Source organism: Pseudomonas sp. MF6776 (assembly GCF_016613125.1).
In the GTDB taxonomy this organism is placed as follows: Bacteria; Pseudomonadota; Gammaproteobacteria; order Pseudomonadales; family Pseudomonadaceae; genus Aquipseudomonas; species Aquipseudomonas iridis.
This window is the reverse complement of the sequence record NZ_JAENSQ010000035.1, coordinates 1-49,998: the sequence shown is the minus strand read 5'-3', so window position 1 is coordinate 49,998 and position 49,998 is coordinate 1. Positions and strand designations below refer to the sequence as shown.

Genomic DNA, 49,998 nt, shown 5'->3' with positions numbered 1-49,998 from the left:
GGCTGAAACCTTGGGCATGACCGATTTGAATGGTGGCGCGCTCTTCAACGCTGAGTTCGGAATAAGACATAGGGACAGCACCGTACCGGAAAGGTCAGGTGTTGCACTCAGTTTTCGCCGCCGCCCTGGAACTACAAAGATCACACTCAATATGAACTCGACCTGAACTATGCGTCACGCCTCACCCAACTAATAAATAATCCCGACTTATTCGACACACACAACATCATAGACACACAACTATTAAACACGGGCATTCTAACCGTTTCAAAACCAGACAACCCGCACTGGGGTTGGGATGAACTGTCGAAGATTTATCATATCGGCACGCAAAACATTCCCTGCGAACACACCCCACAGAATGTTCAAGAGTGGTCCAGGCAATATCTGGCGCACTGCAACGAAGTGCTGGCCACCCCGCCGCCCGCAAAAAGCCGTCCGCAACACGAGGCTGCACAGCGCATCGCCTTGCCCGACCCGGGCGAATTGAGCGACGACAGCCTGGCTAACGCGCTGCTCCAGCGAAAAACCTGTCGCTCCTTTACGGGTGCAGCGATGACGCTCAATAACGTCAGCACTTTGCTTTACCTGACTCTCGGTTACCTGCGCGAGCGCGACACTGTTCGGGATGACAGCATCGCCGAAGGCCTGGGAGCACGCCGCAGCAGTCCCTCCGGCGGTGGCCTGAACGCATGCGAAGGTTTTCTGCTGGTTCAGAACGTCGACGACGTTGCCCCCGGCATTTATGCCTATCACCCCGACGAACACTCCATCAGTCGAGTCAATCCATTGCCGTCATCGGCACTGGGCCATTTGCTCGGCGGTCAGCATTTCATCAACAACCTGCCGCTGGGATTGTTCATCACGGCGCGATTCGATCGACTTTGGTGGAAATATGGGCACTCCCGCGCCTATCGCATGGCGTTCGTGGAGGCCGGTCACCTCTCACAAACCTTTCAACTGGTTGCCACAGCACTTGGCCTGAACACCTGGTTGACCGGCGCGTTTGCCGACGAGCAAGTCGAAACACACCTCGAACTCGGGGGAAGCGCCGAACAGCCATTGTTCTTTGTCGGCTGCGGGGAAAGCGACGGACAGGCGATGTGCCAGGAACTGCGCGAACTGTTGCGCGAGGCCCAGGCATGACTCTCCTCAGTGCCGATCCGAGCGAAGCGCCAATCTCCTGGGCGCTCAAATTCACCTTGGGGGACTGGGACAACCGAGCCTCCGTCCGCACCAGCACTCATGACTATCAGTTGCCAGACGATGTACAGCACCAACTGGAAAGCCGTTACTGGTTTCCACCGGACTTCCTGCCCTACCTGTCGCATCCCGCCATTCAAGCAGCAGGGCGTGATGCGCTGCATCGGCTGACGGCCAATCATCTGGTGCACTTTCTCGACTACACCACCCTGCTGGAACACCGCATCGTCAATCGCGCGGTAGAAGTCATCGTCCACCGGGAACTGCCGATTCATGTGTCTCAAGCCATGAAGCATGCAGCGCTGCAGCTCTATACCGACGAGGGCTATCACGCGCTGTTTTCGAATCGTCTCGCCGATCAGATCGCCGGGCTCTACGGGATCATCGGGCGTCCGGCGATGCCAAAGCGGATTGTGCGCATGAACGCCCTGATCGCCCGCACTTCGGAGAAAAACCGCCCCTTGGCATGGTTTCTTCTCGGCTTCGTCTCGGAAACCATCATTGCCCGGGAGCTGCTGGAGGTCTGTCGCAACAGTCTGGTGTCCAGCGTGAACGACATGCTGCGCGATCATCTGGCCGACGAAGCCCGCCACAGCCGCTACTTCGCCGACGTGTTCCATTACCTGTGGCTGGCCTTGAACAATCGCCAGCGAACCTTCGCCTCCAGATCGCTATTGGAGATCATCGGGATGTTCTTCGAAGCCGACGAGCGCTGGTTGCAACAGAGCCTGCGTGGAGCAGGCATCACCGACAGCGCCGTGACCGACATCATCGCCAGCGTAACGGCGCCGCAAGCCACTCGACGGCGCGCACGCTCAGGTGCCACCGCGACACTGAACGCACTGAAAAGCGCCGGTTTTTTTGCGTGGCCCACCAACCAGCAACGCTTCGCCAAGGCAGGATTGATCGATGGATAAGGGGCAGTCAGTGGTAAACGCCAGACAACGCCGTGGCGCGGTCAGCCTGTTGCTGGCGATGGTGCTGCTCGGCGTGTTCCCTCTGGATGTTCTGCTGCCTTCATTTCCGGCACTGGCTGAACACTTTCGCAACACGCCCACAGACATTGCGCTGTCGATCAGTCTGTTCGCCGTGGGAATCGCGTTTGCTCAGGTTTCGATCGGGCCACTGTCCGACGTGATCGGGCGCAAGGGCTTGCTGCTCGCAGGCATGATCGTATCGATACTCGGCGCGCTTGGTTGCGTGATGACCAGCGACTACTCGCTGTTTCTGATGTTTCGAGTAGTGCAGGCCGTGGGCTGCGGGTGTTTTGTGCTGTCACAGGCGCTGGTGCAGGATTTGTTCGAGGGTAAAGAACGTGATCGTCTGCGCATCCTGATGGTCACGGCGAGCGGGGTCTTTATTTCGGTGTCGCCGCTGGCCGGCACCTTTCTGCAAGCCACTCTCGGCTGGCGCGGCAGTTTCTGGGTCTTCATTGCGCTGGCGGCCGCGGTATTCATCAAAGCCTGGCTGCTTCTGGACAACAGTCGTCCGGCCAGCAATGGCGAACGCCTGGGTTTCATTCAGTCCTACCGACGGGTGCTGGGAAGTTTCGAGTTCGTCGGCTATTGGCTGATATCTGCGTTCGCCTTTGCCTGCCACTTCTCGTTCATCGTGATCTCGCCGCTGATTTTCATGGATCAGTTGCAACTGGCGCCGTACGACTTTGCGCTGATCCTGCTGATTTACGGTGCCGCCTACATTGCCGGGGGCATCATCGCTTCGGTGTTGAATCGACGCATCACGCCCGGCCGACAAATCATTATCGGGCTGAGTCTGATCCTGCTGTCGGGGCTGCTGACGCTGTATCTGGCGGCCCATCATGCGCTGACCCCGATTGCGGTGCTGATCCCGATGCTGATGTGTACCGCTGGCACGACCATCTCCCGGCCAGCCGCCACTTCTCGGGCCATGGGTCTGTTTCCCGATAACGCCGGCACTTCGGCCTCGGCCGGCAGCACCATCATCTTCATTTGCGCAGGATTGATCAGCGCGCTGATAAGCCTCAGTCCTGCCAATCTGCAATCCACGCTGGGCTACAGCTTCGTGCTGCTCAGTTGCGTGGCGCTGGCATTGAACGGTGGTATCAGCCGTCGAGCAAGAAACACTCAGACCGACGCGATCGTGCAGCCGGGGAGCGATTAATCCTGCCGGTCGTCATGCAACAGGCACCGTCGGCACGGCAACAACACTTTGCGCCATTCCCTCCAGACGCCAGCGGTGTAGAATCGCTTCATTCATCGCCATTCATCCCCCGGCGGGTTTATGAGCTCAGGCTGAGGCAAGCGGCGATCCCGCAAAGTCATCGGCAACTTCCGGACACACGGCCATTTCTGAGTGTTCCAGACGTCAATAGAAGCTCTCTCCCCTTTTGATACCTGATTAGCCGCCCGGAGTGCTCCATGCCTGATTACCGTTCGAAAACATCCACCCACGGCCGCAACATGGCCGGCGCCCGCGCACTGTGGCGCGCCACCGGGATGAAAGATGACGACTTCAAAAAGCCGATCATCGCCATTGCCAACTCGTTCACCCAGTTTGTACCGGGCCATGTGCACCTGAAGGATCTGGGCCAGTTGGTCGCCCGTGAAATCGAACGCGCCGGTGGCGTGGCCAAGGAATTCAACACCATCGCCGTGGACGACGGCATCGCCATGGGCCACGACGGCATGCTCTATTCGCTGCCGAGCCGCGAAATCATTGCCGACTCCGTCGAGTACATGGTCAACGCCCACTGCGCCGACGCCATTGTCTGCATCTCCAACTGCGACAAGATCACCCCGGGCATGTTGATGGCTGCGTTGCGCCTGAACATTCCGGTGATTTTCGTTTCCGGCGGGCCGATGGAAGCCGGCAAGACCAAACTCGCGTCCCACGGCCTCGACCTCGTCGATGCCATGGTCATCGCCGCCGACGCCAGCGCTTCTGACGAGAAAGTCGCTGAATACGAGCGCAGCGCCTGCCCTACCTGCGGCTCGTGCTCCGGCATGTTCACCGCCAACTCGATGAACTGCCTGACCGAAGCCCTCGGTCTTGCACTGCCGGGCAACGGTTCGACCCTCGCTACCCACAGCGACCGCGAACAACTGTTCCTGCAGGCCGGCCGCACCATCGTCGAGCTGTGCAAGCGCTACTACACAGAGGACGACGAGTCGGTATTGCCGCGTAACATCGCCAATTTCAAGGCGTTCGAAAACGCGATGATGCTCGACATCGCCATGGGCGGTTCGACCAACACCATCCTGCATTTGCTGGCTGCTGCCCAGGAAGCCGAGATAGATTTCGATCTGCGCGACATCGACCGTCTTTCCCGGGTCGTGCCGCAGCTGTGCAAGGTCGCGCCGAACATCCAGAAGTACCACATGGAAGATGTGCACCGTGCCGGCGGCATCTTCAGCATCCTCGGTTCGCTGGCCCGTGGCGGCCTGCTGCACACCGACCTGCCGACCGTGCACAGCCGCAGCATGGAAGAAGCCATCGCCAAGTGGGACATCACCCAGACTGACGATGAAGCCGTGCATCACTTCTTCAAGGCGGGTCCGGCGGGCATCCCGACCCAGACTGCATTCAGCCAGTCGACGCGTTGGGAAAGCCTCGATGACGACCGTGAAAACGGCTGCATCCGGAGCTTCGAGCACGCCTATTCGAAAGAAGGTGGGCTGGCCGTGCTCTACGGCAACATCGCGCTCGATGGCTGCGTGGTGAAAACCGCTGGCGTCGACGAGTCGATCCACGTGTTCGAAGGCAACGCGAAGATCTTCGAAAGCCAGGACAGCGCCGTACGCGGCATCCTCGCCGACGAAGTGAAGGAAGGCGACATCGTCATCATTCGCTACGAAGGCCCGAAAGGTGGCCCGGGCATGCAGGAAATGCTCTACCCGACCTCGTACCTGAAATCCAAAGGCCTGGGCAAAGCTTGCGCCCTGCTTACCGACGGCCGTTTCTCCGGCGGTACCTCGGGGCTGTCCATCGGCCACGCTTCGCCAGAAGCAGCAGCCGGCGGTGCGATCGGTCTGGTGCAGGATGGCGACAAGGTGCTGATCGACATTCCAAATCGCTCGATCAACCTGTTGGTCAGCGACGAAGAACTGGCAGCACGCCGGGTCGAGCAGGACAAGAAAGGCTGGAAACCGGTGGAAATCCGTCCACGCAAAGTCACCACCGCCCTGAAGGCTTACGCCCTGCTGGCGACCAGTGCCGACAAGGGTGCTGTGCGTAACAAGGCGATGCTCGACGGGATCTAAAAAAGCTCAAAGCTGCGAGCTGCAAGCGGCAAGCAAGAGCAATGTGGCTCTTGCTTGCCGCTTGCCGCTTGCCGCTAACAGCTGCTTTTATTGAATCTCTTCAGGCTTGACGATCACCCAGTTCTTGTCCGCCGTCACCGGCAACCCTTCCTTGGCCTGCGCCGCCGCATGCTTGGCCATCATGCCGTTGATTTGCGTCATGTACTTGTCCTTGCGGTTGATCCACAAGTGAATACCGCCCTTGGCCACGTCGACATCGTGGAACAGCATGTAGCCGTCGCTGGTGGGCGTATCGCCGCCGACCAGCACCGGTTTTTTCCACTCATCGATGTAGGTCAGGATCGCTGCATGCTTGCCGGCCATCCAGGTCGCTGGCGTCCACAGGTACGGGGTCAGTTCCAGACCGAGGTTGGCCTTCTCGTCGTATTTGCCCGCCGTGATTTGCTTGCGTGCAGTGGTCAGCTCGTTGGTTTCGCGGTTCTTCAGCAGCAGGCTCACGCCGATGACATTTTGCGGTTTGACGTTGTAGCCGTACTTGGGATCCGCCGCGACCATGCGCACCAGTTCTTCAGAGGCGGCGGTCATCACGTAGACCTCGATGCCGTTCTCCATCAGCTTGTTGTACAGCTCTTGCTGGCCGGTAAAGATCTTCGGCGGATTGACGTCGAGCTTCTTGACCACATCGCCTTCGTAATACGTGGCCGGCACCGGTTTGCCCGAGGCCATCAGCTCATCGACGTAGCCTTTGAGTTCCTTGAGGGTGAAGCCGGAGAACACCTGCGCCACCCACGGGTAGCAGACCATGTCGTCGACTTCGCAGAGACGATAGTAGTAACTGAACAGGCTTTCCTTGTGGTCGGCGGTGTCCTTGAAAGGCATCAGTTTCAGGGAGGGGTCGAGTTTGTCGCGGGTGATCAGGCCCTTGTTTTCCATGAACGGCAGCAAGGACTCTTCGAGGTCGTAGCGGTAACTGGTGTTGTCCATGTCAAACACCGCGTAGTTACCCTTGTTGGCGTTGGCCGCAATCATCGCGTCCAGCGCCTTGGCCTGATCGGCTGGCCAGTGTTTCAAGTCGGTAGCGAAGGCCTGAGTGGCCAGGCCCATCCCTAAAGTCAGTGCGACAGCCAGAAATTTCGGTGCGAACTTCATCGACGCTTTCTCCCTGATCTAAAAGCATCGACGCTAACAAATACGTGTGACAGTCCTCGTCTGTCAGCGACCGCCCCCGCCCCTGTTTGCGCCAAATGCATTGCTGTGAGCGACACACGCTTATTCCAAAAACGACGGACACCATACGTTTTCGGTATTAAATCATTAGTTTTCAAGCTGTTAGGCTTGCCGGTTCGCAGCAGCCCCGGAAGGCTGTTGGCAAAGACTTTCCTGGAGTTCTCATGAATCTACCGTTGATTCTCAACCTGCTGGTGTTCCTCGCCCTGCTCTTCGGTCTGGCGCAGACCCGCCACACTTCGTGGAGCCTGGCGAAAAAAGTCCTGCTCGCGCTGGCTCTCGGCGTGGCATTCGGCGTGGCGCTGCACAGCATTTACGGTGCCGGCAACCCGGTGCTGAAAGCTTCGATCGGCTGGTTCGATCTGGTCGGCAACGGCTACGTGCAGTTGCTGCAAATGATCGTCATCCCGCTGGTGTTCGCCTCGATCCTCAGCGCCGTGGCCCGGCTGCACAACGCGTCGTCGTTGGGCAAGATCAGCTTCCTGACCATCGGCACGCTGCTGTTCACCACCGCGATTGCGGCGCTGATCGGTATTGGCCTGACCAACCTGTTCGGCCTCACCGCCGAAGGTCTGGTCGCCGGCACGCAGGAAATGGCTCGCCTGCAAACCATTCAGACTGACTACGCCGGCAAGGTTGCCGACCTGAATGTGCCGCAACTGTTGCTGTCGTTCATCCCGCAAAACCCGTTCGCCGACCTGGCCCGGGCCAAGCCGACCTCGATCATCAGTGTGGTGATTTTCGCGGCGTTCCTGGGGGTTGCCGCACTGCAACTGCTCAAGGATGACGTCGAAAAAGGTCAAAAAGTGATCAACGCCATCGACACTCTGCAAGCCTGGGTGATGCGTCTGGTGCGTCTGGTGATGAAGCTGACCCCGTACGGCGTGCTCGCGCTGATGACCAAAGTGGTCGCCGGTTCCAACCTGCAAGACATCATCAAGCTCGGCAGTTTTGTGGTGGTGTCGTACCTCGGTCTGGGCCTGATGTTTGTCGTCCATGGCTTGCTGGTGTCGGCGGCCGGGATCAACCCGCTGCGTTTCTTCCGCAAGATCTGGCCGGTGCTGACGTTCGCTTTCACCAGCCGTTCCAGTGCAGCGAGCATTCCGCTGAGCATCGAGGCGCAGACCCGTCGTTTGGGTATTCCGCAGTCAATCGCCAGTTTCGCCGCTTCGTTCGGTGCGACTATCGGTCAAAACGGCTGCGCAGGTCTGTACCCCGCGATGTTGGCGGTGATGGTTGCGCCGACCGTGGGCATCAACCCGCTGGATCCGCTGTGGATCGCCACGCTGGTAGCGATTGTGACCCTGAGTTCGGCCGGTGTGGCGGGCGTAGGTGGCGGTGCGACGTTCGCAGCGTTGATCGTGCTGCCGGCGATGGGCTTGCCGGTGTCTTTGGTGGCGCTGCTGATTTCGGTTGAGCCGCTGATTGATATGGGGCGTACGGCGTTGAACGTGAGTGGTTCGATCACCGCCGGTGCGATTACCAGCCAGGTGATGCAGCAGACAGATAAAGAACTGCTGGATGCCGATGAGCATGCGCAGCTAGCTAGCTAGCCAGCAAGCTGCAAGCTGCAAGCTGCAAGCCAAGAGCCAATCAGCTTTTACTTGCAGCTTGTAGCTTGTAGCTCAAAGCTGCTCTTTCTCCCAGACCTCGAAGTTGTACGCCGGCTTATCGCCCTCTGCCGGATTCGGCACATTCGACACCAGTGTCCACTGGCTCAAATCAAACTCCGGAAACCACGCATCGCCTTCCGGGCTCAGTGCCACACGGGTCAGGTACAGACGATCCGCCTGCGCCAGCCCTTGCGCATACAACTGCGCGCCGCCAATCAGCATCAACTCATCGACGCCCTGCGCTTTCGCCCACTCTTCGGCGCGAACCACTGCTGCCTCCAGCGACGGATAAACCTCCGCACCTTCGAGCACCAGACCGGCCTGACGGCTGACCACGATGTTCAACCGGCCCGGCAGCGGACGACCGAGGGAATCCCAGGTCTTGCGACCCATGATGATCGGCTTGCCAAGAGTCGTGGCCTTGAAGTATTTGAAGTCGCCCGGCAGGTGCCAGGGCATGCTGTTGTCGACGCCGATCACACGGTTTTCACCGAGGGCTGCGATCAGGCTGAGGGGGAGTGATTTAGTCATGTCGGCGAGGATACCAGAGCCTCGCTTACCCGGATAAGCGCCACAGCGGTTATGCTCTCGACTCAATTGAGCGACGGAATGGCGCGTGACTGAACTGACTCCACTGCAAAACCTCTGGCTGACCGAAACCGTGCGCCTGCGCGAAGAACATGCAGGCCCTCTGGATGATCTGGAAGCCAATCGCCTGGCCCGCGCGGCCGGCGGCGATCTGCCGAGCCGCATTCAACGCCGCGCCTTGTGGCTGGCTGAGCGTGACGGGCTGACGGCCGCACTCAAACACTGGCTGCAAGGCGCACGTCTGGCGTTGGTGTTGCTGATGATACTGGCGATGTTGAGTGGCGCCGGTCTGGCGTTCGCCGCGCTGGGCCAGACGCCGGTCAATGTGTTCTGGGCCTTGGGCAGCCTGCTCGGGCTGAACCTGATTCTGCTGCTGAGCTGGGCACTGGGGCTGATTTTTGCCGGCGAACACGGCGCCACCCTCGGGCGACTGTGGTTGTGGCTGAGCGAAAAACTCGCCCGCGACGCTAAAGCCGCCCAACTGGCGCCGGCCCTGCTGTTGATGCTGCAGCGCAAGAAACTCAATCGCTGGGCGCTCGGTGCGCTAGTCAACGGCCTGTGGTTGCTGGTAATGCTCAGCGCGTTGGCTCTGCTGCTGACGCTGATGGCGACGCGGCGCTACGGCTTCGTCTGGGAAACAACCATTCTCAGCGCCGATACCTTCATTCACATCACCCAGGCCCTCGGTCATCTGCCATCGTTGCTGGGGTTCAACGTGCCGACCGTGGACATGATCCGCGCCAGCGGCGACGGTGCTCTCGATATCGAAAGTGCCCGTCAGGCCTGGGCGACATGGCTGGTCGGCGTGCTGGTGGTCTATGGCGTGCTCCCGCGCCTGATGCTGGCGCTGTTGTGCTTCTGGCGCTGGAACAGCGGCAAAGCGGCACTGCGCCTGGACCTGAACCTGCCCGGCTACGCCCAACTGCGCGAACGCCTGATGCCGAGCAGTGAGCGCCTCGGTGTCAACGATCCGGAGCCCCCGCAGATGTATCGCGTCGAAAGCGGTGTCAGCGAACACGCCAGCGAAGGCGCGTTGCTGGTCGCGATCGAACTCGACGAACAACGCCCATGGCCGCCCGCGCTGCCGAAAAACGTCAGCAACGCCGGCATTCTCGACAGCCGCGAGTCGCGGCATAAGCTCCTCGAACAACTCAGCCGTTTTCCACCGGCGCGACTGGCCATCGCCTGCGACCCACAGCGCTCGCCGGATCGCGGCAGCCTTGCGCTGATCGCCGAACTGGCGCGCAGCGCTGGCGAAACGCGCGTGTGGCTACTACAACCGCCGCCCGGTGCAGCGCTGGATGCCGAACGTCTCGGCGACTGGCACATCGCGCTGCAACAGCTTGAGCTGGAGTTTGCCGACAGCGCGCCGCTGAACTGGCTGGAGACTGGACATGACTGACGCCCGCAAAGCCCCGCTGAAACTGGCAGTGGTCGGCCACACCAACGTCGGCAAGACGTCGCTGTTGCGCACGCTGACCCGCGATGTCGGCTTCGGCGAAGTCTCCCATCGACCAAGCACCACACGGCGTGTCGAGGGCGCGCGGCTATCGGTGGACGGCGAGCCGCTGCTCGATCTCTACGACACGCCGGGGCTGGAGGACGCCATCGCCCTGCTGGACTTTCTCGAACGTCTGGAGCGCCCCGGCGAACGCCTTGATGGTCCGGCGCGGCTGGCGCGGTTTCTCGACGGCAGCGAGGCACGCCAGCGCTTCGAGCAAGAGGCCAAGGTGCTGCGACAACTGCTCGCCTCGGATGCCGGTTTGTATGTGATCGACGCTCGTGAACCGGTGTTGGCCAAATATCGCGATGAGCTGGAAGTGCTGGCCAGTTGCGGCAAACCGCTGCTGCCGGTACTCAATTTCGTCAGCAGTGCCAACCATCGCGAGCCGGATTGGCGCGAGGCGCTGGCGCGACTGGGTCTGCATGCGCTGGTGCGTTTCGACAGCGTCGCGCCGCCGGAGGATGGCGAGCGGCGGCTGTATGAAAGCCTCGCGCTGCTGCTGGAAAGTGCGCGGCCACAACTGGAGCGGTTGATTGCTGATCAACAGGCACAGCGCCTCGCCCGTCAGCAAAGTGCAGCGCGACTGATCGCCGAATTGCTGATCGACTGCGCCGCGTGCCGACGCAGCGTGGTCAGTGAAGCCGAGCAGGAACAGCAAGCCATCAGCGAATTGCGCAAGGCTGTGCGTCAACGCGAACAGAAGTGCGTCGAGGCGTTGCTCAAGCTGTATGCGTTTCGCCCGCAGGATGCGGCGGCCAGTGATTTGCCGTTGCTGGACGGGCGCTGGGGCGATGACCTGTTCAATCCCGAGACGCTGAAGCAACTCGGTGTACGGGTTGGCGGCGGGATCGCAGCGGGCGCGGCGGCGGGGGCTGGCGTGGATTTGCTGGTCGGCGGGATTACCCTCGGTGCAGCAGCGCTGGCCGGTGCGATTGCGGGTGGCGCGCTGCAAACGGCGCGCAGTTATGGCAGTCGTTTGCTCGGCAAGATCAAAGGGCAACGGGAGTTGACCGTGGACGATGGGGTGTTGCGGTTGTTGGCGTTGCGACAGCGACAGTTGCTGCTGGCGCTTGATCAGCGCGGGCATGCAGCGATGGACGCGGTTCAGGTGGCCACACCGCAGGACAAGACCTGGCGTGAGGGCAAGTTGCCCGAGGCGCTGAGCAAGGCGCGGGCGCATCCGCAGTGGTCATCGCTCAATCCGCACGCGAAGTTGAATCAGGGGGAAAGGCAGGAGCAGATTGAGTCTCTGGCCACAGATTTGTAGCGCTTGATCTGGCGCCATCGCTGGCAAGCCAGCTCCCACAGGGTTCTTCAGTGAATACAGGTTCTGTGAACACCACAAATACCTGTGGGAGCTGGCTTGCCAGCGATGGCAGCCCCTCTGTTCAAAGCTTTAAGCAGCCAGTAAACGCGCCGCTTTCTCCTTCAGTACCCCAAGGTCCATCACCGGCACCGCCCTCTCCTTCGCCAACTCATCCCACTGCCGCATGCGCAGACTGACCGCACACAAAGGATCGCGCGCAAACTCATCCGCCTCGGCCTCGGTCATCACCCCGCCCTGATACTCCAGCGTCCTGCGACTCGCTTCACTCAACCGCTCGAAATACCCAGGCTCGCGCAACGTCAGGTAACGCTTGGCCTGCACGTGATACTCCACCAGCCGCGCCATGCGTTCGCTGAATCCGGCCTCACGTAAATAATCCGCCCCGAGCCGTTCATGGCTGACCACGCCATAACCGCCCATATTCTCCGCGCCCTCGGCACACAAATGGCCGATGTCATGAAAGAACGCCGCCAGCACCACTTCGTCGTCGAAGCCCTCGGCGATAGCCAGTTCGGCCGCCTGGGACATGTGCTCGATCTGCGACACCGGTTCGCCGATGTAATCACGGGTGCCGAAGCGCTCATACAACCCGAACACCCTCGCCACGATTTGCTCATGACCTGCCATCAAACTTCCTCCAGCAACTGCGCCACGTTGCGCTCGGCCATCGCCGGGCCAACGCTCATGCCGACGCCGGTGTGCATCAACGCCACACTCAAGCCCGGTGCCGGGCGCAGGAACGAAAACGGTCCCGGCCCCCGAGAACCATAGACGCCCTGCCAGCGTTCGACCACTTGCACCTTGCAGCCCAGGGTCTGTTCGGCCAGTTCAAGCATCCAGGTATCGACTTGTTCGGCGTTGAACGGTGAAGCATCGCTGCCGTAATGGTGCGAGTCGCCGATGATCAACTCGCCATACGGCGTCGGGCTGATCAGCAGGTGGATGCCGTTTTCGTGCAGGTGCGGTTGCTCACGCAGAATCTGCGCTTGTACCGCCGCCGCTTCCGGCAGATCGGCGAAGGCGCCGTAGTGCACGCAACTCAAACCCGTGAGCAATGCGTGTTGCAGATCAAGATCGATCTGCGGCCGGGCGCGAAGCATTTGCAGGCGACAGATTTGCGGGTCGAGCGCGGCAATCGGCTCGGCCAGTAACGTCTGATAATCGTGGCCCGAGCAGACGATGATCTGCTTGGCAGTGAACGTTCCGGCCGTGCTTTGCAGGCGTCCGGACTCGACATCGCGCACCAGCGTGGAGAAGTGAAATTCGACACCGAGGTCGCGGCGCAGATAATCGATCAGCGCCGGAATGGCTTCGCGCGAGTACAGCTGTTGGTCGTCCATCCCGTGTAACGCGGCGCGGTGGTGGCTGAACTGGCCGTTGTACAGATCGCGCAATGCAGCGCCGCGCAGCAAGTCGACGTTGTAACCGTGCTCCACTGCGCGGCTTGCGCAGAAGGCTTCGAGCAGATGCTCTTCGGCTTCGCTGCGGGTGAACAGGTACGAGCCGTTGCGCTTGATTTGCAGCCCGGCGAGTTGCGCCCAGTCCCCCCAGATGTCACGGCTTGCCTTGGCCAGTTCGAGCATTTGGCCGGGCGGTTGGCCGGTGACCAGTGCCTGGCCGAAGTTACGCACCGAAGCGCCGAGTGGCGTGGCGCTGCGTTCGAATACGGCGACCTTGAGACCGCGTTTGGCGGCGGCGTAAGCATGTGAGAGCCCGAGGATACCGGCGCCGACGACCAGCAGGTCTTTGTGTTGTGTCATATGGAAATGTCCTGCATGAGAGACCGCTTTCGCGAGCAGGCTCGCTCCCACAGGGAACTCCTGGTGCCCACAGAATATGTGTTCACTGAAATGCAATGTGGGGGTAGCCCTGCCAGCCACCACAGGGAATTGTGTTGTGAACACGATCCAATGTGGGAGCGAGCCTGCTCGCGAAGGGGCCCTGTCAGTCGATAGAAATCTTACTTGGCGGCGACTTTCTCGGACTTGCCGTCGTAGCGCTTGCGCCACTCGGTCAGGATTTCGTCGCGATTTTTCGAGGCCCAGGCGAAGTCGTTCTTGATCAGACGCTGCTCGTAGTCGGCCGGCAATTCGGTCTGCGGCTTGGCGATGCCCGGCTGCGCGAGGACGGCGAAGTTCTCTTTGTACAAGTCCATCGCTTCGGCGCTGGCGGAGAAGTCGGCGAGTTTCCTGGCCGCGTCTTCATGCGGGGTGCCTTTGATCACGGCGGTCGCTTCGATCTCCCAGCCCAGACCTTCCTTCGGCAGGATGATGTCCAGTGGCGCGCCCTGACGTTTCAACTGAACCGCCGGGTATTCAAAGGAAATGCCGATCGGGAATTCGCCGGCCGCTGCCAGTTTGCATGGCTTGGAACCGGAGTGAACGTACTGGCCGATGTTCTGGTGCAGTCCGTCCATGTAGGCCCAGCCCTGTTTCTCGCCGAAGGTTTGCAGCCAGGCGCTGACATCGAGGAAACCCGTGCCGGACGAGGCCGGGTTAGGCATGACGATCTTGCCTTTGTACTCAGGCTTGGTCAGATCCTGCCAGCTCACTGGCTTCGTCAGCCCCTGCTTTTCGGCTTCGATCGTATTGAAGCAAATGGTCGCGGCCCAGACGTCCATACCGACCCAGGCTGGTGGGTTGGCGGCATCGCGGTAGTTCGCGCCGATCTTGCCCAGATCCTTTGGCGCGTAGCTTTGCAGCATGCCTTGCTGATCGAGGATCGCAAGGCTCGACGCCGCCAGCCCCCACACGGCGTCAGCCTGCGGACGGGCCTTTTCGGCCAGCAGTTTGGCGGTGATGATCCCGGTGGAGTCGCGCACCCACTTTATCTCCACGTCCGGGTTGGCTTTTTCGAAGGCTTCTTTGTAGGTCTTCAACTGTTCGGCTTCGAGGGCGGTGTACACCGTCAACTCGGTTTTTGCCGCGAAGGCATTCAGGCTGAAAGTAGCGAGCACAGCAGCGGCCAGGGCCATAGGCTTGAACATGATCGATTTCCTGTAGGTGAGTTGAACGTGTGAATCAGTGACCGGGCGCGGTTTGCCGCCAGGCCTGGGAGCGGCGCAACAAGCCGCGCGAAGCCCACGCCAGCAGCAAGGACACGCCCGCCGAGGTGAACAGAATCAGGGTCGACATCGCCGCCGCGCCGCCAACGTTGCCGGCGTCATCCATGTTCAGCACCGCCACCGCCGCGAGGATGGTGTCGGGGCTGTAGAGGAAGATCGCGGCGGACACAGTGGTCATCGCCGAGACGAACAGGTAGCGCACGATGTCCAGCAGCGCCGGCAGGCAAATCGGCACGGTCACGCGCAGGTAATGCCGATACAGCGGCGCCTTGAGCGACAGCGCGGCGGCTTCGAACTCGGCGTCGAGTTGGCGCAGCGCGGTGGTCGCGGTCATTTGTGCAGTGGTCAGATAGTGCGCAATGGTGCAGACGATCAGCAGCGTCATCGTCCCGTACAACACGTGCAGCGGATTGCCGGTGAGGTTGAAGAAAAAGACGTAACCCAGACCCAGCACCAGCCCCGGCACCGCCATCGGGATGAAACTCAGCATGCGCAACGCCAGGTTGAGGCCGCGCTGAGTGCGGGTCTTCTCCATCAGATAAGCGCCGGTGAAGATCAGCACGCTGCCGATCAGCGCCGTGCCCAACGCCATCTTCAAGCTGTTGCTGTAGGCCAGCCAGCCACCGCCGGCCGTCTCGTTGAACTGGTAGTGATTGAGCGACAGCGACAGGTTGTACGGCCAGAACTTCACCAAGGAGGAGAACACCGCCATGCCGAACACCAGCAGCAACGCGGCGCTGATCAACACGACAATCGCCAGGTAGCAGCTATCGCGCAGTTTCGACGGTGCCGGTTTGAACACCTGAGCGCGACCGCTCATGGAGTCGCCGTGACGGCGGCGCAGCCAGGCATCAACCCCGAAGCTGAACAGCGCCGGCACCAACAGCACCATGCCGATCAACGCGCCGCGACCGAATTGTTGCTGGCCGACCACCGCTTTGTAAGCTTCCAGCGCCAGCACCTGGTAGTCGCCACCCACCACCACCGGCACACCGAAGTCGGTGATGGTCAGGGTGAACACCAGACAGAACGCGGCGAACACAGCCTGACGCGTCGCCGGCCAGGTGATGCTGCGAAAGGCCTTGGCGGGACTGGCGCCCATACTCGACGCGGCATCGAACAAACGCGCATCGGCCAGCGACAAAGCGGAGAGCAAAATCATCAGCGCATGGGGAAAGGTGTAGATCACTTCACCCAGCACAATCCCCCAGAACCCGTAAATGTTGTCCGAGAGCAGCCCGCGCAACATGCCCTGGTTGCCGAACAGATAGACCAGCGCAATGCCCGGCAGCATCGACGGCGCCATCAGCGGCAGCAGGGAAATCCCGCGCCAGATGCCCTTTGCCGGTATCAATGTGCGTTGCAGTGCGTAGGCAAACAGGTAAGCCAGCGGTACGACGATGGCCGCAACACTGAGGGAAACTTTCAGGCTGTTGCCGAGCAGCCAGTGGAAATTCTCGCTGGTCACCAATTCCTTCGCCGCGACCCAGCCACCGCCCTGCCCGGCCTCGCTGCTGAAACCACGCCAGAAGATCGCCAGCAACGGCAGCAACACCGCAACGCCGAGCAATACCAGCAACAGCAGTTTGCCGCCGACGACAAAGATACGGTCGCCGATCTCGGCACGGGAGGTCTGCCGCACCTGCTTGTGCGGTAGCGGCAGCGCGAGATTGCTGTTCATCAGGCAAACACCTGCAGGCTGCGCGGCGGCAAGGCGACCATGATCTGCTGGGCGCCGAGGCGCGGCATGGCTTCCGGCGCCAGTTCGGCGAGCAGTGCGTGGCCTGGCAGTTGATCGAGTTCGAAGCTCATGCGGCAGCGGTTGCCGAGGAAGGTGATCTCGCGGACTTTCGCCGGAAAGAGGTTCTCCTCATGCACCAGCGGATTGACGTTGATCGCTTCCGGGCGGCAGAACAAACGGCCCGACGCACGCTGGACGCTGCCGTCACTCAGGCGCAGGTTCATCCCGCCGACCTGGGCGTGGCTTTCGCTGCTGCGCTGGAACGGCAGCCAGTTGCCCTGACCGACAAACTCGGCCACAAACGGCGTGGCCGGGCGGTTGTAGATTTCCTGTGGGGTGGCGTATTGCTCGACACGACCGTTGTTCATCACCGCGATGCGATCCGCCATCAGCATGGCTTCGTCCTGATTGTGGGTGACCATCAGGGTGGTGATGCCTAGGTTGCGTTGCAGTTGGCGCAGTTCGGTGCACAGATGCTCGCGCACCCGGGCATCGAGGGCCGACATCGGTTCATCGAGCAGCAGCAACGACGGCGCCGGAGCCAAGGCGCGAGCGAGCGCAACGCGCTGTTGCTGACCGCCGGACAATTGGCCGGGGTACTTTTTCTCACTGCCGATGAGGCCGACCAGTTCCAGCATCTGAGCGACGCGACGGCGTACTTCCTCGCGACCACTGCCGGCGAGGCCGTAGGCAATGTTCGCCTCGACAGTCAGATTGGGGAACAGCGCGTAGGACTGGAACAGAATCCCGTAGTCGCGAGCTTGCGGGGCGAGGTGCGAGACGTCGCGGTCACCGAGATAGAGTTCGCCGCTGTCCTGCTTCTCCAGACCGGCGATGCAGCGCAGCAACGTGGTCTTGCCGCAGCCCGAGGGGCCGAGCAGACACACCAGTTCACCGGCGGCGACGTCGAGGGAGACGTTATCCAGTGCGGTGAAAGCGCCGAAGCGCTTCTGCACGCTGCGCACTTTCATCGGCGCACCGGGGTTGGTCAGGGCAGTTGCAATGGCAGGATTCATGGACAGACCTCATCAAGCAGATGAGGCCAATCCTAGGGTTGTAATGCGTCCGTCATGTGGCAGTGAGGCAAAAACGGCCGATAGTGGTATTCAGGGATTTTGGTTCAGAGTCTGAATCTGTGTTGTCTGACCTGGCGCCATCGCTGGCAAGCCAGCTCCCACAGGTGTTTCTGTGGTTCACAAAATCTGATTCCACTGAAAATCCCTGTGGGAGCTGGCTTGCCAGCGATGAGGCCGGTCCTGCCCACGCAAGGGTTCAGGCCGGGGACATTTCCTGCGCCAACCCGAGAAACGCCGCCGGCAACCGCGCGCCCTTCCTCTCCTTCAGGCAATACAGGTACTCAGGAATCTGCGGCGCGTTCTCGATGGTCAGCACGCGCAACTGCGGATCGTGCGGTACTTCCTGCCGGGCAATGATGCTGATGCCGATATTGCGCAGCACCGCCTCGCGGATCGACTCACGGCTGCCTATCTCCAGCAATGGCCCGAAACTCACCCCGGCACCGGCCAGCAGCTCTTCGGTCAGCCGCCGTGTGGTCGAGCCCGACTCACGCATCAACAGCGTATGCCCGGCCAGCGCACTCAACGCCACATGCTCTTGCGCCGCCAACGGATGATTGCGATGCACCGCCAAGACCAGCGGATCAGTGCCCAGCACCCGGCGGATCAGCCGCGCGTCATCGAGCAACTGCGAGGACGCCGCGATATCCACGCGGTAATCCTCCAACGCTTCGAGCACTTGCTGCGAGTTGCCGATTTCCACCGACACTTCCACCTGCGGCAGGCGCTCACGAAAGGTCTTCACCAGATCGAGGATGTAATACGGCGCGGTCGCCGCGATGCGCAGTGTGCCCTGCACCTGGCCGCTGTTGCGCAGGAAGAACTCGATGTCCGCCTCTTGCTGCAACAGCGTTTTGACCATCGGCAGCAACCGCGCGCCTTCGTCGCTGACGCTCAAACGCCGACCGCCACGGTAGAACAGCTCCACCGAATACTGGCTTTCCAGATTGCGGATCTGCGTGGTCACGGTCGGCTGGCTGAGGCCGAGTTTTTTCGCCGCCAGCGTGATGCTGCCCAAGCGGGCCACCATGTAAAACGCCTTCAGCTCGGCACTCAGCACAACCATCCCTCATCGTTTATTTGCGCAGCAGGCGCAAACCATTGAACACCACCAACAGACTCACGCCCATGTCGGCAAATACTGCCATCCACATGGTGGCGAGCCCGGCGAAGGTTACCCCAAGAAAGATAGCCTTGATCACCAGGGCCAACGCAATGTTCTGTTTCAGGATGCTGGCGGTATCGCGCGACAGGCTGATGAAGGCCGGAATCTTGCGCAGATCATCGTCCATCAGGGCGACATCGGCCGTCTCGATCGCCGTGTCGGTGCCCGCAGCGGCCATGGCAAAACCGATCTCGGCGCGAGCCAGCGCCGGGGCGTCGTTGATGCCGTCGCCGACCATGCCGACGCGATGACCCTGCTTGTACAGGTCTTCGATGGCTTGCAGTTTGTCGGTCGGCAGCAAATCACCGCGCGCTTCATCGATGCCAACCTGCGCCGCAATCGCCTGCGCGGTGTGGACGTTGTCGCCAGTCAGCATCAGGGTTTTCACGCCAAGTGCATGCAACTGACGGATCGCCTCACGGCTGGTCTCTTTAACGGTATCAGCCACGGCAAACAGCGCCAGCGGGCCAGACGTGTCGAGCAGCAGCACCACGGACTTGCCCTGTTTCTCCAGCGCGAACAGCTTTTCTTCCAATTGCGGCGAGCACAGACCCAGCTCTTCAACCAGACGATGGTTGCCCAAGTGATAGGTCTGGCCATTGATATCGCCCTTCACGCCCCGCCCGCCGAGCGCTTCGAAGTTATCCACATTCAGCACAGCGAAGTTTTTATCCACAGCGGCATTGGCGATGGCCAGCGACACCGGGTGGTCGGAACGCCCGGCCAGTGCGGCGGCAATCGCCGGTGCCGTGGCATCGGCCGTCGGCTCAAGGGACAGGTAATCGGTCTGCACCGGTTTGCCGTGGGTGATCGTCCCGGTTTTATCCAGCGCCAGATAGTCGAGCTTGAACCCGCCCTCCAGGTACACGCCGCCCTTGACCAGAATGCCTTTGCGCGCCGCTGCCGCGAGGCCGCTGACGATGGTCACCGGGGTTGAAATCACCAGTGCACAAGGGCACGCAACGACCAGCAACACCAGCGCGCGATAGATCCAGTCGAACCACACCGCGCCCATGAACAATGGCGGAATGATCGCTACCGCCAAGGCAAATACGAACACCACTGGCGTGTAGATTTTCGAGAATTGATCGACGAAGCGCTGAGTCGGTGCGCGAGCGCCTTGGGCTTGCTCGACGGCGTGAATAATCCGCGCCAGGGTCGAGTTGTTTGCCGCAGCGGTCACTGCGTATTCCAGCGAACCTGCCTGGTTGATGGTGCCCGCGAAGACTTTGTCGCCGATGGTTTTCTCCACCGGCAGGCTCTCGCCAGTGATCGGCGCCTGATCGATGGTCGAATTGCCGCTGACGACTTCACCGTCCAGCGCAATACGCTCACCGGGTTTAACCCGCACGCGGGCGCCGAGTTCGACGCTTTTCACTTCCTGTTCGAGCCAGGTGCCGTCAGCCTGCTGCACGGTCGCCTGTTCCGGGGTCATCTGCATCAGGCCGCTGATCGCGTTACGCGCACGATCCAGCGAGCGGGCCTCAATCAACTCGGCCACGGTGAACAGGAACATCACCATCGCCGCTTCCGGCCACTGACCGATAAGAATCGCACCGGTGACGGCAATGCTCATCAACGCATTGATGTTGAGGTTGAAGTTCTTCAGGGCGATCCAGCCCTTTTTGTAGGTGGTCAGGCCACCGCTGAGGATCGAAATCAACGCGATGATCGCCACCACCCAGTTGGGTGCGGCGTTGGTGAAGTGGATAACTTCAGCCGCCAATGCGCCAACGCCCGAGAGAGCCAGCGGCCACCAGTGTTTTTTCACCGGAGCCGGCGCCGGCGCTTCGACGCCCGCCTCCAGCGGCTCGGCGTGCATGCCGATGGATTTGATCGCATCGATGATCGGCGCGGTGTCCGGCAGATTGTGGGTCACGCCGAGCACGCGGTTGATCAGGTTGAATTCCAGTTGCTCAACGCCAGCGAGTTTGCCGAGCTTGTTCTGAATCAGAGTCTGCTCGGTCGGGCAGTCCATCGCCTCGATGCGGAAACTGCTCAGCCGGGCATCGGCACTGGTCTTTTCGCTGAGCTGCACCAACGCAGGCGCAGCCGTTTTCGACCCGCAGCAGGAATCGCCGCCATGGGCATGTTTATGCACAGGCTGCAGTTTATGACTGTGATCGTGCCCGTCGCCGGGCTTGTGGGTGTGCTGGGAATCGCTCATCGGGTCGCGTCCATGAAGGTGCCTGTTGCCAAGTAAAGACCCTGTAGCCACTATAGGGTCAAGCACCCTTTTGGAGATTGCCGTCATGAAGATCGGAGAACTGGCCAAACTGACCGATTGCGCCGTGGAAACCATCCGCTACTACGAACGTGAAAGCCTGCTGCCGGAACCGGCCCGCAGCGAAGGCAACTACCGCGTCTACACCCAGGCCCACGCCGAAAGACTGACCTTCATCCGCAACTGCCGCACCCTCGACATGACCCTCGAAGAGATCCGCAGCCTGCTCGCCTTGCGCGACAGCCCGCAGGATCAATGCGAAAGCGTCAATGCGCTGATCGACGAGCACATCCAGCACGTGAAGGCGCGAATCGATGGATTGCTGGCATTACAGACGCAACTGCTCGACCTGCGCCAACGTTGTGGCGAAGGGCCGATGGCGGATCAGTGCGGGATTTTGCAGCGACTGGAAGTGAGTGGCGGGGTTGTGGCGACGGAAGTTGAGCATTCCCACGTGGGCCGTAGTCACGGCCATTGAGCCGTACACAAAACCAAATGTGGGAGCGAGCCTGCTCGCGAAAGCGGTGTATCAGTCGACATCTCTATGACTGACACGCCCTCTTCGCGAGCAGGCTCGCTCCCACAGGGGGTTTGTATTGTGCCTCAGACCGCCATCGGCGCAGTCATTGGCGCGTGGTGCTCGTAGCCTTCCAGCGAGAAATCGCTCGGCTCAACCAGTTCCAACCATTCAGGCTGATACACACCGGTCTTGGCAAACTCCGGCACACGATCCGAGATTTTCAGCTTCGGCATGGCGAACGGCTCGCGCTTAAGCTGTTCGTTGAGCATGTCCAGGTGGTTTTCGTAGACGTGCGCATCACCGATGAAATAGGTGAACCAGCGTGGCGTGTAACCGGTCAGGCGACCGATCAGGCTCAGCAGCGCGGCACCTTCTGTCAGGTTGAAAGGTGTGCCCAGACCCAGATCGTTGGAGCGGATGTAGAGGGTCAGAGAAATCTCTTTGGTCTCGACATTCGGGTGGAACTGGTACAGCAGATGGCACGGCGGCAAGGCCATTTCATCAAGCTGAGCAACGTTCCAGCCGTGGAACAGAATGCGGCGACTGCCCGGATCATTGATGATCGTGTCGACGCACTGGCGCACCTGATCGATGGCTTTGTACAGGACCACATAGGCCTGACCGTCTTCTTCGCCCTGAGCGATTTGCTTGTAGCCGTTGCTCAAGGTTTGTTCGATGGCGGCGGTGTTGCTCAGCGGAATCTGCTTGTACGCGGGCCATTTGCGCCATTGCACGCCGTAGATTTCGCCGAGGTCGTCGTCGCCCTGACGGAACGGGTTGGCCAGCCACTGCGCGTTTTCGTTGGCGTTCTGATCCCAGACCTTGCAGCCCAGCGCGCGGAATTCAGCCGCGTTGTTCACACCACGCAGAAACCCGCACATCTCGCCGATCGCCGATTTGAAGGCCATCTTGCGCGTGGTGATCGCCGGGAAACCTTCCTGCAGATCGAAACGCAGCATCGCCCCCGGAAAACTGATGGTGTTGATGCCGGTACGGTTGGCCTGCTTGGTGCCGTTCTGAATGACGTGCGAGACCAGTTCGAGATATTGCTTCATGAATTACCTGTGTCCTTTGAGCCCCGGCGTCGCGCGCCGGGGTTCGTAGTTTAAGCCGTCGGAGCGAGTGGTGCTGCCGGCGCGCGACGATAGGCCAGCCAGATCAGGAACAACCCGCCGACGATCATCGGTACGCACAGCACCTGACCCATGGTCAGCCAGTTCCAGGCCAGATAGCCCAGTTGCGCATCCGGGACGCGGACGAACTCGACGATGAACCGGAAGATGCCGTAGAACAGCGCGAACATGCCGGAAACGGCCATGGTCGGACGCGGTTTGCGCGAGAAGATCCACAGGATCAGGAACAACGCCACGCCTTCGAGCGCGAACTGATACAGCTGCGACGGGTGACGCGGCAATTGTGCCGGGTCGCTGAACGGCGGGAAGACCATGGCCCACGGCACGTCGGTCGCCTTGCCCCACAGTTCGGCGTTGATGAAGTTGCCGATACGCCCGGCGCCAAGACCGATCGGCACCATCGGCGCGACGAAGTCCATCAGCTGGAAGAACGACTTGCCATTGCGCTTGCCGAACCACAAGGCCGCAAGCATTACGCCGATGAAACCGCCGTGGAACGACATGCCGCCCTTCCACACTTCGAAAATCAGCATCGGGTTGGCGAGGTACGCGCTCAGGTCGTAGAACAGCACATAGCCCAGACGTCCGCCAACAATGACGCCCATCGACAGCCAGAAGATCAGATCGGAGAGCTTCTCTTTGGACCACGTCGGGTCGAAGCGGTTGAGCCGGCGCGACGCCAGCAGCCACGCACCGCCAATGCCGATCAGGTACATCAGACCGTACCAGTGGATTTTCAGCGGACCGATGGCCAGGGCCACCGGGTCGATCTGCGGGTAAGGCAGCATTGCGACTCCTCGTTAGAGTTGAAAGCAGAATTCCCGGGCGACGCTGCCACCTCAGGATTAAGCCAGGATTGCCACGCGGTCAAAGCAGAAAGCTTAATCCCACGCAGAACAGCAAAGCGGCGAACAGTCTTTTCAGCAACTTCGCCGACAACCGATGGGCCAGCCGCGCGCCAAAACGCGCGAAGACCATGCTGGTCAGGGCAATGCCCAGCAGCGCCGGCAAATAGATAAAGCCGAGACTATGGGCCGGCAACCGCACATCGTGCCACCCCAAAATCATGAAACTTAAAGCACTGACCAGCGCAATCGGCAGCCCGCAGGCCGACGACGTGGCGACCGCTTGTTGCATCGGTACGCTGCGCCAGGTCAAAAACGGCACGGTCAGCGAGCCACCACCGACGCCGAAAATCGCCGAGGCCCAACCTATCACGCTGCCGGCCGCCGCCAGCGCGGCCTTGCCAGGCACCGTGCGGCTGGCCTTGGGTTTGACGTCCAGCGCGAGTTGCACCGCAATCGCCAAGGCGAACACGCCAATGATTTTCTGCAGGTTCGGACCGGAAATGGCTTCGGCAGTCAGGGCGCCCAAACCAGCACCGATCAGGATCCCGACCGCCATCCAGACAAAAATCGGCCACTGCACCGCGCCTCGTCGATGATGCTCACGCACGGCATTGACCGAGGTGAAGATGATCGTCGCCAGCGAAGTACCGACCGCCAGATGCGTGAGGATCGACGGATCAAAGCCCTGCAAGGTGAAACTGAACACCAGCACCGGGACAATGATGATCCCGCCGCCAACCCCGAACAGCCCGGCCAACACGCCCGCACAGGCGCCCAGCGCCAGATAAAGCAGAAATTCCATGACCGTCTCCCTGACGCATCCGCAAAACCGGAGCGGCATGGTAACGGATGCACACCCTTCGGCTCCACTTGCGATGGATGCGCGGACGCCGGATGCGTAGAGTGAGCAAAAAACACACAAGGACCACCTTATGTGCCTGATCGTTTTCGCCTGGCGCCCGGACCATGCTCAACCGCTGATCGTCGCAGCCAACCGTGACGAGTTCTACGCCCGCCCGAGCCTGCCGCTGGCGCAATGGCCGGAGGCGCCACACGTGCATGCCGGGCGTGATCTCGAGGCCGGGGGCTCCTGGCTGGGGATCGGCGCCAATGGGCGCTTCGCCGCATTGACCAATATTCGTGACCCGCATCAGTCACCGGCGCGTAAATCGCGGGGCGAGCTGGTGGCCGGGTTTCTCACGGGGGATCAGTCGCTGGAGGATTACCTGGCTGACGTGGTCGACCGCTCGCCGGACTATGCGGGTTTCAACCTGCTGCTCGGCAACCACCATGAACTGTGGCACTTCAATGCGCGGATGTCCGAGCCGGTGATGCTGGAGTCCGGGGTCTACGGACTATCCAATGCCGGGCTGGATACGCCGTGGCCGAAGTTGCTCAAGGCCAAGGCAGCGTTGAGCGTAGTGCTGGAGGATCCGACGCCTGCGCGGTTGCTGGAGCTGCTTGGCGATGCGCAGACAGCGCCGTTTGCCGAGCTGCCGGATACCGGCGTGGGGCTTGCGACTGAATCACTGCTGTCGAGTGTGTTTATTGCCAGCCAGAGTTACGGGACGCGGGCGAGTACAGCGCTGATTGTGCAGGCGGATGGGACGCGGCGGATGGTGGAGCGCAGTTTTGGGCCGTATGGCGGGCATCTGGGCGAGGTGGAGATTTTGATTTAGGCGGCGTCTGGACTGACGCCATCGCTGGCAAGCCAGCTCCCACAGGTTTCTTGGGTGCTCACAGATGTCGTGTTCACTGAAGATCCCTGTGGGAGCTGGCTTGCCAGCGATGAGGCCATTGGCCTTTTAGAGGGCCTTGTTGACCGCCGGCGGATTCATCTTCGACAAACCGAGATTTTTCAGCGCCAGTTGCAGTGAGCTGTGGATAACTTGCGGATTGTCGATAGTCATCAGCTCGGCCAGCAACTCCTTGGCCTTGCTCAGGTTCACCTGACGCAGCATCCACTTCACCTTCGGCAAGTTGGTGGCGTTCATCGACAGGCTGTCGAAACCCATCGCCATCAACAGCACCGCCGCTGCCGGATCACCGGCCATCTCGCCGCAGATACTGACCGGCTTGCCTTCGGCATGGGCGTCGCGCACCACGTTTTGCAAGGCTTGCAGCACGGCCGGGTGCAGGTAGTCGTAGAGGTCGGCGACGCGCGGGTTGTTGCGGTCGACTGCCAGCAGGTACTGGGTCAGGTCGTTGGAGCCGACCGACAGGAAGTCCACTTGCCGCGCCAGTTCCTTGGTCTGATACACCGCTGCCGGAATCTCGATCATCACGCCAATCGGCGGCATCGGCACGTCGGTGCCTTCGTCCCGCACTTCGCCCCAGGCCCGGTGGATCAGGTGCAGGGCTTCTTCGAGTTCGTGGGTGCCGGAGATCATCGGCAGCAGAATGCGCAGGTTGTTCAGGCCCTCGCTGGCCTTGAGCATTGCGCGTGTCTGCACCAGGAAGATTTCCGGGTGGTCGAGGGTGACGCGGATCCCGCGCCAGCCGAGGAACGGGTTGTCTTCCTTGATCGGGAAGTACGACAGCGACTTGTCACCGCCGATGTCGAGGCTGCGCATGGTCACCGGTTGCGGGTGGAACGCGGCGAGCTGCTCACGGTAGATCGCCAGTTGTTCTTTTTCGCTCGGGAAGCGCTGGTTGATCATGAACGGCACTTCGGTGCGGTACAGACCGACACCTTCGGCGCCGCGCTTCTGCGCCCGCGCCACGTCTGCCAGCAGGCCGGTGTTGACCCACAGCGGCATGCGGTGGCCATCGAGGGTCACGCAGGGCAGGTCGCGCAGGGTGTCGAGACCCAGCGCCAGTTGTTTCTCTTCTTCCACCACCTCGGCGAACTGCTTGCGCAGCACTTCGCTGGGGTTGGTGTAGACCTCGCCGCGTGTGCCGTCGACGATCAATTCGATACCGTCGACCTTGGCGTACGGCAGGTCGACCAGACCCATTACCGTCGGAATGCCCATGGCCCGGGCCAGGATCGCGACGTGGGAGTTGCCCGAACCGAGTACCGAAACCAGACCGACCAGCGTGCCTTCCGGCACTTCGCCGAGCATCGCCGGGGTCAGCTCTTCGCTGACCAGAATGGTTTTTTCCGGGTAGACCAGATTCTGCTGACGCTCTTCCTGCAGGTAGGCAAGCAGACGGCGACCGAGGTCTTTGACGTCCGATGCCCGCTCGCGCAGGTAGGCGTCGTCCATCAGTTCAAAGCGGTTGACGTGTTCGGTGACCACTTGGCGCAGTGCGCCCTGCGCCCACTGGCCGGTCTTGATCACCGTGGTGATTTCGCTGCCCAGCGAGGCATCGTCGAGCATCATCAGGTAGACGTCGAACAGCGCGCGCTCTTCCGGGCGCAATTGGGTCGCCAGTTTGGCGGACAGTGCGCGCATGTCGGCGCGCACGCCTTCGATGGCGGTCTTGAACAAGCCAAGTTCGGCGTTGATGTCGGTGATGGTCTTGTCCGGCACCACGTCCAGGTCGGCAGGCGGCAGCATGACCACCGCGGTACCGACCGCCGCACCCGGCGAGCCCGGCACGCCGACAAACTTGGCTTCCTGAATACCCTTGCCCTGACGGCCCAGACCACGAATCGACCCCGTAGCCTCGGCGTGGGCGATAACGCCTGCGAGCTGCGCGCTCATGGTCACGAGGAAGGCTTCTTCACCTTCGTCGAACTGGCGACGCTCTTTCTGCTGGATAACCAACACGCCGACGACGCGGCGGTGGTGAATGATCGGTGCACCGAGGAACGAGGCATAACGCTCCTCGCCGGTTTCGGCGAAGTAGCGATAGCGCGGGTGATCCGCGGCGTTTTCGAGGTTCAGGGGTTCTTCACGCGTGCCGACCAGACCGACCAGACCTTCGTTGGGTGCCATGCTGACCTTGCCGATCGAGCGCTTGTTCAAGCCCTCGGTGGCCATCAGGACGAAGCGGTTGGTCTCGGGATCAAGCAGGTAGACCGAGCAGACCTGGCTGCCCATGGCCTCTTTGACGCGCAACACAATAATCCCCAACGCCGCCTTGAGATCCTTGGCGGAGTTAACTTCCTGGACGATCTTGCGCAGCGTATTGAGCATGGCTCGGGGTCGAACTCCGTCGTCAGTCGCGCGCTAAAAGGCGCGGGGCAAGCTCTTTGAGGGCGCGGCGATACACCTCGCGCTTGAATGTCACCACCTGGCCCAACGGATACCAATAGCTGACCCAACGCCAGCCATCGAACTCCGGTTTACCGGTCAAATCCATCCGCACCCGCTGCTCGTTGGAGATCAGGCGCAGGAGAAACCATTTCTGTTTCTGGCCGATGCACAGCGGTTGGCTGTGGGTACGCACCAGACGTTGCGGCAAACGATAGCGCAACCAGCCTCGGGTACAGGCCAGTATTTCAACATCTTCACGTTCCAGGCCAACTTCTTCGTTCAGCTCGCGGTACAAGGCGTCTTCCGGCGTCTCCTCAGGGTTGATTCCCCCTTGCGGAAACTGCCAGGCATCTTGATTGATACGGCGAGCCCATAGCACCTGGCCGGCGTCATTCGTCAGAATGATCCCGACATTGGGGCGGAAACCATCGGGGTCGATCACGGGCACAACCTCGCAAACGCATGTCGCCGCATTGTTCCACAAAGGTTCATAAGGCGGCAACGAAGCTTCCTACCTTATGTGCACTCTTGTGAAAAGACCGTATTCTTGTCGCCTTTTTACAGACTTATCAGCGGGTAACTGCAATGCGCCTGGCTCTATTCGATTTGGACAACACCCTTCTGGGCGGCGACAGCGATCACGCCTGGGGCGACTATCTGTGCGAGCGCGGCTTCCTCGACCCGATTGCGTACAAAACGCGCAACGACGAGTTCTATCAGGATTACCTGGCCGGCAAACTGGATAACGCCGCGTACCTGAACTTCTGCCTGGAGATCCTCGGCCGCACCGACATGGCCGTGCTCGATCAATGGCACCGCGACTACATGCGCGACTGCATCGAGCCGATCATGCTGCCCAAGGCGCTGGAACTGCTGAAAAAGCACCGCGACGCCGGCGACAAACTGGTGATCATCACGGCGACCAACCGCTTCGTCACCGCGCCGATCGCTGCGCGTTTGGGTGTTGAAACCCTGATCGCCACTGAATGCGAAATGATTGATGGCCGCTACACCGGGCGCAGCACCGACGTTCCGTGCTTCCGTGAAGGCAAGGTAACGCGCCTGAATCGTTGGCTGGAAGAGACCGGGCATTCGCTGGAAGACAGTTATTTCTACAGCGATTCGATGAATGATTTGCCGCTGCTGGAGCAGGTGGCGAATCCGGTAGCGGTTGATCCGGATCCGAATTTGCGCGCCGAAGCCCAGAAGCGTGGCTGGCCGGTAATGACTCTGCGCGACTGATGACGCCATCGCTGGCAAGCCAGCTCCCACAGGGACTATCAGTGGACACAAATTTTGTGGACACCTCAAAAACCTGTGGGAGCTGGCTTGCCAGCGATTTGGGTCGACTCGGTCTCAAGCCTTAAACCGGCTTGGCCCCCATCAACGCCGCAATGGCGAGAAATCCGACGCCGCTCACAATGGCCAGCGCCAGGTTGAATTTGCGGTTGCCTACCCCGGTTGTCCACAGCCGATTAAGCCGCACCAGCAACCAGACCGCACTGAACGTGGCCACGGCATAGATCACGCTGGACCCCAGAATCCAGAACTGCCCCAGCGGCCAGCCGATCAGGTGCACCAGCCACCAGCCGGTGAAAGGCATGCTCAGCATACCGATCAGCATCAAACACCAGATAAACAGCCACGGACGCTGCATCGTGCTGGCCGACCCTTCGCTGCGATTACGCCAGGTCAGAGCGGCAAGTACCAGCCCGCTCGCGAGTATGACCACGGTCGCCGCGACGTGAAGGACTTTCAGGGTTGTCAGGGTTTCCATGTATTTCTCTTCCTTGGGTCATGCCCATCAGCGTAGTCGCTCAGCCAAGAAACAGCTTATAGGCCGGGTTGTCGCTTTCGTCCCAGTAGGGGTAACCGATTTCTGCCAGCGCCGCCGGCACCAGATGACGTTCATCGTGGGGTACTTGCAGGCCGGCGACCACACGGCCGTCCGCCGCGCCGTGGTTGCGGTAGTGGAACATCGAGATATTCCAGCGCCCGCCGAGCTTGTTGAGAAAGTTGAACAGCGCGCCCGGTCGTTCCGGGAATTCGAAGCGCAGTACCACTTCATCAACCACGTGCGCCGCGCGTCCACCGACCATATGGCGGATGTGCAACTTGGCCAGTTCGTTGTCAGTCAGGTCCAGCACCGGAAAACCCTGCTCGGTCAGGCTCGCCAGCAATGCACTGCGCGGGTCGTTCTCCGGGTGCGTCTGCACGCCAACGAAGATGTGCGCTTCGCTGCCGGTGTTGTAGCGGTAGTTGAATTCGGTGATCTGGCGCTTGCCGATGGCCTCGCAAAACGCCTTGAAGCTGCCGGCCTGCTCGGGGATGGTCACGGCGATGATCGCTTCGCGGCCCTCGCCCAGTTCGGCACGCTCGGCGACGTGGCGCAGGCGATCGAAGTTGACGTTGGCACCCGAATCGATGGCGACGAAGGTCTTGCCGCTGACGCCGCGCTGTTCGACGTACTTCTTGATCCCGGCCACACCCAAGGCGCCGGCAGGTTCGGTGATCGAGCGGGTATCGTCGTAGATATCCTTGATCGCCGCGCAGATTTCGTCAGTGCTCACGGTGATCACTTCATCGACATGGTCTTTGCAGATGTCGAAGGTGTGCTGACCAATCTGGGCCACCGCCACGCCGTCGGCGAAGATGCCCACGGTCGGCAGCACGACGCGCTCACCAGCAGCCATCGCCGCTTGCAGGCAGTTGGAATCGTCCGGCTCGACGCCGATGACTTTGATGTCCGGACGCAGGTATTTCACGTAAGCCGCGATGCCGGCAATCAACCCGCCGCCGCCGACCGGGACGAAAATCGCGTCCAGCGGTTGCGGGTGCTGGCGCAGAATCTCCATCGCCACGGTGCCCTGCCCGGCAATGGTATGCGGATCGTCGTACGGGTGGATGTAGACGTAGCCTTTTTCGTCGACCAGTTTCAGCGAGTAGGCCAGGGCTTCCGGGAACGAATCACCGTGCAGCACCACTTTGCCGCCACGCGAACGCACGCCTTCGACCTTGATTTCCGGGGTGGTCTTGGGCATGACGATGGTGGCTTTCACGCCCAGCACTTTCGCCGCCAGGGCCAGACCTTGCGCATGGTTGCCCGCCGACGCGGTGACCACGCCACGGGCGCGCTCTTCGTCGGTCAACTGGGTCAACTTGTTGTAGGCGCCGCGAATCTTGAAGGAGAACACGGGCTGCAAGTCTTCGCGCTTGAGCCAAATGTCATTACCCAGCCGCTCGGAGAGCTGGCGAGCATTCTGCAGCGGGGTTTCTACGGCAACGTCATAAACGCGCGAGGTGAGGATCTTTTTGACGTACTGTTCGAGCATCGGAAAGCATCACTGAGCGGGTTGGGCGGGACCACGGAGTCTAACCCGGCTTTTGGGCACACGACCACACGAATCCAGAGGTTTTAGACAGTCTTGAGGCTATAATGCCGGCCTTTCCGTTCTCCCCTTGCCCGCTTCCGGAGCCCGCATGACCCAGGATCAACTCAAACAGGCAGTGGCGCAGGCCGCCGTCGACTTCATCCTCCCGAAACTCGACGACAAAAGCATCGTCGGTGTCGGCACCGGCTCCACCGCCAACTGCTTCATCGATGCGCTGGCAAAGCACAAGGGCGCGTTCGATGGCGCAGTCGCCAGCTCCGAAGCCACCGCCGCACGCCTGAAGGGCCACGGAATTCCGGTGTATGAGCTGAACACGGTCAGCGACCTGGAGTTCTACGTCGACGGCGCCGACGAAAGCGACGCACACCTGAACCTGATCAAGGGCGGCGGCGCAGCCCTGACCCGCGAGAAAATTGTAGCGGCCGTGGCCAAGACCTTCATCTGCATCGCCGACGCCAGCAAACTGGTGCCGGTGCTGGGCGAGTTTCCGCTGCCGGTCGAAGTGATCCCGATGGCCCGCAGCCACGTTGCCCGCCAACTGGTGAAACTGGGCGGCGACCCGGTGTACCGCGAAGGCGTGTTGACCGACAACGGCAACATCATCCTCGACGTGTTCAACCTGCAGATCACCAACCCGGTGGAGCTGGAAGCGCAGATCAATGCAATTGTCGGCGTGGTGACCAACGGGCTGTTCGCGGCGCGTCCGGCGGATTTGCTGTTGCTGGGCACCAGTGAAGGTGTGAAAACCCTCAAGGCTGAGTAAGCCTGATGGCCCACAAATATTGGGCATACAAATAAACCTGTGGGAGCTGGCTTGCCAGCGATGAGGCCGTCAGACTCAACTACAAAGTTGACTGACAGACAGCCATCGCTGGCAAGCCAGCTCCCACAGTTTTTTGTATTGTTGGTTAGTTCGGGGCTGGTTTTTTGAAGACGTAAAACAAGTTCGGCTCACTCACCAGATACAACGTCCCGTCATCATCCATCGCAATGCCTTCCGCCTGCGGCACGGTGTTCTGCAAGCCTTGCCGGCCCTTGTTCAGCGACATGGTGCTGAGCGGGCGACCGTTGACATCCAGCTCCAGAATCAGCCGCGACTCATCCGACAGCGCCAGTAAATGGCCGCTGCGCTCGTCGTATTGCAGGCTCGACAGATCGCGCACGAACATCCCGGCATCGCGTTTCGGGTTGTTGATCACGTGCACCGCGTAGGACTTTTCCGAATTGAAGTGAGGAAAGCCGTGCACTTCGTAGATCAGCATCGGGTCGCGCTCCTTGGCGACGAACAGGCGCTTGCCCACCGAGTCGTATGCCAGACCTTCAAACCCCTTGTTGCCGGCCATGTGTACACCGAGGGTCATCTGCTCGGCGTCCGCCGCGTCGAGGAAGGTGGTGTCTTCTTCCAGATGTATCTTGATCAGTCGCTGCTGACGCTCATCGGTGATCACGTAGGTATCGGCGCTGATGAACTCGACTGCCTCCGCGTCGCCGAAGCCAATCAGCGGGATGCGCCGCAGGATCTTGCCCTCCAGCGACAGTTCAACCAGTTCGGAATTCTTGTTGGTCACGGTGAACAGGCTGTCGCGCACCGGATCGTAGGTCAGTGCCGACACATCGTCGTCGAGCCCGTCGATGACGCGCGCTTCGATGTCCACGCGATACTGATCCAGGCCAATGGCCTCGCTGCTCAGCGGCTGCCATAAGGTGTGCAGGTTGAACCAGGCGCGTTCGAACAGGCGCATGTATTGGCCGATCGCGAGCAGCGCGATCAGGGCAATCACCGAAAAGATGAGCAACAGCGGTTTGGGGCGGGCAAGTCGACGCATTCGGGCGGGCTCGGAATCAAGGCAGGCGGATGAAATATCACGCCTGACTGAACTGAAGCTTAATGGCCACTTGCCTTGAACCACAAGACAACCTGTGTAGGAGCTGCCGAAGGCTGCGATCTTTTGATCTTGATCTTTAACAACAAGATCAAAAGATCGCAGCCTTCGGCAGCTCCTACAGAGAGTGAGTTATTTGTGCTTTTCGAAGCGATAAAACAGGTTCGGCTCGCTGACCATGTACAGCGTGCCCGCCTCGTCCATGGTCACGCCTTCGGCGCGGGGAATGGTGTTCTTCAAGCCGTTGAAACCGCCGAGCAGGGTCATGAAGCTGACTTGCTCGCCCTTCTCGTCCAGTTCCAGCAACAGGTGAGAATCGGCGGACAGCACCAGCAGGTGGCCAGTGCGCGGATCGGTTGCCAACGCAGAGAGATTGCGGATATCCAGTTCATCGCTGGACAGCTTCTGCTTGTCGCCTTTCAGGGTCTGACCGCCATCGCTTTTCCAGGTGAACAGCGCCGGTGGCCGTTCTTCACCTAGCAGCAATTGTTGGTTGCGCGGGTCCCAGGTGATCGCTTCGAAGGCCTTGTTCTGGTCTTTCGACGGGCCGAGGTCGTACTTGGGGAAATTGGCGATGTTCAGTTCACGGGTGTCGGCATCGACCTTGACGATCGACAGCATGTGCTGGCGCTCATCGACGATCGCCATCAGGCCGTTTTCCATGGCGCTCAGGCCTTCCGGATTGCTCCAGCCCACCAGCGGCATCTTGCGCAGCACCTCGCCTTGCAGGCTCAGTTCGACGAGGAACGGATTCTTGCCCATCACCGAAAACAGGGTTTTGGTCTGCGGGTTGTAGGCGAGGTCCGATGCTTCGTCCTTCTCCATGCCCGGCAATGACTTGGCATCAATCACCACCCGATAGTCCGGCAGCCAGATGCTTTCTTTTTGCTCGGCCTTGCTTTCAAAGCGTTCCAGCACCCACAGCAAACCCCGGTCATCCCAATGCATGGCAAACGCCAAGCCGTACGCGGCGGCAATCGCCAGCAGCAACCAGGAATACCAGCGCATGGCGAAACGCGACCGGCGTAGGGGTTTGAGCTGAGTTTGAGATGACATCAAGGGACGCTTTCCGAAAATTCAGGCTATGGGTAATAGCATAAAGAGGCCGGCTAGGACGCCAGAATTGCGGGAATTATCCAGACAGGATGTGAAAAAAACGGCAAATGGCGGGATTGACGTTTGCTGCCACCAATCTTCAGGGCAGCAAAAACCATGTGGGAGCGAACCTGCTCGCAAAGACGGAATGTCAGTCAGCAATGATGTCGACTGACCTGACGCCTTCGCGAGCAGGCTCGCTCCCACAGGGTGTGGCGCTTAGCGCACGCTGCTGTTGAAGCTGTTGGCGCCAACCAGTTCGAGGACGATCTCATCGCCGACATTCAGCGGGCCGACGCCAGCCGGTGTGCCAGTCAGGATCACGTCACCGGCCTGTAGCGAGAAGCAGCCGGCCATGTACTGGATCATCGGCACGATCGGGTTGAGCATCGCGCTGCTGTTGCCGTCCTGATGCACCTCACCGTTGATGGTCAGGCGGATACCGATGTCGGTCAGGTCCGCGAAGGTGCTGCCAACCACGAACGGCGCAAGCACGGCCGCGCCGTCGAACGACTTGGCGATTTCCCACGGCAGGCCCTTGGCTTTCAGCTCGGCCTGCTTGTCGCGCAGGGTCAGGTCCAGCGCCGGGGCGAAACCGGAGATCGCATCCAGCACTTCTTCACGGCTGGGTTTGGTCGACAGCGGCTTGCCGATCAACACGGCGATTTCCGCTTCGTAGTGCACCGAGCCGCGCTCGGTCGGAATGCTGAAACCACCGTCCAGCGGCACCACGCAACTGCCGGGCTTGATGAACAGCAGCGGCTCGGTAGGCACCGGGTTGTCCAGTTCCTTGGCGTGTTCGGCGTAATTACGGCCAATGCACACGACTTTCCCGATCGGGAAGTGAATGCGCGTGCCGTCGACGTACTGGTGCTGATAGCTCATTTACCGACTCCTGCCTTCATTGATTCATCAAGAATTACAGATCAAACCGCGAAGATCTTGCCCGGGTTCATGATGCCGTTCGGGTCGAACACCGCTTTGACCGCTTTCATGTACTCGATCTCGACCGGCGATCGGCTGTAGGTCAAGTAGTCGCGCTTGGTCATGCCCACACCGTGCTCCGCGGAAATCGAACCGTTGTACTTCTCGACGGTTTCGAACACCCATTTGTTGACGGTGGCGCACTTGGCGAAAAACTCGTCCTTGCTCAGGTTGTCCGGCTTAAGGATGTTCAGGTGCAGGTTGCCATCGCCGATGTGGCCGAACCAGACGATTTCGAAATCCGGATAGTGTTTGCCGACGATCGCGTCGATTTCCTTGAGAAATGCCGGGACTTTCGAGACGGTGACCGAGATGTCGTTCTTGTACGGCGTCCAGTGCGAGATGGTCTCGGAGATGTACTCGCGCAGTTTCCACAGGTTCTGCAACTGGGTTTCGCTCTGGCTCATCACGCCATCGAGGACCCAGCCCTGTTCAACACAATGCTCGAAGGTTTCCAGCGCGCTGTTGGCCACTTCTTCAGTAGTCGCTTCAAATTCCAGCAGGGCGTAGAACGGGCAATCGGTTTCGAACGGCGCCGGTACGTCGCCACGGCCCATGACTTTGGCCAGAGCCTTGTCGGAGAAGAACTCGAAAGCGGTGAGGTCGAGCTTGCCCTGAAAGGCGTGCAGCACCGGCATGATCGAGTCGAAATCCGCTGTACCCAGCACCATCGCCGTGAGATTTTTCGGCGCACGATCCAGGCGCATGGTCGCTTCAACCACAAAACCAAGGGTGCCTTCCGCGCCGATAAACAGCTGACGCAAGTCATAACCGGTGGCGTTCTTGATCAGGTCCTTGTTCAGTTCCAGCACGTCGCCCTTGCCGGTAACGACTTTCATTCCCGCGACCCAATTGCGCGTCATGCCGTAACGAATGACCTTGATCCCGCCGGCATTGGTGCCGATGTTGCCGCCAATCTGGCTGGAACCGGCCGAAGCGAAGTCCACCGGGTAGTACAGGCCTTTTTCTTCGGCGACGTTCTGCAAATGCTCGGTGACCACGCCCGGCTGACAAACGGCGGTACGGTCAGTGAGGTTCACGTCGAGAATCTGGTTCATGTAATCGAACGACACGACCACTTCGCCGTTGGCCGCCACTGCAGCGGCGGACAGCCCGGTTCGCCCACCCGAAGGCACCAGCGCGACCTTGTGTTCGTTGGCCCAACGGACAACGGCCTGTACTTGCTCGATGGTCTTGGGAAACACGATGGCACTGGGCGCCGGGGCGAAGTGCTTGGTCCAATCCTTGCCATACGTGTTCAGGGAGTCGGCATCGGTCAGGACCTTGCCAGGCTCGACCAGGGTCTTCAGTTCATCAATCAGGGCAGGATTGGTCATCGACAGAACTCTCGAACAATTCATGGTCATCCTGAGAACGCTTCACGTCGCAGGAATGAGTGTTTAGCGGGGCGGCTATGCTAGCATACCGACCCCGCAGGGCAGTGCCCAACGGCCTTTCTGCGGTGACGGCTTTCCTGCCGTCGCGGTCAGCCTCTGTTGACCATTTCCTGCCATTTTTCTCCGGGATACAGGTTTACGCAGATGAGCAAGACTTCTCTCGATAAGAGCAAGATCAAGTTCCTTCTTCTCGAAGGCGTCCACCAATCGGCTGTCGACGTCCTCAAGGCGGCGGGCTACACCAGCATCGAATACCTGACAGGTTCCTTGCCGGAAGCCCAGCTCAAGGAAAAGATCGCTGACGCTCACTTCATCGGCATTCGTTCTCGCACCCAACTGACCGAAGAGATCTTCGATCACGCGAAGAAGCTGGTAGCCGTCGGCTGTTTCTGCATCGGCACCAATCAGGTTGACCTGAGTGCTGCCCGCGAGCGCGGTATCGCCGTGTTCAACGCGCCGTACTCCAACACGCGTTCCGTTGCCGAGTTGGTACTGGCCGAAGCCATCCTGCTGCTGCGCGGCATCCCTGAGAAAAATGCTTCCTGCCACCGTGGCGGCTGGATCAAGAGCGCAGCCAACTCCTTCGAAATCCGCGGCAAAAAGCTGGGCATCGTCGGCTACGGCTCGATCGGTACTCAACTGTCGGTTCTGGCTGAAGGCCTGGGCATGCAGGTGTACTTCTATGACACCGTGACCAAGCTGCCGCTGGGCAACGCGACGCAGGTCAACAACCTGCACGAACTGCTGGGCATGTCCGACATCGTCACCCTGCACGTTCCGGAAACCGCTGCGACCCAGTGGATGATCGGCGAGAAGGAAATCCGCGCCATCAAGAAGGGCGGCATCCTGATCAACGCTGCACGCGGTACCGTGGTCGAGCTTGATCACCTGGCCGCAGCAATCAAGGACAAGCACCTGATCGGCGCCGCCATCGACGTATTCCCGGTGGAGCCACGCTCCAACGATGAAGAGTTCGAAAGCCCGCTGCGCGGCCTCGACAACGTGATTCTGACCCCGCACATCGGTGGCTCGACCGCCGAAGCGCAAGCCAACATCGGTCTGGAAGTGGCGGAAAAACTGGTCAAGTACAGCGACAACGGTACATCCGTTTCGTCGGTCAACTTCCCGGAAGTGGCCCTGCCGGCTCACCCTGGCAAGCACCGCCTGCTGCACATCCACGAGAACATTCCGGGTGTGATGATGGAGATCAACAAGGTCTTCGCCGAAAACGGCATCAACATCTCCGGTCAGTTCCTGCAGACCAACGAAAAGGTCGGCTACGTGGTGATCGACGTCGACGCCGAGTACTCGGAGCTGGCGCAAGAGAAGCTGCAACACGTCACCGGCACCATCCGTAGCCGGGTTCTCTTCTAAAGAAGCGGCGGCAAGCAACTAGCTTCAAGCGGCAGGTGAAATGCGCTTTTGCCTTTACTTGCAGCTTGTAGCTAGCAACTCGAAGCTGAATAAAAAAGGGAGCCCCGAAAGGCTCCCTTTTTTTATTTGACGTTGACGGTGATTTTTTCGGAAACGATCGTCGGGTCAAACGGCATATGGCCGCTGTCGCCAAGAATCAGCTGCAAGGTGTGCTTGCCGGGGGCCAGTTTGATGGTGGCTTCGGTCTGCGCCTTGCCGAAATGCATGTGGTGGGCATCAGTCGGGATAGGTGCGCCTTCAGCCGGCAGGTCGTCGACGTCAATCAGCAGATGATGGTGGCCGGTGTTCTTGGTGACGTCACCCGCGGGCGCCAGCGCGATGTTCTTGACGCCGAACTTGACCTTGAATTCCTGGGAAACCGTCGCACCGTCCTCGGGAGAAACGATGAACACTTCAGCATCTTTCGGCGCCGGCGTCGCGGCACTGGCCAATACCGAAACACCCATCAGCAAACCCGCCAACGCAGCACGTGACATAAAGCTTTTCATTTTCTTCTCCAGTTTTTCCGTAAAATCCGCACGGTCATGACAACTTCATGACCATTCGTTGTCGAAGGCACTCGACAACCATAGCAAAGCGAGCCTGAATCAGAGCATCGCGATAATGATTTCAAAGGAGTGACCATGCGCCTTTTGCCTGGCCTGATCTGCCTGATACCCCTTCTGAGCCCGCTGGCTCATGCCGAACTGATTGATGACGTCAACGATCGTGGCGAGTTGCGCATAGCCCTGGAGGCTAATACACCGCCCTTCAATTTCAAGGAAGGCGACACGCTCACGGGGTTCGAGGTCGAGCTGGGGCAATTGCTGGCCAAGGAGCTGGATGTGCGCGCCGACTTCATCGTCACCGACGCCGGCGATCTGCTCCAGGGCGTTGAAAGCGGCAAGTACGACGTCGCGCTCAACCACATAGCACTGACACCCGAACTTAAGGATCGTTTCGACTTCAGCGAGCCGTACAGCCAGGTCGACTCACAATTACTGGCGAAGAAGGATGAGCAGCCACGCCCCATGGTGCTGGTGCAGGCGCTGACCGAAACGAAGCCGGCAGTGAGTGCGCCGGTGGAGTTGGCGATACCGTTTCAGAAGGGTAATCCGGCATTTCGCGCCAGCCTTGAGAGTGCGCTGCAGCGGATCAAGGCGGATGGGCGATTAGCGGCGTTGTCCGAGAAGTGGTTCACCGAAGCCAAGTGAACACAAAACCTGTGGGGGTTTGCGCTGGAATTTTAATCGAGCAGGGTCAGAGCCAGCGCTGCTCGCGGCAATTCAAGCTCGCTGAAAACCTGAACGCCATGGCGTTTCAGTAGAGCAGCAGTAACCCCCTCACCACTGACCTTCACCCCACTGAACGTCCCGTCATACGTCAGCAGATTCCCGCACGACGGACTGTTGGCCTTGAGCACCGCCACCCGTATACCGTGCTTTTGCACCAGTTCCAGCGCCTGCCGCGCACCCTCCAGGAACTGCGCACTGACATCCTCGCCTTCAGTGGTCATCACCGCAGCAACACCATCGAGCACCTCCCCCCCTTGCCCGCCCGGAATCTCCGCCGCCGCCCGCGGCGTCGGCAAGCCACCGGCCACTTCAGGGCACAACGGCACCACCCGTCCTTCGGCTATCCACTGTTCCAACACATCAAACGGCCCGCTGGCCCCGCCGTCGTAACGCACGCGGTGGCCTAACAGGCAGCGGCTGACCAGAATCTTTTGCATGTCAGAAAGGCTCGTTGCCACGACGACGGAACCAGCCCGTCAGCGACAGGCGCTCGCGATGGGCCGGCAGCACCTCATGCGGTACTTCGCCGGAGAGGAAAACCACCAGACAACCACCGGTAGGTTGCACATCATGAACGCGATCATCGCTCAGATACATGCGCAGCTGACCGCCATCCTCCGGCAGCCAGGCATCATTGAGGTAGACCACCACCGAGACCATGCGCCGGTCATCGTCGCGAAAACGGTCGACGTGCCTGCGATAAAACGCGCCTGGCGGATACAGGGCGAAATGGCATTCGAAATCTTCAAGCCCGAGGAACAAGCCACGGTTGAGCGCCTCGCGCAGGCTGTCCATCAGGTTCAAATAACGGTCACTGGCCTCAGCCTGCCCCGGATCGATCCATTGGATATGGTCGCCGCGAATACCCTCGCGAATCTCTGAAAACGGCCCACGACCGACCGCCGCCGGCGCCAGCTCACCCTCGGCTTCACGTTTACGGCATTCGGCCGCCAGCTCGCCGGTCAAACCGGCGGGCAGGAAAATGTTCTGCTGCGACCAGCCGTGTTCGGCCAGGTCGTCGACAATGCGCAACAGCAGCGGGTGTTCAGAGGATATTTGCATGGCGCGCATAGTATGTCGGCGGCAAGAAATCCGACAGAGCCACGCGGCGGCTTGTTACGAATTCTCGACAAGTCACGGCACCGCACGGAGAATAGTCCGCTGCTGACAGGAGTCCCTATGCGCCGTTTGCTTTTTTCACTGTTGATGTTCTGTGTTTTGCCCGCTTGGGCGGACGGCCACGATCAGCTGTACAAGGTCGCCGGTTGGCCAGAACAACGTGCGCATTTCAATGACGCCCTGAGTGCCGCGCAACAGCGCTATCAAAACAGCCTGCCGCCCGCCGTGTTTCAAGCGCTGGTGAACAACAGCAACCAGCGCTTCGCCCCGCAGGCCATGGACCAACGCGCCGAGGCACAGCTACGGCAGAACCTCGCCGATCCGAAACCTGCGCTGTCTTTTTTCCAGTCGCCGCTGGGCAAGAAAATCGTTGCCGCCGAATTGCTCGCAACCCGCCGGGATCAACTGGCCAAGAACGCCAAGGGCCTACCGAAAATGCCGGCCAGCGACAGCCGCCTGCTGATCATCGGCCACCTCGCCCAGGCACTGCCTGCGCGGGAGGCTGGCGCCGAGGTGAGCCTGGCGATTGCCGGGGTCGCAGCGGACAGTTTGAGTTCGATGATTCCGGGCCTGCTCGGTGGCGGACAGGCGCAAGGCATGTTGAACGGTCAACGTCAGCGCTTGATGGATCAGATCGGCGCGGACATGAACAACACGCTGCTCTACGTTTATCGCGACCTGTCGGATAACGAACTGGAAGAGTTTGCGACGTTCGCCGAATCGACCGAGGGCAAGGCGTATTACCAGGCCGCGCTGGCGGCGATTCGAGCGGGGTTGGCGGTGGGGCAATGATCCTTCGTCGCCTGACCGGCCGCCATCGCTGGCAAGCCAGCTCCCACAGGTTTTTCGGGCGTTCACAAATCCGTGGTCGACTCAAAACCCTGTGGGAGCTGGCTTGCCAGCGATGAGGCCAGCAAATCCGCTAGAGATTCCGGCCCCTGATCCGCTTGCTCAGAAACTCGAAATACTCCTCACGCATATCAGCCGTCTCATTCGCCAGATGATGCCGCGCTTCGGGTAACAGCAAGATCTGCGGTCGATCGAACTTCAACTTCAACACCTGCAGATTGTGCTGCCAGTCCACGGTCATGTCCGCCTGCCCCTGAATGATCAGCGGCCGTCGCGAACTTTTTTTGGCGAATTCCACCCGCTTGATCCAGCGTGACAAAGCCCCGACCCATGCCGTCGGCAAGCGCTTGGGCTGCAACGGATCGGCCAGCAGAAACGGCAGGAAATCCGGGTCGTTGGAGTTCTCGCTGAAGCGCCGCGCGATGCCCCGTACGAAAGGCCGCAGCAGGTAATAACTCAGCTGCGACCAGCCCCACGCCCGCGGTCGTACCAGTGGCGACAGCAAAATCACCTGACCCTGCGCCGGGCTGTTCTCGCCATGATTGAGCACATGGTCGACGACGATGGCGCCGCCGGTACTTTGCCCACACAAGTGCCACGGCTGCGGCAGGGCAATCGAACTGGCTTCGACGAACAAGGCTTGCAGCGCGTCCTGATATTCAGAGAAGTCGCGGATGCTCGCCCGCGTGCCGCTCGACAGACCATGCCCGGGCAAGTCGCAGGCAATGACGGCAAAATCCTGATCCAGCGCCCACTCGATCACATGCCGATACAGCCCGGTGTGGTCGTAGAAACCGTGCAATAGAAACAGCGTGCCCTTGACCTTCTCCGGCCACCAGCAATGGCTCACCAGTTCGTAGCCATCAACGGCGAAACGGCCCATGCCGCGCCAGACATCACGCTCGGGAAAATCGGTTTTGTAGAAGCATTGATAGGCCTTGGCTTCGTCCGACAACGGCTGCCACTCAGCCAAAGGCTTGAGGCTGGCGCGTAATTGATCGGGGTCGAAAGTAGCGGGCATGAGGCAAATTCCAGAGCGGTGAACAGACTTTATCGGCTTGCGATATTCATCTGTCGCGGCAAGCATGGCAAGCTAGCCGCCCCTCAAGGATCGAAATACATGCGTTCGTCCTACCGCACCGCACTGTTTGCCAGCCTGCTCGCGCTTGTGTGTGCCGGCGTGTTGTGGACGGCGTACGACTGGTTTCAGGGCCGATATTTGCGCGCGTTCAGCGAGCACACGGCGATTTTTTCCGGCGACCCGCTGCGCTTGCCGGATGATCTCGCCGGACCTGGCAAGATTCGCCTGGTGCATTTCTGGGACCCGGCCTGCCCCTGCAACGTCGGCAATCAGCAGCACCTGACCGAGATGGTCGAGCATTTCAGCGCCAGAGGCGTCGAGTTTTTCGCGGTGCAGCGACCCGGCAGCCACGGCCAGTTGCCCGCCACTTTGAGCAGCCTGAAAACCATCGCGGTATTGCCCGGCGCCGAGCAGATTCCCGCCAGTCCCGCTGTTGCGATCTGGGACCGAAGCGGCAAACTCGCTTACTTCGGCCCCTACAGCGAAGGCCTGACCTGCAACTCCAGCAACAGCTTTATCGAACCGATCCTTAACGCGTTGACGGATGATCGCCCGGTTAATGCCACGCACACGCTGGCGGTCGGCTGCTATTGCCCGTGGCCGGTGCAGGCGCAATAAGGCATTCCGGACTTTTCAAGGACAGCGATGCACGGCACAGAAGGTCTGTGCTAATTGTTTGCAGCCCGGCGGGCGGCAATTCCGCATGCACAAGGAGTCACCATGAAACGCGTGTTCACCGTTCTTGCCTTGCTCATCGTTGTCCTGCTCGCTGGCGCAGGCGGGTACATCTACAGCAAACAGCCAACACGCCAAGGTCAGGTGGAGCTGCATAACCTGCAAGGTTCGGTGACCGTACGCTACGACGAGCGCGGCGTGCCGCACATCCGCGCCGAGAACGAAACCGACCTCTATCGCGCCCTCGGTTATGTGCACGCGCAGGATCGTCTGTTCCAGATGGAAGCCATGCGCCGTCTCGCCCGGGGCGAACTGGCCGAAGTGCTCGGGCCGAAACTGCTCGACACCGACAAACTGTTCCGCAGTTTGCGCATTCGTGAGCGCGCGGCCAGTTATGTGGCCAGCCTCGACAAGCAGTCGCCGGCGTGGAAGGGCCTGCAAGCTTATCTGGATGGCATCAACCAATATCAGGACACGCACGCCGCGCCTGTCGAGTTCGACGTGCTGGGCATCCCCAAGCGGCCGTTCACCGCCGAAGACAGCATCAGCGTCGCCGGTTACATGGCCTACAGCTTTGCCGCCGCGTTTCGCACCGAACCGTTGCTGACCTACGTACGCGATCAACTCGGTGCCGATTACCTCAATGTGTTCGACCTCGACTGGCAGCCCAAAGGCGTACTCGCCAAAAGCCACAGTACGTCGGCGCCGGCACTTGCGGCCAATGACTGGAAAGACCTCAACGCCCTCGCCCGCCTCAGTGAGCAGGCACTGATCGACAACGGTCTGCCACAGTTCGAGGGCAGCAACGCCTGGGTCATCGCCGCCAGCCGCAGCCAGAGTGGCAAGCCATTGTTGGCAGGCGATCCGCACATTCGTTTCTCGGTGCCATCGGTGTGGTACGAAGCGCAACTATCGGCACCGGGGTTTGAACTCTATGGCCATCATCAGGCGCTGGTGCCTTTCGCGTTCCTGGGGCACAACCTGGATTTCGGCTGGAGCCTGACCATGTTCCAGAACGACGATCTGGACCTGATCGCCGAGAAGGTCAACCCGGACAACCCGAATCAGGTCTGGTATCGCGGCCAGTGGACCGACATGGTCAGCAGCGAGCAGCAGATCGCCGTGAAGGGCCAGGCGCCGGTGACCATCACCCTGCGCCAGTCGCCCCACGGCCCGATCGTCAACGACGCGCTGGGGTCCGCCGCCGGCAAGACGCCGATCGCGATGTGGTGGGCCTTTCTCGAAACACCGAACCCGATCCTCGAGGGTTTCTACCAGCTCAACCGCGCCGACACCCTGGCCAAGGCCCGCGCCGCTGCGGCCAAGGTGCAGGCGCCGGGGCTCAACCTCGTTTACGCCAATGCCAAGGGCGACATCGCCTGGTGGGCTTCGGCGTTGTTGCCCAAGCGCCCCGCCGGGGTCAAGCCGGGCTTCATCCTTGATGGCAGCACTGATCAGGCGAACAAGGACGGTTTCTACCCGTTCAGCGCCAATCCGCAGGAAGAAAACCCGGCACGCGGCTATATCGTCTCGGCCAACTTCCAGCCCGTGTCGCCAAGCGGCATGGAGATTCCCGGTTACTACAACCTCGCCGACCGTGGCCAGCAGCTCAATCGCCAGCTCAGCGACAAGAGCGTGAAATGGACCAACGAAGCCAATCAGAAACTGCAACTGGGCACCGCCACCGGTTACGGCCCGCGTTTGCTGGCGCCTCTGCTGCCCGTGCTGCGCGAGGTGGTGAGCGATCCGGCGCAGTTGAAACTGGTCTCGCAACTGGCGCAGTGGCCAGGCGACTATCCACTGGATTCGGTAAGCGCGACGGTGTTCAACCAGTTCCTCTATGACCTCGCCGATGCAGCGATGCGTGATGAGTTGGGCAATGACTTTTTCGACACGCTGTTGTCGACGCGGGTGATTGATTCGGCATTGCCACGCTTGGCGGCGAACGCTGATTCAGTCTGGTGGGATAACCGCAACACGCCAACCAAAGAGACTCGCGCCGATACCGTGCGCGCGGCATGGCAGGCGAGCATGAAGCACCTGAAGCTGACCCTCGGTGACGATACGTCCGGATGGAAATGGGGCACGGCGCACACGCTGACCCACGGGCATCCGCTGGGGCAGCAGAAGCCGCTGGATCGCATCTTCAACGTCGGGCCGTTCGCCGCACCGGGCAGTCATGAAGTGCCGAACAACCTTTCGGCGAAGATCGGCCCGGCGCCGTGGCCGGTGACTTACGGGCCTTCTACGCGGCGTCTGGTCGACTTCGCTGATCCTGCTCACAGCTTGACGATCAACCCGGTCGGGCAGAGCGGCGTGCCGTTTGATCGTCACTATGACGATCAGGCTGAAGCGTACGTCGACGGGATTTACGTGCAGGCGCATTTCAGCGAGGAAGAGGTGACGGCGAATACGCGGAGCACGTTGAAGCTGCTGCCGGCGCGTGGAAACCCTTAAAAGCCCCTCACCCAAGCCCTCTCCCATAGGGAGAGGGAACCGATTGGGGGATATTGACGAGCTACGCCGACTTGACCGAACACTATTGAATCCAAAATCGGCAGAGCAATTTCAGGTCGATGTATGGCGCAAGACACCTCGGCCGGCCCCTTTCCCTCTGGGAGAGTGCTGGGGGGCAAGCCGATGAACTGTGTTGAGATCATCCGCAAATCCCTCTGGACCTGAAGATCACCACAAAAACAACTGTGGGAGCGAGCCTGCTCGCGAAGACGGTCTGTCAGCCAACATTTGAGTCGACTGACACTCCGTCTTCGCGAGCAGGCTCGCTCCCACATTGGATCTGGATTGGCCTGGATATTGAGGCCAATCCAGATTGGCTTACACCACTCCCGGCGCCGGTGCGCGACGTACGTCCGGTTGCTTCCACGAATCGGCAGCGCTTTCTTCGATGGCTTGCTGGATGGCTTTCTTGCGGGCTTCTTCGGCGCGGCGGCTGAAGAACCAGACCATGAAAGTCACGATCGACACCGCCAGCAGAATCAGGCTGGCCACGGCGTTGATCTCAGGCTTGACGCCCAGACGTACCGCCGAGAACACTTCCATCGGCAGCGTCGTCGAACCCGGGCCCGACACGAAGCTCGCTAGCACCAGGTCGTCCAGCGACAGCGCGAACGACATCATGCCGCCCGCTGCCAACGATGGCGCGATCATCGGGATGGTGATCAGGAAGAACACCTTCCACGGCCGCGCACCCAGGTCCATCGCCGCTTCTTCAATCGACAGATCCAGCTCACGCAGGCGCGCCGACACCACCACCGCCACATAAGCCGCACAGAACGTCGTGTGAGCGATCCAGATGGTGACAATGCCACGTTCCTGTGGCCAGCCGATCATCTGCGCCATGGCCACGAACAGCAGCAACAGCGACAGACCTGTGATCACTTCGGGCATTACCAACGGCGCCGTCACCAGGCCGCCGAACAACGTACGGCCCTTGAAGTGGGTGATACGCGTCAGCACGAATGCGGCCAAAGTACCCAGCGCTACCGCAGCCACCGCCGTGTAGCAGGCGATTTCCAGCGAGCGCAGTACCGAGCCCATCAGTTGCGAGTTGTCGAGCAGGCCGACGTACCACTTGATCGACCAGCCGCCCCACACCGTTACCAGTTTCGAGGCGTTGAACGAGTAGATCACCAGGATCAGCATCGGCAAGTAGATGAACAACAAACCCACGACCAGCATCAGGCTGGAGAAACGGATGCGCTTCATTCTTTACCCTCCATTTCCTTGGCCTGACTGCGGTTGAACAGGATGATCGGCACAATCAGGATCGCCAGCATCACCACCGCCAGCGCGGACGCTACCGGCCAGTCACGGTTGTTGAAGAACTCTTGCCAGAGCACCTTGCCGATCATCAGCGTTTCCGGGCCGCCGAGCAGTTCCGGGATGACGAACTCGCCCACTACCGGAATGAACACCAGCATGCAGCCGGCAATGATCCCGTTCTTGGACAGCGGAATAGTGATTTTCCAGAAGCTGTTGAAGGTGCTCGAACCGAGGTCAGAAGCCGCTTCCAGCAGACTGTTATCGTGCTTCACCAGGTTGGCGTACAGCGGCAGGATCATGAACGGCAGGTACGAGTAGACGATGCCGATATACACCGCGAGGTTGGTGTTGAGGATCTGCAGCGGCTCATCGATCAGGCCGATGCTCATCAGGAATCCGTTGAGCAGGCCATTGTTGCTGAGGATACCCATCCACGCGTAAACGCGGATCAGGATTGCCGTCCAGGTCGGCATCATGATCAGCAGCACCAGCACCGTTTGCATTTCTTTACGGGCCGTGGCGATCGCGTAGGCCATTGGGTAGCCAATCGCCAGGCACAGAACGGTGCTGATCAACGCCATCTTCAGCGAGCCGAGGTACGCGGCGATATACAACTCGTCGTCGCCAAGCATCGCGTAGTTGCCCAGGTTCAGCAGCAGTTGCAGCTTCTGCTCGGCAAACGTGTAGATCTCGGTGTACGGCGGAATGGCCACGTCGGCTTCGGCGAAGCTGATCTTCAGGACGATGAAGAACGGCAACATGAAGAACAGAAATAGCCAGATGAACGGAACCCCGATGACCAGCTGGCGGCCATTGGGAATTATTCGGTTGATGCGCCGTTTGAATTTGCGCATGTTCATGAGCGAAGTACCACACCGCTGTCGTCTTCCCACCACACGAAAACCTGATCGCCCCAGGTCGGACGGGCGCCACGGCGTTCGGCGTTGGCGACGAAGGACTGCACCAGTTTGCCGCTCGGCAGTTCGACGTAGAACACCGAGTGCCCGCCAAGATAGGCAATGTCGTGCACCTTGCCGCTCGACCAGTTGTATTCGCAGGTCGGTTGTTCGGCGGTGACCAGCAGTTTCTCCGGACGAATCGCATAGGTGACCGACTTGTCCTGCACCGAGGTGCTGATGCCGTGACCCACATAGATCTGCCGGTCGAGGTCCTTGCAAGTGATGGTCGCGTGACCCTCGGCGTCGTCGATCACTTCACCTTCGAAGATGTTGACGTTGCCGATGAATTCGCAGACCAGACGGCTGGTCGGGGTTTCGTAGATGTCGATCGGGCTGCCGATCTGGGCGATCCAGCCCAGGTGCATGATCGCGATGCGCTCGGCCATGGTCATGGCCTCTTCCTGGTCGTGGGTCACCATCACGCAGGTCACGCCGACGCGCTCGATGATTTCCACCAGCTCGAGTTGCATCTGTGAACGCAGTTTTTTATCCAGTGCGCCCATCGGTTCGTCGAGCAACAACAGCTTCGGCCGCTTGGCCAACGAGCGCGCCAGGGCCACACGCTGACGCTGACCGCCAGACAGTTGATGTGGCTTGCGCTTGGCGTATTGGCTCATCTGCACCAGTTTGAGCATCTCGGCCACGCGGGCTTCGACTTCAGCCTTGGGAATCTTGTCCTGCTGCAAACCGAACGCGATGTTCTGCGCCACGGTCATGTGCGGAAACAAGGCGTAGGACTGGAACATCATGTTGATCGGACGTTCGTACGGCGGCATGTCGGTAATGTCGACGCCGTCGAGAAAAATGCGCCCCTCCGTGGGCCGTTCGAACCCTGCCAGCATCCGCAGCAGAGTGGATTTGCCCGATCCCGAACCGCCGAGCAGGGCGAAAATCTCACCCTTTTTGATTTCCAGGGACACATCGTCCACGGCAATCGTCTCGTCGAACTTCTTCGTGACCCGGTCGATTTTGACCAACACCTGTTTGGGTGTCTGGTCGCCCTCGAGGGCTTTCTTATAGGCGCCGGAGGCAACTGCCATTTACGAAACTCCCAGAAAAAAAGAGTGCAGTTCGCCCAATGCGGACGAACCCAGGATAGTTTGTGCCTTACATCCCCGACTTGACCTTGGTCCAGCTGCGGGTCATCAGGCGCTGAATGTTCGGTGGCAACTCGGTCGACACGTAGGCCTTGTCAATCACGGCCTGTGGCGGATAAACCGATTCATCGGTACGGATGGATTGATCCATCAGCTTGTCCGAGCCCGGGTTGGGGTTGGCGTAACCGACAGAATCACTGACCTGGGCGATCACCTCAGGTTTCAACAGATAGTTGATGAAGGCGTGGGCCTGCTTCACGTTCGACGAATCCTTGGGAATCGCCAACATGTCGAACCACAACGCGCCTCCCTCTTTCGGCACCGTGTAGGCGATATTCACGCCCTTCTTGGCTTCTGCCGCGCGGTTCTTCGCCTGGAAGATATCGCCGGAAAAACCGATGGCCACGCAGATGTCGCCGTTGGCCAGGTCGCCGATGTATTTCGAAGAATGGAAGTAGGTTACGTAGGGGCGCACGGCGAGCAATTTGTCGGTGGCTTTCTTGTAATCCTTGGGATTGGTGCTGTTGGCATCCAGACCCATGTAGTTGAGCACGGTCGGCATCATTTCATCGGCAGAATCGAGGAAGGCCACGCCGCAGCTTTGCAGCTTCTTGATGTTTTCCGGCTCGAACAGCACGCCCCAGGAATCGATCTTGTCAACGCCCAGCACAGCCTTCACTTTATCGACGTTGTAGCCGATGCCATTGGTGCCCCACAGGTACGGTACGGCGTACAGGTTGCCAGGATCGTTCTGCTCCAGACGCTTGAGTAGCGCCGGGTCGAGATTCGAGTAATTTGACAGCTGCGCCCGGTCGAGTTTCTGGAACGCGCCCGCCTTGATCTGCTTGCCGAGGAAGTGGTTCGACGGCACGACCACGTCGTAGCCGGTACGCCCGGCGAGCAACTTGCCTTCCAGGGTTTCGTTGGAGTCGAACACGTCGTAGACCGGTTTGATCCCGGTCTCTTTCTGAAAGTCGGCCAGCGTCGATTCGCCGATGTAATCCGACCAGTTATAAATATGCACCGTGCCGGCGGCTTGGGCACCGACGGCGATCGTCAGGCCGGCAGCGGCCAGCAGCGCATTGCGCAAAGAAGAAAAAATAGGCACGTGAAGGTCCTCTAAAATTAGTTGGGCCCAAGTTGCCCAGCGCTGCATGACAGCCATGGCTGCCCGGCAACAAAACCGGCGCGCAACTTACCCTCGAAAAACCGTTCCAGCAAAACTTTCTGTCCTGAATTCATAGAATAAGCGCAACGCTTGAAACGAGAGGCAGAGAGCCAGCCACCGGTAGAATCCAGGCTCTCACACCGAAGGATTCAAGCGCAGATGACTACGCATTACCGGCAGCTGACTCAG

General features: G+C 60.3%; 43 protein-coding genes and 1 pseudogene. 16 read left to right on the top strand and 28 right to left on the bottom strand.

Features of this window, described 5'->3' with window-relative positions; translation table 11 throughout:
* Window positions 1-126 precede the first annotated feature (126 nt).
* From JJD74_RS26480 to ilvD, 4 genes and pseudogenes are all read left to right on the top strand, one after another.
* Window positions 127-1,146 (top strand): annotated as a pseudogene (locus JJD74_RS26480) (SagB family peptide dehydrogenase); the annotation flags it as partial.
* Window positions 1,143-2,120: a diiron oxygenase gene (locus JJD74_RS26475; RefSeq protein ID WP_200617165.1), complete on the top strand. Its 978-nt coding sequence runs from the start codon at window positions 1,143-1,145 to the stop codon at window positions 2,118-2,120. The pseudogene JJD74_RS26480 and the gene JJD74_RS26475, both read left to right, overlap by 4 nt.
* A complete protein-coding gene (locus JJD74_RS26470) occupies window positions 2,113-3,345 on the top strand; it encodes an MFS transporter (RefSeq protein WP_200617164.1) in 1,233 nt (410 codons plus the stop codon). Before JJD74_RS26475 ends, JJD74_RS26470 begins: the two co-directional genes overlap by 8 nt.
* A 257-nt stretch (window positions 3,346-3,602) precedes the next feature.
* Complete coding sequence (gene ilvD, locus JJD74_RS26465) at window positions 3,603-5,444, top strand: dihydroxy-acid dehydratase (protein WP_047303988.1); 1,842 nt, start codon at window positions 3,603-3,605, stop codon at window positions 5,442-5,444.
* Window positions 5,445-5,531: 87 nt separating this feature from the next.
* Here the strand turns inward: ilvD and JJD74_RS26460 are convergent, their stop codons facing one another.
* Window positions 5,532-6,593, bottom strand: a complete 1,062-nt coding sequence (locus JJD74_RS26460; protein WP_042561579.1) for a phosphorylcholine phosphatase — start codon at window positions 6,591-6,593, stop codon at window positions 5,532-5,534.
* Between the two features lie 242 nt (window positions 6,594-6,835).
* Between JJD74_RS26460 and JJD74_RS26455 the strand changes: the two genes are divergently transcribed.
* Window positions 6,836-8,224 carry an L-cystine transporter gene (locus tag JJD74_RS26455; protein ID WP_042561580.1) on the top strand — a complete coding sequence of 463 codons (1,389 nt, stop codon included), beginning with the start codon at window positions 6,836-6,838 and terminating at the stop codon, window positions 8,222-8,224.
* Between the two features lie 72 nt (window positions 8,225-8,296).
* On the opposite strand, the gene JJD74_RS26450 is transcribed toward JJD74_RS26455, so the two are convergent.
* On the bottom strand, window positions 8,297-8,815 hold the full coding sequence (locus JJD74_RS26450; RefSeq protein WP_200617163.1) for a dihydrofolate reductase: 519 nt from the start codon (window positions 8,813-8,815) through the stop codon (window positions 8,297-8,299).
* Between the two features lie 85 nt (window positions 8,816-8,900).
* Here JJD74_RS26450 and JJD74_RS26445 point away from each other — a divergent pair, with 85 nt between their 5' ends.
* Window positions 8,901-10,274, top strand: coding sequence for a DUF2868 domain-containing protein (locus JJD74_RS26445; protein WP_200617162.1), 1,374 nt, complete (start codon window positions 8,901-8,903; stop codon window positions 10,272-10,274).
* Window positions 10,267-11,643: a GTPase/DUF3482 domain-containing protein gene (locus tag JJD74_RS26440; protein ID WP_200617161.1), complete on the top strand. Its 1,377-nt coding sequence runs from the start codon at window positions 10,267-10,269 to the stop codon at window positions 11,641-11,643. Before JJD74_RS26445 ends, JJD74_RS26440 begins: the two co-directional genes overlap by 8 nt.
* A 129-nt stretch (window positions 11,644-11,772) precedes the next feature.
* Here the strand turns inward: JJD74_RS26440 and JJD74_RS26435 are convergent, their stop codons facing one another.
* The 7 genes from JJD74_RS26435 to JJD74_RS26405 all read right to left on the bottom strand — a co-directional run bounded on the left by JJD74_RS26435 (window position 11,773) and on the right by JJD74_RS26405 (window position 20,916).
* Window positions 11,773-12,330, bottom strand: a complete 558-nt coding sequence (locus tag JJD74_RS26435) for a phosphonate degradation HD-domain oxygenase (protein WP_047303999.1) — start codon at window positions 12,328-12,330, stop codon at window positions 11,773-11,775.
* Entirely contained in the window at window positions 12,330-13,463 is a 1,134-nt protein-coding gene (locus tag JJD74_RS26430) for a TIGR03364 family FAD-dependent oxidoreductase (RefSeq protein WP_200617160.1), read from the bottom strand. Before JJD74_RS26430 ends, JJD74_RS26435 begins: the two co-directional genes overlap by 1 nt.
* Window positions 13,464-13,663: 200 nt before the next feature.
* On the bottom strand, window positions 13,664-14,689 hold the full coding sequence (locus tag JJD74_RS26425) for a putative 2-aminoethylphosphonate ABC transporter substrate-binding protein (RefSeq protein ID WP_042561586.1): 1,026 nt from the start codon (window positions 14,687-14,689) through the stop codon (window positions 13,664-13,666).
* Between the two features lie 34 nt (window positions 14,690-14,723).
* A complete protein-coding gene (locus JJD74_RS26420; RefSeq protein WP_115147091.1) occupies window positions 14,724-16,448 on the bottom strand; it encodes a putative 2-aminoethylphosphonate ABC transporter permease subunit in 1,725 nt (574 codons plus the stop codon).
* Window positions 16,448-17,524 carry a putative 2-aminoethylphosphonate ABC transporter ATP-binding protein gene (locus tag JJD74_RS26415; protein WP_042561588.1) on the bottom strand — a complete coding sequence of 359 codons (1,077 nt, stop codon included), beginning with the start codon at window positions 17,522-17,524 and terminating at the stop codon, window positions 16,448-16,450. The genes JJD74_RS26420 and JJD74_RS26415 overlap by 1 nt, the downstream gene beginning before the upstream one ends.
* Window positions 17,525-17,780: 256 nt before the next feature.
* Window positions 17,781-18,644 carry a LysR family transcriptional regulator gene (locus JJD74_RS26410; RefSeq protein WP_042562237.1) on the bottom strand — a complete coding sequence of 288 codons (864 nt, stop codon included), beginning with the start codon at window positions 18,642-18,644 and terminating at the stop codon, window positions 17,781-17,783.
* 16 nt (window positions 18,645-18,660) lie between these two features.
* Window positions 18,661-20,916 (bottom strand): heavy metal translocating P-type ATPase, encoded by a 2,256-nt coding sequence (locus JJD74_RS26405; RefSeq protein ID WP_200617159.1) that lies wholly within the window; start codon window positions 20,914-20,916, stop codon window positions 18,661-18,663.
* An 85-nt stretch (window positions 20,917-21,001) separates the two neighbouring features.
* On the opposite strand from JJD74_RS26405, the gene cadR reads away from it, so the two are divergent.
* A complete protein-coding gene (gene cadR, locus JJD74_RS26400; protein WP_115147089.1) occupies window positions 21,002-21,451 on the top strand; it encodes a Cd(II)/Pb(II)-responsive transcriptional regulator in 450 nt (149 codons plus the stop codon).
* Window positions 21,452-21,576: 125 nt separating this feature from the next.
* Here the strand turns inward: cadR and JJD74_RS26395 are convergent, their stop codons facing one another.
* The 3 genes from JJD74_RS26395 to JJD74_RS26385 all read right to left on the bottom strand — a co-directional run bounded on the left by JJD74_RS26395 (window position 21,577) and on the right by JJD74_RS26385 (window position 24,276).
* The gene (locus JJD74_RS26395; protein ID WP_034153704.1) at window positions 21,577-22,548 is read right to left on the bottom strand and encodes a thymidylate synthase; all 972 of its coding nucleotides are present in this window, start codon (window positions 22,546-22,548) and stop codon (window positions 21,577-21,579) included.
* A gap of 50 nt (window positions 22,549-22,598) precedes the next feature.
* Entirely contained in the window at window positions 22,599-23,414 is an 816-nt protein-coding gene (gene lgt / locus JJD74_RS26390) for a prolipoprotein diacylglyceryl transferase (RefSeq protein ID WP_200617158.1), read from the bottom strand.
* A gap of 79 nt (window positions 23,415-23,493) precedes the next feature.
* The gene (locus JJD74_RS26385) at window positions 23,494-24,276 is read right to left on the bottom strand and encodes a sulfite exporter TauE/SafE family protein (protein WP_200617157.1); all 783 of its coding nucleotides are present in this window, start codon (window positions 24,274-24,276) and stop codon (window positions 23,494-23,496) included.
* A gap of 130 nt (window positions 24,277-24,406) precedes the next feature.
* On the opposite strand from JJD74_RS26385, the gene JJD74_RS26380 reads away from it, so the two are divergent.
* Window positions 24,407-25,153: an NRDE family protein gene (locus JJD74_RS26380; protein ID WP_200617156.1), complete on the top strand. Its 747-nt coding sequence runs from the start codon at window positions 24,407-24,409 to the stop codon at window positions 25,151-25,153.
* A gap of 126 nt (window positions 25,154-25,279) precedes the next feature.
* Here the strand turns inward: JJD74_RS26380 and ptsP are convergent, their stop codons facing one another.
* Window positions 25,280-27,559: a phosphoenolpyruvate--protein phosphotransferase gene (ptsP, locus tag JJD74_RS26375; protein WP_042561615.1), complete on the bottom strand. Its 2,280-nt coding sequence runs from the start codon at window positions 27,557-27,559 to the stop codon at window positions 25,280-25,282.
* Between the two features lie 22 nt (window positions 27,560-27,581).
* Window positions 27,582-28,061 (bottom strand): RNA pyrophosphohydrolase, encoded by a 480-nt coding sequence (locus JJD74_RS26370; protein WP_003229203.1) that lies wholly within the window; start codon window positions 28,059-28,061, stop codon window positions 27,582-27,584.
* 143 nt (window positions 28,062-28,204) lie between these two features.
* On the opposite strand from JJD74_RS26370, the gene JJD74_RS26365 reads away from it, so the two are divergent.
* Entirely contained in the window at window positions 28,205-28,861 is a 657-nt protein-coding gene (locus tag JJD74_RS26365; RefSeq protein ID WP_047304015.1) for an HAD family hydrolase, read from the top strand.
* Between the two features lie 121 nt (window positions 28,862-28,982).
* Here the strand turns inward: JJD74_RS26365 and JJD74_RS26360 are convergent, their stop codons facing one another.
* Window positions 28,983-29,396 (bottom strand): DUF2269 family protein, encoded by a 414-nt coding sequence (locus tag JJD74_RS26360; protein WP_200617155.1) that lies wholly within the window; start codon window positions 29,394-29,396, stop codon window positions 28,983-28,985.
* A 40-nt stretch (window positions 29,397-29,436) separates the two neighbouring features.
* Window positions 29,437-30,951 carry a threonine ammonia-lyase, biosynthetic gene (gene ilvA, locus JJD74_RS26355; RefSeq protein WP_042561618.1) on the bottom strand — a complete coding sequence of 505 codons (1,515 nt, stop codon included), beginning with the start codon at window positions 30,949-30,951 and terminating at the stop codon, window positions 29,437-29,439.
* Window positions 30,952-31,099: 148 nt separating this feature from the next.
* Here ilvA and rpiA point away from each other — a divergent pair, with 148 nt between their 5' ends.
* Window positions 31,100-31,774 carry a ribose-5-phosphate isomerase RpiA gene (gene rpiA, locus JJD74_RS26350; RefSeq protein WP_042561619.1) on the top strand — a complete coding sequence of 225 codons (675 nt, stop codon included), beginning with the start codon at window positions 31,100-31,102 and terminating at the stop codon, window positions 31,772-31,774.
* A gap of 145 nt (window positions 31,775-31,919) precedes the next feature.
* Here rpiA and JJD74_RS26345 read toward each other — a convergent pair whose 3' ends face one another.
* The 4 genes from JJD74_RS26345 to JJD74_RS26330 all read right to left on the bottom strand — a co-directional run bounded on the left by JJD74_RS26345 (window position 31,920) and on the right by JJD74_RS26330 (window position 36,310).
* Window positions 31,920-32,837 (bottom strand): SdiA-regulated domain-containing protein, encoded by a 918-nt coding sequence (locus tag JJD74_RS26345; protein ID WP_042561620.1) that lies wholly within the window; start codon window positions 32,835-32,837, stop codon window positions 31,920-31,922.
* Between the two features lie 189 nt (window positions 32,838-33,026).
* Window positions 33,027-33,950 (bottom strand): SdiA-regulated domain-containing protein, encoded by a 924-nt coding sequence (locus tag JJD74_RS26340; protein ID WP_200617154.1) that lies wholly within the window; start codon window positions 33,948-33,950, stop codon window positions 33,027-33,029.
* A gap of 258 nt (window positions 33,951-34,208) precedes the next feature.
* Window positions 34,209-34,874: a fumarylacetoacetate hydrolase family protein gene (locus JJD74_RS26335; protein WP_200617153.1), complete on the bottom strand. Its 666-nt coding sequence runs from the start codon at window positions 34,872-34,874 to the stop codon at window positions 34,209-34,211.
* A 41-nt stretch (window positions 34,875-34,915) separates the two neighbouring features.
* Window positions 34,916-36,310, bottom strand: coding sequence for an FAD-binding oxidoreductase (locus JJD74_RS26330; RefSeq protein ID WP_042561623.1), 1,395 nt, complete (start codon window positions 36,308-36,310; stop codon window positions 34,916-34,918).
* Window positions 36,311-36,514: 204 nt separating this feature from the next.
* On the opposite strand from JJD74_RS26330, the gene serA reads away from it, so the two are divergent.
* Entirely contained in the window at window positions 36,515-37,744 is a 1,230-nt protein-coding gene (gene serA, locus JJD74_RS26325) for a phosphoglycerate dehydrogenase (protein WP_042561624.1), read from the top strand.
* Between the two features lie 122 nt (window positions 37,745-37,866).
* Here serA and JJD74_RS26320 read toward each other — a convergent pair whose 3' ends face one another.
* The gene (locus JJD74_RS26320; protein WP_047304028.1) at window positions 37,867-38,292 is read right to left on the bottom strand and encodes a DUF4399 domain-containing protein; all 426 of its coding nucleotides are present in this window, start codon (window positions 38,290-38,292) and stop codon (window positions 37,867-37,869) included.
* A gap of 135 nt (window positions 38,293-38,427) precedes the next feature.
* On the opposite strand from JJD74_RS26320, the gene JJD74_RS26315 reads away from it, so the two are divergent.
* A complete protein-coding gene (locus JJD74_RS26315) occupies window positions 38,428-38,997 on the top strand; it encodes a transporter substrate-binding domain-containing protein (RefSeq protein ID WP_200617152.1) in 570 nt (189 codons plus the stop codon).
* A gap of 32 nt (window positions 38,998-39,029) precedes the next feature.
* Here JJD74_RS26315 and JJD74_RS26310 read toward each other — a convergent pair whose 3' ends face one another.
* Entirely contained in the window at window positions 39,030-39,515 is a 486-nt protein-coding gene (locus tag JJD74_RS26310; protein WP_042561627.1) for a DUF523 domain-containing protein, read from the bottom strand.
* 1 nt (window position 39,516) lies between these two features.
* Window positions 39,517-40,149 carry a 2OG-Fe(II) oxygenase gene (locus tag JJD74_RS26305; protein WP_042561628.1) on the bottom strand — a complete coding sequence of 211 codons (633 nt, stop codon included), beginning with the start codon at window positions 40,147-40,149 and terminating at the stop codon, window positions 39,517-39,519.
* A gap of 108 nt (window positions 40,150-40,257) precedes the next feature.
* Here JJD74_RS26305 and JJD74_RS26300 point away from each other — a divergent pair, with 108 nt between their 5' ends.
* Window positions 40,258-40,989 (top strand): DUF2059 domain-containing protein, encoded by a 732-nt coding sequence (locus tag JJD74_RS26300; protein ID WP_042561629.1) that lies wholly within the window; start codon window positions 40,258-40,260, stop codon window positions 40,987-40,989.
* 130 nt (window positions 40,990-41,119) lie between these two features.
* On the opposite strand, the gene JJD74_RS26295 is transcribed toward JJD74_RS26300, so the two are convergent.
* Window positions 41,120-42,067 (bottom strand): alpha/beta hydrolase, encoded by a 948-nt coding sequence (locus tag JJD74_RS26295; protein ID WP_200617151.1) that lies wholly within the window; start codon window positions 42,065-42,067, stop codon window positions 41,120-41,122.
* A 99-nt stretch (window positions 42,068-42,166) separates the two neighbouring features.
* On the opposite strand from JJD74_RS26295, the gene JJD74_RS26290 reads away from it, so the two are divergent.
* Together JJD74_RS26290 and JJD74_RS26285 are read left to right on the top strand one after the other, a co-directional pair.
* On the top strand, window positions 42,167-42,745 hold the full coding sequence (locus JJD74_RS26290) for a DUF6436 domain-containing protein (protein WP_200617150.1): 579 nt from the start codon (window positions 42,167-42,169) through the stop codon (window positions 42,743-42,745).
* A 102-nt stretch (window positions 42,746-42,847) separates the two neighbouring features.
* Complete coding sequence (locus JJD74_RS26285; RefSeq protein ID WP_200617149.1) at window positions 42,848-45,259, top strand: penicillin acylase family protein; 2,412 nt, start codon at window positions 42,848-42,850, stop codon at window positions 45,257-45,259.
* A 378-nt stretch (window positions 45,260-45,637) separates the two neighbouring features.
* On the opposite strand, the gene JJD74_RS26280 is transcribed toward JJD74_RS26285, so the two are convergent.
* The 4 genes from JJD74_RS26280 to JJD74_RS26265 all read right to left on the bottom strand — a co-directional run bounded on the left by JJD74_RS26280 (window position 45,638) and on the right by JJD74_RS26265 (window position 49,749).
* Entirely contained in the window at window positions 45,638-46,528 is an 891-nt protein-coding gene (locus tag JJD74_RS26280; protein ID WP_042561633.1) for an ABC transporter permease subunit, read from the bottom strand.
* A complete protein-coding gene (locus JJD74_RS26275) occupies window positions 46,525-47,406 on the bottom strand; it encodes an ABC transporter permease subunit (RefSeq protein WP_181818471.1) in 882 nt (293 codons plus the stop codon). The genes JJD74_RS26280 and JJD74_RS26275 overlap by 4 nt, the downstream gene beginning before the upstream one ends.
* Window positions 47,407-47,441: 35 nt before the next feature.
* On the bottom strand, window positions 47,442-48,584 hold the full coding sequence (locus JJD74_RS26270) for an ABC transporter ATP-binding protein (RefSeq protein ID WP_115146591.1): 1,143 nt from the start codon (window positions 48,582-48,584) through the stop codon (window positions 47,442-47,444).
* 67 nt (window positions 48,585-48,651) lie between these two features.
* Window positions 48,652-49,749, bottom strand: coding sequence for a polyamine ABC transporter substrate-binding protein (locus JJD74_RS26265; RefSeq protein WP_042561636.1), 1,098 nt, complete (start codon window positions 49,747-49,749; stop codon window positions 48,652-48,654).
* Window positions 49,750-49,998: the final 249 nt, after the last annotated feature.

Coding starts and splice junctions, on each gene's coding strand:
- JJD74_RS26475 (WP_200617165.1), top strand. CDS start 1,143: ATGACTCTCCTCAGTGCCGATCCGAGCGAAGCGCCAATCTCCTGGGCG.
- JJD74_RS26470 (WP_200617164.1), top strand. CDS start 2,113: ATGGATAAGGGGCAGTCAGTGGTAAACGCCAGACAACGCCGTGGCGCG.
- ilvD (WP_047303988.1), top strand. CDS start 3,603: ATGCCTGATTACCGTTCGAAAACATCCACCCACGGCCGCAACATGGCC.
- JJD74_RS26460 (WP_042561579.1), bottom strand. CDS start 6,593: ATGAAGTTCGCACCGAAATTTCTGGCTGTCGCACTGACTTTAGGGATG.
- JJD74_RS26455 (WP_042561580.1), top strand. CDS start 6,836: ATGAATCTACCGTTGATTCTCAACCTGCTGGTGTTCCTCGCCCTGCTC.
- JJD74_RS26450 (WP_200617163.1), bottom strand. CDS start 8,815: ATGACTAAATCACTCCCCCTCAGCCTGATCGCAGCCCTCGGTGAAAAC.
- JJD74_RS26440 (WP_200617161.1), top strand. CDS start 10,267: ATGACTGACGCCCGCAAAGCCCCGCTGAAACTGGCAGTGGTCGGCCAC.
- JJD74_RS26435 (WP_047303999.1), bottom strand. CDS start 12,330: ATGGCAGGTCATGAGCAAATCGTGGCGAGGGTGTTCGGGTTGTATGAG.
- JJD74_RS26430 (WP_200617160.1), bottom strand. CDS start 13,463: ATGACACAACACAAAGACCTGCTGGTCGTCGGCGCCGGTATCCTCGGG.
- JJD74_RS26425 (WP_042561586.1), bottom strand. CDS start 14,689: ATGTTCAAGCCTATGGCCCTGGCCGCTGCTGTGCTCGCTACTTTCAGC.
- JJD74_RS26420 (WP_115147091.1), bottom strand. CDS start 16,448: ATGAACAGCAATCTCGCGCTGCCGCTACCGCACAAGCAGGTGCGGCAG.
- JJD74_RS26415 (WP_042561588.1), bottom strand. CDS start 17,524: ATGAATCCTGCCATTGCAACTGCCCTGACCAACCCCGGTGCGCCGATG.
- JJD74_RS26405 (WP_200617159.1), bottom strand. CDS start 20,916: ATGAGCGATTCCCAGCACACCCACAAGCCCGGCGACGGGCACGATCAC.
- cadR (WP_115147089.1), top strand. CDS start 21,002: ATGAAGATCGGAGAACTGGCCAAACTGACCGATTGCGCCGTGGAAACC.
- JJD74_RS26395 (WP_034153704.1), bottom strand. CDS start 22,548: ATGAAGCAATATCTCGAACTGGTCTCGCACGTCATTCAGAACGGCACC.
- lgt (WP_200617158.1), bottom strand. CDS start 23,414: ATGCTGCCTTACCCGCAGATCGACCCGGTGGCCCTGGCCATCGGTCCG.
- JJD74_RS26385 (WP_200617157.1), bottom strand. CDS start 24,276: ATGGAATTTCTGCTTTATCTGGCGCTGGGCGCCTGTGCGGGCGTGTTG.
- JJD74_RS26380 (WP_200617156.1), top strand. CDS start 24,407: ATGTGCCTGATCGTTTTCGCCTGGCGCCCGGACCATGCTCAACCGCTG.
- ptsP (WP_042561615.1), bottom strand. CDS start 27,559: ATGCTCAATACGCTGCGCAAGATCGTCCAGGAAGTTAACTCCGCCAAG.
- JJD74_RS26365 (WP_047304015.1), top strand. CDS start 28,205: ATGCGCCTGGCTCTATTCGATTTGGACAACACCCTTCTGGGCGGCGAC.
- JJD74_RS26360 (WP_200617155.1), bottom strand. CDS start 29,396: ATGGAAACCCTGACAACCCTGAAAGTCCTTCACGTCGCGGCGACCGTG.
- ilvA (WP_042561618.1), bottom strand. CDS start 30,951: ATGCTCGAACAGTACGTCAAAAAGATCCTCACCTCGCGCGTTTATGAC.
- rpiA (WP_042561619.1), top strand. CDS start 31,100: ATGACCCAGGATCAACTCAAACAGGCAGTGGCGCAGGCCGCCGTCGAC.
- JJD74_RS26345 (WP_042561620.1), bottom strand. CDS start 32,837: ATGCGTCGACTTGCCCGCCCCAAACCGCTGTTGCTCATCTTTTCGGTG.
- JJD74_RS26340 (WP_200617154.1), bottom strand. CDS start 33,950: ATGTCATCTCAAACTCAGCTCAAACCCCTACGCCGGTCGCGTTTCGCC.
- JJD74_RS26335 (WP_200617153.1), bottom strand. CDS start 34,874: ATGAGCTATCAGCACCAGTACGTCGACGGCACGCGCATTCACTTCCCG.
- JJD74_RS26330 (WP_042561623.1), bottom strand. CDS start 36,310: ATGACCAATCCTGCCCTGATTGATGAACTGAAGACCCTGGTCGAGCCT.
- serA (WP_042561624.1), top strand. CDS start 36,515: ATGAGCAAGACTTCTCTCGATAAGAGCAAGATCAAGTTCCTTCTTCTC.
- JJD74_RS26320 (WP_047304028.1), bottom strand. CDS start 38,292: ATGAAAAGCTTTATGTCACGTGCTGCGTTGGCGGGTTTGCTGATGGGT.
- JJD74_RS26315 (WP_200617152.1), top strand. CDS start 38,428: ATGCGCCTTTTGCCTGGCCTGATCTGCCTGATACCCCTTCTGAGCCCG.
- JJD74_RS26310 (WP_042561627.1), bottom strand. CDS start 39,515: ATGCAAAAGATTCTGGTCAGCCGCTGCCTGTTAGGCCACCGCGTGCGT.
- JJD74_RS26305 (WP_042561628.1), bottom strand. CDS start 40,149: ATGCGCGCCATGCAAATATCCTCTGAACACCCGCTGCTGTTGCGCATT.
- JJD74_RS26300 (WP_042561629.1), top strand. CDS start 40,258: ATGCGCCGTTTGCTTTTTTCACTGTTGATGTTCTGTGTTTTGCCCGCT.
- JJD74_RS26295 (WP_200617151.1), bottom strand. CDS start 42,067: ATGCCCGCTACTTTCGACCCCGATCAATTACGCGCCAGCCTCAAGCCT.
- JJD74_RS26290 (WP_200617150.1), top strand. CDS start 42,167: ATGCGTTCGTCCTACCGCACCGCACTGTTTGCCAGCCTGCTCGCGCTT.
- JJD74_RS26285 (WP_200617149.1), top strand. CDS start 42,848: ATGAAACGCGTGTTCACCGTTCTTGCCTTGCTCATCGTTGTCCTGCTC.
- JJD74_RS26280 (WP_042561633.1), bottom strand. CDS start 46,528: ATGAAGCGCATCCGTTTCTCCAGCCTGATGCTGGTCGTGGGTTTGTTG.
- JJD74_RS26270 (WP_115146591.1), bottom strand. CDS start 48,584: ATGGCAGTTGCCTCCGGCGCCTATAAGAAAGCCCTCGAGGGCGACCAG.